Genomic DNA, 57,671 nt, shown 5'->3' on the forward strand with positions numbered 1-57,671 from the left:
AGAAAATCAAAAAGTACTGAATAATGAAATTTCAAAAAATACTACTGGGAACTTCCTTTCAGAGGATATACCAGTCGATATTGCAATTAATGATATTAAAGAAGATTTTCAAAAAAAAATTCCCGAAGTCGATCAGAAACTAACAGCAATGCAAAATCGTTTGTTACAAGAAAACAGAAATGTTGTTGGGAAGGGACAACAACTGGCAATGCAGAAATTAGTGTCTTCAGAAACAACGCAAGCTAATCTTAACCGTGTAGCAGGGACAGAAAATGGTATTGCGGCAGCGACAACGGAGCTAAAGACAATTATATCTTCTATTCTTGGAAAATTAGATAAGCAATTAGTCGAAAAGAATACGATTCTACCAAAAATGGTTAACCCCATTATGGTAAGCTCCTTAAGAAAGTCAGGAGAGTTATTAGGGTCAAATACAGAAATAAAGGGAAACGTTGAAGTTGGTGAAGGAGATACAGACACAAAAATATTATCATCTATTCCAACTACTTTTCTGAAGCAAGACCCGCTTATGCTCCTAAGTGATTCAGGAGAAGCGATCCATTCGAAAAGGGTAGAAGAACAATTTGTAAAAATTTTGGCAAATAGTACATTTACTAAAACGAGCGATATGCAAAAGCTAACTATTCGACTAGCGCCAGATCATTTAGGATCTATTCGAATTGAGGTAACTCAGAATGAAGGAAATATGATTGCTCGAATTATTACTGCGAATACTGAGGCGAAAGACGTACTGGAAAAACAACTTACTAGTTTGAAACATGGTTTAACCGCGCAGAATTTACAAGTTGATAAAGTGGATATTGTTGTTTCTCCACAACCTCAAGATAGGTTGCAAAGAGATCAGCAGCAAGAACAGCAACATCCACATCAGCAAAGAGAAAAGAAAGATGAAAATGATGATGAGAATAAACAAAAAGCTTCTTTTATTGAGGAGTTATTAAATATTGAAGTATAGAGGAGCAAGTACCGATGGCAAATACAATAAATGACCCTTCTCTCTCTTTATCAGAATATCAGAAATCGAAATCTAATACTTCCACAGGCAGCTCATCGCTAGGAAAAGATGCTTTCTTGAAGCTTTTAATTACACAATTACAAAACCAAGATCCAACAAGTCCAATGGATGATAAAGAGTTTATCGCACAAATGGCTCAGTTCTCAAGTTTGGAACAAATGCAAAATTTAAATACTGCGATGACTAATTTAATCTCTCTGCAAACTCAGTCGAATCTTATCTCATACGGGCAATTTATTGGTCAAGAAGTAAATTGGAGCAAAGTAGTAACTGATAAAGCTGGGAATGACAAAACATATTCTGGTACCGGAAAGGTGAGTTCGATTGCTTATTCAGAAGACAGTGTGATCTTCACATTGGAGGATGGAACAAAAATTGTGCCTGCTAACATATCAAGTATGAATAAAAATGCTTCGGAAAATAATCTTGTGCTAGCAAGTCAATTGATTGGAAAAAACGTTTCTTATTTGAATGAGAATGAGGATGAAGTAAGTAATAAAGTTCTGTCTGTGTCCTTGAAAAATGGACAAATTCAACTAACTTTAGGTGATGATGCAGAAACGAAAATTACTTCAGGACAAATTATAAAAATTGAATAGGAAGTGATTAAATGGATAAGCCAGTTTATCCTTCCATAAAATCACATGCAGCAATTAAAAATGGTATTGAGGCGCTTAAAACTAAGTCAACTTTGCATAAAGCCCAAAACATTCCATCATTTTCTACTCATTTACAACAGTCTATTTCTTCATTAAATACGCTGAATATTAGTAAACATGCTAATGAAAGACTTCAGGAGCGAGGAATTAAGATAGATGCTGCTAAATGGAGGGCGATCGAGGAAAAGGTTACCGAGGCAAAGAAGATGGGAATAAAGGAATCGTTAGTACTTTTAAATGATGCAGCCTTAATTGTTAGTGCAAAAAATAATACTGTAATAACGGCAATGGACCGTGAAGAAGCAACAAACCAAATTTTTACTAATATAAATGGAACAATTATTATGAATTAAAAGGCTGGACCAAAATTGGGGGCCAAAAACTGCTGAGTGATAGACGCAGTTCATTCGAAGGGAGATAATATAAATGTTACGTTCATTATATTCAGGGATAAGCGGAATGAAAAACTTTCAAACAAAATTAGATGTTATTGGGAATAATATCTCCAATGTAAACACTTATGGTTTTAAAAAAGGTCGTACGACATTCAGTGATTTGATTAGTCAAACGGTTTCTGGTGCAACAGCTCCTGCAAATGGAAATGGTGGTACGAATTCGAAGCAAATCGGGCTAGGATCTCAGCTTGCTTCAATTGATACGGTTCATACTCAAGGACCTACACAATATACAGGCAGAGGGCTTGATTTGGCAATTTCTGGTGAGGGGTACTTTGTTGTAGAAGATGGAGAGGGTAATCCATTTTATACTAGAGCAGGGAACTTTTACTTTGATGAAGACCGAAATATTGTTACATCAAGTGGACTTAAAGTGTCTGGTGTAGGTACTATTCCAGCCTCAGCAAAAAGTTATAGCATAGGTACGGATGGAACCATTACTTATGTTGCTGAAAATGGAGAAACACAAAATGCTGGACAAATTGTACTTGCAAAGTTTAATAATCCAGAAGGGTTAGAGAAAGTAGGCGGGAATATTTTTCAGGTTTCTAATAACTCTGGAGATGCTATTTTGTCTACTCCTGGACAAGCAGGTACTGGTTCAGTTAATAGTAGTTACTTAGAAATGTCAAACGTTGACCTATCAGAAGAATTTACAGATATGATCGTTTCTCAAAGAGGTTTTCAGGCAAATACAAAAATCATTACAACTTCAGATGAAATTCTTCAAGAATTAGTTAATTTAAAACGATAATTTAATTGGAGGGGCAGGGGTTATTCGTAAGGTTAGCCCCTAATAAAAAAATGATACAGTTAACTCGGCTAAATGGAAAAAAGTTTTTACTTAATGCTTTATTTATTGAAACAGTCGAATCTTTTCCTGATACAACGATAACTTTAACTAATGGAAATAAATTTGTTGTTAAAGAAAGTGAAGAGGATGTATTAGAGAAAATGAATCATTTTTTTCAAAAAGTAAACCTCTTCGGATTACCACATGTGGGAGAGAAAGACGATGAAGAATAATAAAGTTATTATTATAATGCTCGTTTTATTATTAGTTATTACACTGGCAGGAGCAGGAGCTTTCATTTATATTTGGAAATTTACTGGCGAGCAAAAGACAAATGAACCTTCGATTGACGAAATCTTGGAATCTTCTGTGGATATTGAGGAAATGACGACAAATTTAGCTTCTAATAATTTCATCCGAATATCCTTTAAGATCCAGACAGATAGTAAGGAAGCAAAGGAAGAATTAGAAAAGAGAGATTTTCAAGTTAAGAATATTATTATTCAAGAATTATCTGAGAAAAAATCAGAAGAATTAAAAGGGAAAAATGGCCAAATTAAATTAGAGAACGATCTTAAGGATAAAATTAATGAACTGATGCAAGAAGGCAAAGTAGTCCAAGTTTATATTGTAAACTCTCTACTCCAATAAAATAAAAGAGAATAGATGGAGGTGAGTAATTTTGTCAGCTGATATTTTATCCCAAAATGAAATAGATGCCCTGCTATCTGCTTTATCATCTGGTGAAATGGATGCAGATGAGCTGAAAAAAGAACAACTGGAAAAAAAGGTCAAGGTATATGATTTTAAAAGAGCATTACGGTTTTCGAAGGATCAAATTCGAAGCTTAACAAGAATTCATGAGAATTATGCTAGATTATTAACAACTTTTTTCTCTGCACAATTAAGGACATATGTGCAAATATCTGTTACATCAGCAGATCAAATTCCATACGAAGAGTTCATTCGTTCGATTCCGAAAATGACTATTTTAAATGTATTCGATGTTCCGCCGCTAGAAGGCAGAATCTTGATGGAAGTAAATCCTAATATTGCCTATGCTATGATGGACCGAATGATGGGCGGTAGAGGCAGCAGTCTAAATAAAGTGGAAAATTTGACAGAAATTGAAACGAAAATTATGTCAAATACATTCGAAAGTGCCTTTGATCATTTTAGAGAGGCAATGGAAGATTTAGTGGATATTGAACCAAGTCTTGCTGAATTCGAAGTAAATCCACAGTTTTTACAAATGGTTTCTCCTAATGAAACGGTTGTAGTAATTTCCTTAAGTACTACAATTGGGGAAACAAGTGGAATGATAAATATTTGTATTCCGCATGTGGTGCTAGAGCCGATTATTCCGAAGCTATCCGGGCATTATTGGATGCAGGCAGAGAAAAAGGAGAGATTACCTGAATTTACTGCTCGTTTAGAAGAAAATATTCAGCAATCGATTGTGCCGGTTGTCGCTGAACTTGGAACTTCTGATATTTCCATCCAGGATTTTTTAATGTTGGACATTGGAGATGTTATTGAAATGAATCAAACGATACAACAGCCCTTAATCATTAAAGTTGGAGATATCCCTAAATTTATTGGACAACCTGGTAAATTAAATAAAAAAATGGCTGTTCAAGTATTAGGAACTTTAGAGGAGGGGAAGGAAGATGGTGAGTAAGGATATGCTTTCACAAGATGAAATAGATGCTCTCTTAAGGGGAGATAGTGATACAAATGATAGTTCAGAAATGGATGCAGAAAAGTATTTATCAGATATAGAGAAAGATACGTTAGGAGAAATCGGAAATATATCCTTTGGTAGCTCAGCGACAGCTCTGTCTACGTTATTAAATCAGAAAGTAGATATTACGACACCTACCGTAAGCGTAATATGCAAGAATATGCTGGCAGATGAGTTTCCCCAACCTTATGTCGCAATAAGGGTTAATTATACAGAAGGATTTTCGGGCATGAATTTACTTGTTATTGAACAAGCAGATGCAGCTGTTATTGCTGATTTGATGCTTGGGGGAGATGGATTGAATACAAATCCTGAAATGTTAGGAGAAATCCAGCTAAGCGCAGTGCAAGAAGCGATGAACCAAATGATGGGATCTGCTGCAACATCCATGTCTACCATTTTTAGCAAAAAAGTAGATATTTCTCCACCAAGTATCGATATTTTAAACATTCATGATGGAGAAGGAACGGAGTCGATTCCGGATGAAGATGTCTTAGCTAAAATTTCTTTTCGAATTAAGATTGGGGATTTAATTGATTCAAAGATCATGCAAGTATTACAGCTTTCTTTTGCGAAAAAGTTAGTGGAAGGGTTAATAAATCCTAATAATAGAGAAGAAGAAGTTTCCAATATTCCCGAAGTGGATTATAATTCAGTATATGAGCCAAAAGAACCAATGCAAGAGTCACATGCAACGGCTAATTACCAAACAGCTTCAAATCCAATGGCGAATAATCCTGTTAATACTAATTCTCAGCCAGCAAATGTGACGCAGCAGCAATATTTTGGTTCAGGAAATCATACACAAGGTCCACCACCAAATGTGCAGCCTGCAGGATTTTCTAGTTTTGATACACCGACTTCAACCGTTACAGAAACAAAGAATTTGGATATGTTACTAGATATACCATTACAAGTAACGGTTGAGCTTGGCAGAACGAAGCGATCAGTTAAGGAAATTCTAGAGTTGTCTTCAGGCTCTATTATTGAATTAGACAAGTTAGCAGGAGAACCTGTTGATATTCTTGTAAATAACCGATTGGTTGCACAAGGAGAAGTAGTGGTAATTGATGAGAATTTCGGTGTGCGTGTAACTGATATTGTTAGTCAAAAGGATCGATTAAAAAATTTAAAATAATTTTTGGGGGTTTTGAGGAATATGGCACAGAAAATATTAATCGTTGATGACGCCGCTTTTATGCGAATGATGATTAAGGATATATTATCGAAGAATGGGTATGAAATCGTAGGAGAAGCTGCAGATGGTATGCAAGCAATCGAAAAATATAAGGAAACACAACCAGACTTAGTAACAATGGATATTACCATGCCAGAAATGGATGGAATTACTGCCTTAAAAGAAATTAAAAATATTAATCCAAATGCGAAAGTTATTATGTGTTCAGCAATGGGACAACAAGCAATGGTTATTGATGCAATCCAGGCTGGTGCAAAAGATTTTATTGTTAAGCCATTCCAGGCAGACCGTGTATTGGAAGCTATCAGTAAAACATTAGGCTAAAAATTATATTAGAGGGTGCCGAATGTGAATAAAGTAAATTTATTAATTCGTTGTTCACTGCTCATCATTGTTCTGCTAGGCTTTGGTAATCAAGCCTACGCAGAACAAATTGATAAAAGTGTATATGATATCTTACAGAACGAATCAGAAAAGAATAAAGCACAAGACGATACAAAGAAAGAGATGACAACAGAGCAGAATTCTAAAAATGACAATCAGACTAAGGAGCAATCTGATTTACTTTTAGAAGAAACAAATTCAGATGAACCACGTTCCATCGGGGTTACTATTTGGGATTTCGTGAAAATGATTTTTGCAACAATATTTGTTGTTTTCTTAATATATTTTATCTTGCGTTTTATAAACAAAAGAAATCATGGTTATAAAAATTCGCAAATTATTGAAAATATTGGTGGTACAGCGTTAGGTGCAAATCGCTCCATTCAATTAATAAAAGTAGGGAAGCGGTTATTAATAGTAGGTGTGGGAGATAGTATTCAATTAATCAAAGAGATTGAGGATGAACAAGAGTATAAAGAAATATTAGCAGAATATAATCAGAAATTAGATCAACTAGTACAACCAAGCGATATTGTGACAAAGGTGAAGAATGTAATATCTTCTAGTCATTCTGCTCCGAAGACAAAAGAATCTTTTTCTATTCGTTTATCAAAAGAATTAGAAAGAATATCAAGTGAACGTAAGGAAAAGTTGGACGTACTAGAGAAGAAAAAGAAAGGATCGTCAGAAAAAAATGAATGAGTTTATGCAGTTTTTTAATAACAATGACCCAGGTAATGTTTCTACTTCTGTCCAATTGTTATTATTATTAACCGTCCTTTCTTTAGCACCTAGTATCATCATATTACTAACTAGCTTTACAAGAATAGTGATTGTTCTTTCCTTTGTCAGAACGGCGCTTGCAACCCAACAAATGCCCCCTAACCAAGTCATTGTAGGGCTAGCATTGTTTTTAACATTCTTTATTATGGCTCCTACTTTTCAGGAAGTAAACGATAAGGCTTTAACACCATTGTTTAATGAAGAAATAACATTAGAGGAAGCCTATGATAATGCCTCTTTGCCACTTAAGGAATTTATGAGCAAACATACGAGGCAGAAGGATTTAGCATTATTTTTAAATTATTCAAAAGCAGAAGCACCAGAATCTATTGAGGATATTCCATTAACTACGTTGGTACCCGCTTTTGCAATTAGTGAATTAAAAACAGCTTTTCAAATCGGATTTATGATCTTTATTCCGTTTTTAGTTATTGATATGGTTGTTGCCAGTATTTTAATGTCAATGGGGATGATGATGCTACCGCCAGTAATGATTTCCTTACCATTTAAGATATTATTATTCATTATGGTGGATGGTTGGTATTTAGTTGTAAAATCACTGTTAGAAAGTTTTTAAGAAGGTGAAAGAATGTCACAGGAAATGGTTATTTCCATAGCAGAGAAAGGCGTACTTACAGTATTAATTATCAGCGGTCCACTGTTAATTATTGCGTTGGCAGTTGGACTAATCATCAGTATTTTTCAAGCAACGACACAAATCCAAGAGCAGACTTTGGCGTTTGTCCCAAAAATTGTAGCGGTTCTTGTTGGACTTGTTTTTTTTGGATCATGGATGCTGAGTCATATGCTTTCTTATACGAAAGATATATTTTCAAATCTAACAAGGTTTATTGGATAGAAGGATGATGGATGAACTTTTATCAAATTTTCCAGCATTTTTATTAATCCTTGTTCGAGTTACTTCGTTTTTTTTAATGCTACCTTTATTCTCTTATCGGACGATCCCTACGACTTTTAAAGTGGGTTTAGGATTTTTTTTATCGCTAGTTATGTTTTGGGGGATGGATGTACCTACATTAACCATTGATACAGGTTACTATTTTCTTATTCTCAAAGAGGCTTTAGTGGGGCTTTCCATTGGATTTGTCGCATATATGTTATTTTCTGCTATTCAAATTGCGGGAGGATTTATTGATTTTCAAATGGGGTTTGCAATTGCAAACGTGATAGATCCTCAAACAGGATCGCAAAGTCCGCTGACTGGTCAATATTTAACCATTATCGCTATGTTTTTTTTATTGGCATCTAATGGTCATCATTTGCTATTAGACGGTATTTATTATAGCTATCAATTTATTCCGCTTGAACAGCCTTGGATTAAATTTGGAAATGGCGAGTTAGCGGAGTTTCTTATTAAAACATTTAGTTTAATGTTTATGATTGCTTTTCAGATGTCTATTCCTGTTGTGGGAAGCATCTTCTTAGTGGATGTTGGATTAGGGATTGTAGCAAGAACTGTCCCTCAATTAAATATTTTTGTTGTGGGTGTTCCTATCAAAATTATTGCAGGACTAATTATTCTTTTTATAGTTATGGGTGTACTAATGACCTCTGTAACCCATTTGTTCTCTTCCATTGTTACAACGATGAGAGGAATGATGAACATTATAGGGGGGGTTGGTTAATGAAGCTTCTATCATTAGATCTTCAGTTTTTTGCAGGCGAAAAAACGGAAAAGGCCACTCCAAAGAAAAGGCAAGACACGAGAAAAAAAGGACAAGTGGCAAAAAGTCAGGATGTTAATACAGCGCTTGTTCTTTTAGTTGTTTTTGGTGTTTTAAGTTTCACAGGGGAATACCTTTTAGATGGATTACTGTCTCTTTTCACCTTTACCTTTAGTGATTTTATGGGCATTAATCTTTCAATCAATTCGATACAAGGTTTGTTTTTAGATATTCTTAAGGAAGTGGCACTTTTATTAAGTCCTATTTTAATTGCTGCTCTTGCTGGGGGACTAATTGCCAATTATATGCAGGTCGGTGTTTTATTTTCTCCGGAAGCAATTAAATTTAAATTAGAAAAAATAAATCCAATTTCGGGATTTAAGAGATTGTTTTCACTACGTTCGATTGTAGAATTGTTGAAGTCATTGTTGAAAATTACAGTGATTGGTATTGTTGTATTTTCTGTTTTATGGGGAAAAATGAACGAAATCCTAATCCTCTCTCATAAATCTATTGGTTCTATTGCTGTTACAATTGCTAAGTTAACCGTACAGATGGGGCTTTATGCTTCGATTGCGCTGTTAGTGATAGCACTCATGGATTATATGTATCAGCGATATGATTATGAAAAGAATATTCGAATGTCAAAACAAGATATTAAAGACGAATATAAAAACATGGAAGGTGACCCCTTAATAAAGTCCAAAATTAAGCAGAAGCAGAGAGAAATGGCAATGCACAGAATGATGCAGGATGTGCCTACCGCTGATGTTGTCATTACGAATCCAACTCATTATGCGATCTGTCTGAAATATGATGAAGATAAGTATGACGCACCTTATGTTGTGGCAAAAGGGGTCGATTTTGTTGCCCAAAAAATAAAATTAGTGGCAAAAGAAAATAATGTTGTTATGGTAGAGAATCGACCATTGGCAAGGGCAATGTACAGCCAAGTAGAAATAGGTGATTTAGTTCCGGAAGAATTTTATAAGGCTGTTGCAGAGATTCTGGCTTTCGTCTATCAAACTAGAGATAAATAATAGCATTTTTAGTAAAGAATTTATTGTAAATAATATAGACATAAACGTGTTTTTTTAAGGAGCGGAAGAAATGGCAAGGAGAGACTTAATCGTAGTGATTGGGGTAATCCTCATTATTGCAATGTTGATTATCCCATTTCCAACATGGTTATTAAGTGTGTTAATTTTGCTTAATATTACGTTGGCATTACTTATCTTATTATTAACTATGAATATGAGTGAGGCTTTAGAGTTTTCTATTTTCCCTTCACTTTTGTTGTTAACGACCCTATTTCGCCTTGGTCTCAATGTATCCACCACTAGAGCTATTTTATCAAAAGGGGATGCAGGTGGGGTAGTACATACCTTTGGAACATTCGTAATTGGCGGCAATATTGTTGTTGGGTTAGTAGTCTTTCTAATTCTTGTCATCATTCAATTTATTGTTATCACCAAAGGGTCTGAGCGTGTATCAGAGGTTGCTGCACGTTTTACATTAGATGCAATGCCAGGTAAGCAAATGAGTATTGATGCTGATTTAAATGCGGGGATTATTTCCGAGCAAGAGGCAAGACAACGGCGTGAAAAAGTTGGTAGAGAAGCTGATTTCTATGGTTCGATGGATGGGGCAAGTAAATTTGTCAAAGGAGATGCCATTGCTGGAATCATAATTGTTTTTATTAACTTGATTTTTGGAATCGTCATTGGGATGACTCAGCTTGGTATGGCAGCAGGAGATGCTGCCCAGCATTTTTCCTTATTATCCGTTGGGGACGGGATTGTCAGTCAAATACCTGCATTACTAATTTCAACAGCAACAGGGATTGTTGTAACAAGAGCTGCTTCAGAAGGAAACCTTGGCTCCGATATCACTTCGCAGTTATTGTCATACCCAAAAATGCTTTATGTAGCAGGAGGAACAATCTTTTTATTAGGTCTTTTTACGCCAATTGATGATTTTTTAACAATTCCTATTGCGGGACTTCTAATATTTGGAGCTTATTATTTATCAAGAAAGCCAAAGCAAAATTTAGAACAAATGCAGGAGCTTGAGGAAGATATCCAAACAGATGAGCTAAAAAGTCCTGAAAGTGTAGTTAGTTTACTAAGTGTGGATCCAATTGAATTTGAGTTTGGTTATGGTCTTATTCCTTTAGCCGATGCCAATCAAGGAGGGGATCTATTAGATAGGGTGGTCATGATCAGAAGACAGCTAGCGATAGAGTTAGGTCTTGTCATTCCTGTTGTTCGGATTCGCGATAATATTCAATTACAGCCAAATGAATACCGATTAAAGATAAAGGGAAATGAGAGAGCAAGCGGGGAACTGCTTCTGGATCATTACTTAGCGATGAGTCCTGGGATGGACGATGATTCCATTGAGGGAATTGATACGATTGAACCATCTTTTGGCCTGCCGGCTAAATGGATAACAGAAAGTACGAAGGAACAAGCCGAAATCTTTGGTTATACCGTGGTTGATCCACCCTCCGTTGTTTCTACCCATATTACAGAGGTAATTAAGGCAAATGCCCATGAGTTATTAGGAAGACAAGAAACGAAACAATTAGTGGATCATGTAAAAGAAAGCTATCCGATTTTAATCGAAGAAGTAACACCAAGTCCGTTGTCGATTGGAGAAATTCAAAAGGTTTTAGCAAAACTTTTAAGGGAAAATGTTTCTATTCGTAATTTACCAGTCATTTTCGAAACATTAGCTGATTTTGGAAAAATGACAGCTGATACAGATTTATTAGTTGAATATGTTAGACAATCCTTAGCCCGTCAAATAACTACCCAATACACGAATCAAAATGACTCTTTAAAAGTGGTAACTTTGTCAGGAAAAGTGGAAAAACTAATAGCGGATAATATTCAGCAAACAGAGCATGGAAACTTCTTAGCATTAGATCCAAATATTTCCCAATCAATTTTAGAGAGTATTGCTGGGCAAATTGAACAATTATCTGTAATGGAACAGATGCCAATTCTTTTATGTTCGCCAGCTGTTCGTATGTATGTAAGACAATTGACAGAACGTTATTTTCCACAAGTTCCAGTATTATCGTACAATGAATTAGAAGCAAATGTAGAAGTTCAAAGTGTGGGAGTTGTGAATATCGAATGAAAATCCAAAAATACGTAGCACGGGATATGCCAGAAGCAATGAAAAAGATTCGAGCGGAATTAGGGAATGATGCTGTCATTCTTCATTCAAAAGTAATTTATACAGGCGGCTTCTTAGGCTTATTTAAAAAAAGAAATATCGAAGTACTCGCAGCTATTGATCCGAGCATTTCAGAGACAACAATTTCTAAGCAAACAAAAAAGCGAGAAATGCGCAGTCCTGTTTTAATTAAAGAACCGGCTTTTAGGGCTGATGCAGATAATTCAACTAATAATATAAGTTTAAAAGAGGGAAAGAGAATATCTGATTATCCAGAGATAGTAAAGCATTTAAATGAAATTAATCAAAATGTAAAAGCGAATAAAAGTATGACATTTTCTATTCCTTCTCCTATAACTAACATAGTAAATCAATTAGATAAACAAGGGATAGATGAAGACATTAAGACAGGATTAGTGAAAGAATTAGTAGCTAAATGGTACGCAGCAGGCGAAGACGTTTTAGAGTCTCAGGTTTCTGAGTGGGCACGGCAATTTCTATTAGCGGAGATTTCCCCTTATTCATTTGGGGAAATCTCTTTAGCCAAAAAATATATTAATGTCATTGGGCCAACAGGGGTGGGAAAAACAACAACTTTAGCCAAAATTGCTGCCAATATCATTTTAAGACAGCAAAAATCAGTAGGATTTATTACAACAGATACATATAGGATTGGGGCAATCGAACAACTTAAAACATATGCGAATATTTTAGATGTACCCTTAGAGGTTTGTTATTCTCTGGAAGATTTTGAGCATGCTACGAAAAAACTGGAAGAATGCGATGTTATTTTAATTGATACAGCAGGAAGAAATTTCAGAAATAAAAAATATGTAGAAGATTTAATGCAAGTGGTCGATTATAAAAGAGAAATGGAAACGTTACTTGTTTTATCTATGACAGCAAAGCAAGATGACTTAGAAGAGATTTATCAACAATTTTCCGCAATCAAGATTGATGCTTTCGTGTTCACAAAATTAGATGAAACATCTTCGTACGGGGCAATGATTAATTTAATTGTTGCTTGTAAAAAAGGTGCTGCTTATATTACAACAGGTCAGAATGTTCCTGATGATATAGTTCCAGCAACCCCAGAGGAGTTAGTAAATAAGCTATTTGAGGTAGTTGAAGAATGAACGATCAAGCTTCTATCTTACGAAAAAAAATTGAACAATTAAATGCAAACAAAAGGGACTCCAATCACAAAACATTGGCGATTATCAGTGGAAAGGGCGGTGTGGGAAAGTCGAATTTTTCGCTTAACTTTGCGCTCACTCTTCAAAAAAGAGGATATCGTACTTTACTGATTGATATGGATATTGGAATGGGGAATATTGATATTCTAATGGGGACACAGTCTCGCTTTACGATCGTTGACTTTTTTAGAAATGATATTAATTTTGAGTATATTATTTCTAAAGGATTTGATGGATTAGACTATATTGCAGGTGGTTCTGGACTAAGTGATTTTGTCGATATGGAAGAAGAAAAACTAGAGAGCTTTTTTCAGCATTTTCAAAGGATATTAAATCACTATGACTATATTTTATTTGATATGGGAGCTGGAATTAGTACGGATTCTTTAAAGTTTATTCTATCTGTTGATGATTGTATCGTCATCACAACACCTGAACCTACTTCTATAACAGATGCATATGCTGCAATGAAATTTATTCATACAAAAAATGCAGTACTTCCGTTATACCTTGTCGTTAATCGAACAATGGAGAAAAAAGATGGGGCAGAAACGTTACAAAAACTTCAGCAAGTTGTAAAAAAATTTTTGCAGCGGGATCTTATTAATCTTGGCTATATACCAGATGACACAAATGTAGCACAAGCTGTACGAAAACAAATTCCTTTTGTTTTTTTTAATGAAAAATCAGAAGCGGCTAAAGCTTTGCGCGAAATTGCCGATAGATATGGTAAACAACAGTTTACAGAACCCTATCCAGCTAATAGACATAATTTCGTGTCTAAATTAAAAAGGTTTTTGTTTGAAAGGTAGTTGAGTTTAAAGTGGAGAAAATAAAGGTTCTTGTTATTGATGATTCTGCATTTATGCGTAAGCTAATTACAGATTTTCTCTCCGAAGACTCGAGAATAACCGTTATTGGTACAGCCAGAAATGGTGAAGACGGAATAAAGAAAATTAAGCAATTAGCTCCTGATGTTGTAACGCTTGATGTCGAAATGCCAGTCTTAGACGGTTTAAGTGCTTTAAAGAGAATTATGTTAGAGCATCCTGTACGAGTTCTTATGCTATCAAGCATAACAAAGGTTGGAGCAGAAAGTACGATTCAGGCAATGCAAGCAGGGGCAATTGACTTTATCACAAAGCCTTCTGGGTCTATTTCACTAGATTTATATAAAGTTAAGCAGGAATTGGTAGAAAAAGTTATTTTAGCTAGTAAAGTAAAACCAAAAACATTATTAAATCTTTCAAATGAAGGAAAAAAGACTATTACTTCACAATCTTCTTATAGTAAAATGGAACCAAGAGAAGAGAATAAAAGAATAGTCCAAAAGATAGAATCCATCAGTAATTGGATGAACTCCATGAAAAAGATTGTCATAATTGGAACCTCAACTGGTGGCCCAAGGGCATTGCAGAAAGTCCTAACTAATTTACCAAGTGATATTGAAGCACCTATTTTAATCGTTCAACATATGCCAGCAGGATTTACCAGATCCCTTGCAAATCGTCTAAACACGTTATCCGCTATTACGGTAAAGGAAGCGGAGCATGGGGAGATCATCCGTAATGGAGTTGCCTATATTGCCCCAGGAGGTCAGCATTTAAAGGTAAAAACAGTTGGTGTCCATACAGCAATTGATCTGGATCAAACTGCCCCTATAAATGGTCATAGGCCATCTGTTGATATTATGTTTGAATCTGTCAGCGATTTGAAAGCCTATGCAAAAATAGCAGTTATTATGACTGGGATGGGATCAGATGGCACAGATGGTTTAATAAAATTAGCAAAAAAAGGTAACGTAAAAGCTATTGCTGAGTCACAGGAGACATGTATTGTTTACGGAATGCCTAAAACAGCTATTGCCACGAATTATATTGATGAAATTCAAAAGGTAGATCATATTGCTGAAACTATTATGAAATATGTATAACGTCAAGGGATGTGAAGCAAGTGGAAATGAGTCAGTATTTAGAAGTTTTTATTGAAGAGAGTAAAGAACATTTACAAGCATGTAACGAACATTTATTAGAGTTAGAAAAGGATCCTGAAAATTTACAAATAGTAAATGAAATTTTCCGTGCAGCTCATACTTTAAAAGGTATGTCTGCAACAATGGGGTATGAAGATTTGGCAAGTCTAACCCATCAAATGGAAAATGTACTCGATGCTATAAGGAATAAGAAAATTATTTTTTCTCCAGAAATATTGGATGTCATTTTCTTAGCTGTCGATGATCTTGATGCAATGGTAGAGTCAATCGCTAGTGGTGGAGATGGAAAAAGAAATGTAGAAGCAGTAGTTGAAAAGCTTATACAAATTGAAAAAGGACTTCCTTTAAACCAAAATACAGCAGAAGCAGAGGTTGCAGTAACTGCCATAGAGGATGCTCCTGCAAAGCAAAATCAATATGATGAATTTGAAACAACTGTATTACAGCAATCATCCGATCAAGGCTTTTTTACTTATGAAATCAATATTACATTAAAAAGTGACTGCTTATTAAAAGCTGCAAGAGTTTATATGATATTTGAAGCTCTAGAATCATTAGGAGAGGTTGTTAAGTCTATTCCTCCAGTGGAAGAGCTTGAAGAAGAAAAATTCGACTATGATTTTATGGTAACCCTTATATCAAAAGAGGCAGCAGATAAAATTGAAGCGTCTGTTATGAAAGTTTCAGAGGTAGAAAAGGTAGCTGTAAGGGAATTCTTTGCAAATAGTCAGTCTGCTAAGCAGCAAACGATAGTAGAAACTCCGGTTGTAGAAGCAGTACAAGCAAAAACGGATAATACATCTGTTACAGAAAATAGCACTCCGGCTGAGACTAAACAGACTGAGAAACAAACAGGAACTAAAGTATCTAATAAAACCATTCGCGTTAATATTGAGCGTTTAGATATTCTAATGAATCTATTTGAGGAACTTGTTATCGACAGAGGAAGATTGGAACAAATTTCTTCCACCCTTAAAGATCAAGAGCTTCATGAAACGGTAGAAAGAATGTCAAGAGTTACTGGTGATCTTCAGAATATTATCCTAAATATGCGCATGGTTCCTGTTGAGACTGTATTTAATCGTTTCCCAAGAATGGTTAGGCAGCTTGCGCGTGATTTAAATAAGAAGATTGATTTACAAATTGTTGGTGCAGAAACAGAGCTTGATCGCACCGTTATAGATGAGATTGGTGATCCATTAGTTCATTTAATTCGAAATGCTCTTGACCATGGAGTCGAAACACCAGAAGTAAGACGAGCGAATAATAAAAGCGAAGAAGGAACAGTTGTTCTTCGTGCATATCATAGCGGAAACCATGTTTTTATTGAGTTGGAAGATGATGGAGCAGGAATTAATAAAGAAAAAGTCCTTTCTAAAGCAATTAATAAAGGAATTATTTCAAAAGAAGTAGCTAAAACATTAACGAATAATCAAATCGCTGAACTTATTTTTGCTTCTGGTTTTTCTACTGCTGATCAAATTTCTGATATTTCAGGACGTGGAGTAGGGCTGGATGTAGTGAAAAATACAATTGAATCACTAGGTGGTTCGATTACAATCGAATCAGAGGAAGGAAAAGGATCGTTATTTTCTATCCAATTACCATTAACCTTATCGATTATTTCTGTTATGCTAGTTGAAATTCAAGCAGAAAAGTATGCTATCCCATTGTCATCTATTATTGAGACAGCTATTGTCAATAAGAATGATTTAATGCATGCCCATGATCAAACAGTTATCGATTTCCGTGGCAAAGTGGTGCCATTATTATTCTTAAAGGATATTTTTGATGTGCCATCAGCAGGAATCGAGAGTGACTATTATTCTGTCGTTATCGTAAGAAAAGGAGATAAATTAGCTGGTCTAGTTGTAGATGGATTTATCGGTCAGCAAGAAGTGGTTTTAAAATCACTAGGTACTTACCTTTCTAGTGCGTATGCTATTTCTGGCGCAACTATCTTAGGAGACGGACAAGTAGCTTTAATTATGGATTGTAATGCTTTAATTAAGTAATAACCTGTACAAGGATTAATAGATGTTAGCGCAAGTGGCTTTACCTTGGAATAAACTCATTAAGCAGAATTACTACTTGTCAGAATTTGTTTATAAATGGGGGAATAATGATCTTGCGCTTTATAAATTGCAGATAGGTTATGTGAGAGGGATGAAAAGGAAATGAGCGATGTAGTTTCAACAGAAGAGAAATTAATAATATTTGAATTGAAGGGAAAAGAATATGCTATTTCTGTCAATGAAGTAATGTCGATAGAGAAAAACATGCATATTACTAGAATTCCAAATATCGCTCCTTTTGTTAAAGGCGTGATTAATTTAAGGGGAGTAGTAACTCCCATTATTGATTTGCGACTTCGTTTTAATTTGGAAGAAATTCCATACACGGATAGCACAAGAATTATCATTATTATGTTGGAAGATATGGAAGTAGGTATAATTGTTGATTCTGCTAATGATGTCGTAGATGTCGATACTTCTCTTTATGAGCCTGCTCCAGAGACAATCAATGGCGATGAAGTCGATTATATAAAAGGTGTAGTAAAGCTTGATAAACGTTTATTAATTCTTGTTGATTTAGAAAAAGTGTTTGATCGAAATATATTAAGAAATTATGCTAATACTAAAAGTGATGAGTAAGTATGGGGTATATTAATGATATAAATTCCTTAAAGCTTGATGTACTAAGAGAAATTGGTAATATTGGAGCAGGACATGCTGCAACTTCTTTATCTAAGCTTCTGAATAAAAAGATTGATATGAAGGTTCCGGATGTTCAAATTGTGACATTTGATGAGATGATGGAAATGGCAGGCGGTGCTGATAATATTGTTGCTGGGGTGTTTTTACGAATTGAAGGAGATGTTCCAGGAAGTATGTTTTTTATACTTCCTTTAGAGCAAGCTACTAAATTGGTTCAAGATATGATTGGTGACCCGTCTGTTAACTTAGCTAAACCGCCATATGATGAGTTATCTATGTCTGCATTACAAGAACTAGGCAATATATTATCCGGTTCTTATTTGTCCTCTTTATCTGATTTTACGAAGTTATCTTTGTATCCATCCGTGCCAGCACTCGCAATTGATATGGTTGGTGCAATTGTTACATATGGATTAGTTGAACATTCTCAAGTAAGTGATTATGCGATTGTCATCAATACGGAGTTAAATGGAGAAGAAATCACATTAGCCGACACTGTAAATGGCCATTTCTTTTTGCTGCCTGATCCTGATTCTTTTGCCGCTTTATTTCAATCATTGGGAGTGAAGGATGGTGACTGACCAAATTACAGTAATAAAAGTTGGGATTGCTGATATGAATGTGGTAGAGTCTCCTAATACAATTCGGACTTCTGGACTTGGTTCATGTGTGGGTATTGTATTATATAGCTCCCTAAAACCAATTGCTGGTTTAGCACATATTATGCTTCCAGAAGCATCCATATCTAAATCCGGAACTCTTAATAAAGCTAAATTCGCAGATACAGCCATTGTAGAACTAGTAGAGCGTTTAGAAGGATTAGGAATAAAGAGAAGTACGTTGTTAGCAAAAATTGCCGGAGGAGCTCAAATGTTTCAGTTTACTGGGACAAGCGATGTTATGAGAATAGGACCTCGAAATGTTGAAGCGGTTAAAAATACACTACAATCTTTAAGGATTAAATTGGTAAGTGAAGATGTGGGTGGAAATAGTGGTAGAACAATTGAGTTCTGTCCTGCTACCCATGAATTAACAATTCGAACGGTGAATAAAGGGATTCATATTATATAGTGTATAGCAATACTTTTAAAAGCAGTGAAATAAGACTACCTCTAATTTAAAGAATCCATGGTTGGGACTTTGGAATGTATTCTTTTATTAAGAGATAGTCTTTTTATTTATTTTTCTTGGGAATTTCACTAAAAAAGAACGGATAATTACAGTTGGTAGTTCTTATTACCTAATTTTAAATGAGGTATTAGAAAGAATAGCTAATAATTCACATCTTCTGCTAAAATCAATAGTGAAATATATACATAAATAAATGGATAGGTATATCTTCCTTTCCTATCAAATCTATTTTTAAACTGAATGGATAGGAATATAAATGCTAAAAATAAAATATGCAGACAAGCTCCTTATATGGTAATGAATACAAAAATATTGATTTTTTTGCTGGATTTAGGGGATATAGATAGGGAAGAAATATACTTATATCCTTTTCAAGTTGTTACTTATTATAGATAGAACTAGTTATATGCGTGTATGGGGTTCATTGTTTATAGAGGAGGGAAATAATTTAATGGCAAAGGAATCAACAACAGAAGAGAAGCAAGCGTGGGAAATGTGGACTAGTACGAGAGATCAGGAAGCAGGTAATCAATTAATTAAAAAATATATGCCTTTAGTGAGTTTTCATGTTCAAAGAATTTCGATAGGGTTACCAAAAAGTGTTTCACGAGATGAACTAACAAGTCTTGGAATGATGGGACTATATGATGCCTTACAACGCTTTGATCCAAATAGGGACTTAAAGTTTGATACATATGCCTCCTTTCGAATTAGAGGCAGTATTATTGATGGACTTCGTAAAGAAGACTGGTTATCTAGAGGCACGAGAGAAAAGTCAAAAAAAATTGAGGCGGCTATTGAAAAACTCGAACAGAAATTAATGAGAAATATTACTGTTCAAGAAATTGCTGATGAGTTAGAGACTAGTGTTGACGAAGTATATGCAACAATGAATGAACATTTTTTTGCAAATATATTATCTATTGATGAGCAGATGAATGAAGGAGAAGAGAAAGAAGCACAGAGTTTCTCGATTCGTGATGATAAAACGGTTATTCCAGAGGAAAAAGTCGTAAAGGATGAACTAGTCCAAGAGATGGCCGCAAAAATTAAAGAGCTTAATGAAAAGGAGCAGCTTGTAATTAGTTTGTTTTATAAGGAAGAATTAACATTAACGGAAATTGGACAAGTAATGAATTTATCTACTTCTCGCATATCTCAAATTCACTCCAAAGCTATATTTAAATTAAGACATTCATTAGAAAAAGTAATATAACGAAAAAGGATGAGTGCACATGAGTTTAAAAGCATTAGAAATGCAAGTTGCATTACCACGAACTTATGATGCAGGGAAGCTTCAAGAACAACAGGATCAAAAACATCAGCAAATGTACACCTTCGCTGCTCAAGAAACCGGTAAGGAGGAAGAAAGAAAGCGAACAACGGTTATTAAGGGGGAAGGGAACGGTAAAGTTACTTCCAAGAAAAAAAGGGATAAGCAGTTTTTCGAAACAGAGATGAGGAAAGATGAAAAGGAATTAGACGATTTAGAGAGAATACAAACGATACATCCTTATAAAGGAAAAAGTATCGACTTTAGTGGATAGAGGGATGAAATGGTTAATTTTTTACTTTTTTTAAGTATTACTTTAAATTTAATTGCTATACTTTGCATCGTTATTTTGTATGTCAGACAAAATCGCTTTGTAAATCTTGAAAAGGATCAGAGAAAGAATTTAGAAGAAATGGAAGAAGTGATTTCTACTTTTATTACAGAAATAAAAGTAGAAAATGAACAGTTTTTAAATAGACTTACTAGCTTTGATCCTAATGAGGATCTACTAGGTAAGAAAGTAGAAGACAATAAGGGTAAAGCTGAAAGTTTGGAATATAAGCCGAGAGAGATAAAAGGCAATAAAGCGATGCTGAATGCTTATAAAAATGTGACGGATTCTATACAAGAAAATAGTTTAACAGAGGATCGGTTGGAGAAGGAAGATGTCAACGAACTATTAAATTTAATCTTGCCACCAGAAAAAAAGCAGAAAGAAAAGTCAATAGTAGAAGTAGCAAAAGAGATGCAGGCGGAAGGGAAAAGCATCGAGGATATAGCAAAAGCATTAAATAAAGGCAAGACAGAGATGGAACTATTGCTTAAATTTAGACAAAATTCGTAAATGTACTTGATTGTGCACAGTACATATGCTATATTAACAAATGGTGTTAATACACACGCTTTTGGATTTAATCATTGGTGCTGTAAACTTTACAGTTTTGATTAAAAATGATAAAAGCGGAGGAAATCAAAACCATTAGGAGGAAAAAAACATGTCAGTTATTTCAATGAAACAATTACTTGAAGCTGGTGTACATTTCGGTCACCAAACTCGCCGTTGGAACCCAAAAATGAAAAAATATATTTTCACAGAGCGTAACGGCATCTACATCATCGACCTTCAAAAAACAGTTAAAAAGGTTGAAGAAGCTTATAACTATGTGAAAGAATTAGCTGGAAACGGCGGTACAGTTCTTTTCGTTGGTACTAAAAAGCAAGCACAAGATTCAGTTAAAGAGGAAGCTATCCGTTCTGGTCAATATTATGTTAACCAACGCTGGTTAGGTGGAACTTTAACTAACTTTGAAACAATTCAAAAACGTATTGCTCGTTTGAAAGATATTGAAAGAATGGCTGAAGACGGTACATTCGACGTACTTCCTAAAAAAGAAGTAGTTCAATTAAACAAAGAGCTTGAGCGTTTAGAAAAATTCCTAGGCGGAATTAAAGATATGAAAAAAATTCCTGACTGCCTATTCATCGTAGATCCACGTAAAGAACGTATTGCAGTAGCAGAAGCTCATAAATTAAATATTCCAATCGTTGGTATTGTTGATACTAACTGTGATCCAGACGAAATTGACGTTGTTATTCCTGCGAATGATGATGCAATCCGTGCTGTTAAATTATTAACTGCGAAAATGGCAGATGCTATTCTTGAAGCTAAACAAGGCGAAGAAGTAACAACTGCTTAATTAGAACCGAATGACTTGTTATACAAAATAGTTTTGGATCAATTGATAAACTAAAATGGATAATAAGTAATTGTTAGGGACTTGTGGAAAAGGTGATAAAGAGCATCCCTCTTATCACCTTTTTTTCAAGCGTCCTGCTTAAAAGGGAGATAAATTGGATAAAAAAATAATACATAAACCTTAAGGAGGCAAATTACTATGGCTGTTACAGCTCAAATGGTAAAAGAACTACGTGAAAAAACTGGTGCTGGAATGATGGATTGTAAAAAAGCACTTACTGAAACAAATGGTGATTTAGATAAAGCGATTGACTTCTTACGTGAAAAAGGGATTTCAAGTGCTGCAAAGAAAGCAGATCGTGTAGCAGCTGAAGGTTCAACTTTCATCGCGGTAGAAGGTAATGAAGCAGTAATTCTTGAAGTTAACTCTGAAACAGATTTCGTTGCGAAAAACGAAGGTTTCCAAACTTTGGTTAAAGAACTTGCTTCCCATCTCTTAGCTACTAAGCCTGCAAGTGTTGAAGAAGCACATACTTCTAATATTACAGAAGGAACTACTGTTGAAGCACACATCAATGCTGCAATCGCTAAAATTGGCGAAAAATTATCTTTACGTCGTTTTGAAATCAAAACAAAAACGGATAATGATGCTTTCGGTGCATACCTTCATATGGGTGGACGCATTGGTGTTCTAACTGTATTAGAAGGAACTACTGATGAATCAGCTGCTAAAGATGTTGCAATGCACATTGCTGCATTAAACCCTAAATATATTTCTCGTGACCAAGTTTCTCAAGAAGAAGTGGCACATGAGAGAGAAGTATTAACACAACAAGCACTTAACGAAGGAAAACCAGCTAACATTGTTGAAAAAATGGTTGAAGGCCGCTTAGGTAAATATTTTGAAGATGTATGTGCACTTGATCAATCATTTGTTAAAAACCCAGATCAAAAGGTTCGCCAATTCGTAGAATCTAAGGGTGCAACTTTACGTGAATTCGTTCGTTACGAAGTAGGAGAAGGAATCGAAAAACGTGAAGATAACTTTGCTGAAGAAGTTATGAACCAAGTAAACAAGAAATAATAAATGAGCGATTAATGTTTTCATAGGGGGCACCATGGTGTTCCCTATTTTTCAAGATATTACAAATAAAGCGGAGGTTTCCATGAGTAGTAATCCAAAATATAAACGTGTTGTTCTGAAATTAAGTGGCGAAGCATTAGCTGGTGAGGCTGGATTTGGTATAAATCCAAGTATCATTAAAAACGTAGCACAGCAAGTAAAGGAAGTTGCTGATCTTGGTGTGGAAGCAGCTGTAGTAGTCGGCGGTGGAAATATTTGGCGTGGTAAAATTGGGGAAGAAATGGGAATGGACCGTGCAAACGCTGATTACATGGGAATGCTCGCTACAGTAATGAATTCATTAGCCCTTCAAGATAGTTTAGAGCAAATGGGCATTGAAACACGTGTTCAATCTTCTATCGAAATGAGACAGGTAGCTGAGCCATATATTAGAAGACGTGCAATTCGACATCTTGAGAAAAAACGTGTTGTGATTTTTGCAGCGGGAACAGGAAACCCTTATTTCTCAACAGATACAACAGCTGCCTTACGAGCTGCTGAAATAGAAGCAGACGTTATACTAATGGCGAAGAATAATGTGGATGGCGTATATTCTGCAGATCCGAAAGTGGATAAAACTGCTACGAAATACGAGGAACTTACTTATTTTGATGTGATTAAAGATGGTCTTGCTGTAATGGATTCAACCGCTTCATCATTATGTATGGACAATGATATTCCGTTAATTGTATTCTCTATTACGGAAAATGGCAATATTAAGAGAGCTGTAATGGGAGAAACAATTGGAACAATAGTGAGGGGGAAAAATAATGCCTAAACAAGTTATCGCTAATACAAAGGACAGAATGGATAAAGCAATTCAAAGCTACTCGCGCGAGCTTGCAAGTATTCGTGCTGGAAGAGCAAATGCTTCCTTATTAGACCGTATTACAGTTGATTATTATGGTGCTCCAACACCGGTTAACCAACTTGCAGGTATCAGTGTACCAGAGGCTAGATTACTTGTTATTCAGCCGTACGATAAAACCGTTCTTGGAGATATTGAAAAAGCTATTCTTAAATCTGATATAGGTTTAAATCCTTCTAATGATGGTAGTGTTATCCGTCTTTCTATTCCAATGTTAACAGAAGAGCGTCGTAAGGAATTAGTGAAGAATGTGAAAAAAGAATCAGAAGAAGCAAAAATTGCTATTCGAAATATTCGCCGTGACGGCAATGATGATTTGAAAAAGTTAGAGAAAAATGGAGAAATCACAGAAGATGATCTTCGCGGCTACAATGATGACATTCAAAAATTAACAGATGAGTACATCAATAAAGTCGATGCTTTAACAAAAGAAAAAGAAAAAGAAATTTTAGAAGTATAATCTAAACGTATTTTAGTGGATATTTCTACATTTCAATTGAATAGGATGTTTACTATTCTTGAGTTAAACCCTCTACTTTATAGGGGGTTTTTTTCTTCATGTTAGCAAAAATAAGGATTGAAATATTGCTCGAAATATTATTTCTTTGCACATAAAATAGTGAAAACCAATGAGTTTTTTAATTGATAGTTGCTTAGGTTGACTATTTTCCTATAATATAGAAAGGGAACTTATTTGATTATCTTTTTGTTGGATAGGTTCATGGAAAAGAATTTAATAGAAAAGTGGATCCTTACCATTAGTAGTTTATGCAATATCGTTATCATGATGATTATCCTAATTAGTAGATAATATAAACAGATATAGATAATAGTATTTACCATATACATAATCACTGTGAATAGAGAGTTACAAAAGGGATCTATTTTGGAGGAGCTATTTTATGTTTAACAAAATAAGGTTATGGAAGAAGAAACCTGTTTCTTCTACTTTCCAAGACCGAATATCAGCACTTAAAATGCGACAAATTCCAGAGCATGTTGCAATTATCATGGATGGAAATGGAAGATGGGCGAAAAAGAGAACGTTGCCTAGAATTGCAGGCCATCATGAAGGAATGAAATGTGTAAAGCGAATTACAGCTATTGCAAATGATCTTGGAATCAAAGTGTTAACTTTATATGCGTTTTCCACAGAAAATTGGAAAAGGCCAAAATCGGAAGTTGATTACATTCTGTCCCTTCCAGAACAATTTCTTAGTACATTTTTGCCTGAATTAATTGAAAAAAATGTTCGCGTAACAGCCATTGGCTATACAGAAGGATTACCAGAATCTACTTTGAATGCCCTAAATCGAGCAGTAGAACAAACAAAGCATAATACAGGTCTTCATTTAAACTTTGCCTTAAATTATGGTTCTCGGGCCGAAATCATAGATGCTGTTAAAAATGTTGTAAAAGACAGTCAAACGGGAAAAATAGAAATAGATAACTTAACAGAAGAAGTATTTTCCTCTTATTTGATGACAGAAGATATAATCGAGCCAGATTTATTAATTCGTACAAGTGGGGAAGTAAGAATAAGCAACTTTATGCTTTGGCAAATAGCTTATTCTGAACTGTACTTTACAAATGTACTATGGCCAGATTTTAATGAACTACATTTATTCGAAGCAATAGAAGAATTTCAAAACAGACAACGCCGTTTTGGCGGAGTCTGAAGAGAGTTGGTTTAGAGATGAAGCAAAGAATCATTACAGCAATTATTGCAATAGCCGTTTTTTTACCATTTGTATTAATTGGAAAACTACCATTAGTTCTTTTTACTTTTCTATTAGTTGGAATTGGTGTATTTGAAATGTTTAGAATGAGAAAAATTTCGTTCTTTTCTATTCCAGGGTTTATTTCATTAGTTACCGTATGGATGATTGTCCTGCCGAATCATTATATAAGTTCATGGAATATGAATAAAATAGAATTGGGCTTAATTGCTGTTTTATTTTATTTAACGTATATGGTTTTTTCTAAAAATAAATTTACATTTGATGATGTTGCTTTTACTATATTAGCTGTCATCTACATTGGAACAGGATTCCATTTCTTTATTGAAATTAGAGAAACCGATTTAGCTTTTCTTATTTATTCGCTATTTATCATTTGGGCAACTGATTCTGGTGCATACTTCATCGGAAGAGCAATTGGAAAACGAAAATTATGGCCAGAAATAAGTCCAAATAAAACAGTTGAAGGATTTATTGGCGGGATAGTCAGTGCTTTAGTAGTAGGAGTTCTATTTAGTGTGTTTGGATACATAGAATGGTCTATAGGTTTTGCTTTTACTACCATCATCTTATCTATTTTTGGACAAATTGGTGATTTAACAGAATCTGCGTTAAAACGTCACTATGATGTGAAGGACTCAGGAAAGTTATTACCAGGGCATGGCGGAATTCTTGATCGGTTTGACAGTCTTATTTTTGTCTGGCCACTGCTTTATTTTATCTTTGAACGTTTTCTTCATTTAATTTAGAATAAATAGTAGAAAAATTGGGTGTAGGAGTGAGGTAGTGAAGTATATTAGTTTGCTAGGGGCGACAGGATCGATTGGAATGCAAACCTTGGATGTTATTAAAAGTCATTCAGATAGGTTTGAATTAGTTGCCTTTTCATCAGGAAAAAATATAGAATTAACAAAAAAGATCATTCAAGAATTTCGTCCGCTGCTTGTATCTGTTGCAGAAAAAAAAGATTATGAGCAATTAAAACAAATCTTCCCAGAAATCCATTTTAGCTATGGAATGGATGGATTGATAGAAGTAGCTGTTTTTGATAAAGCAGATATACTGGTAAATGCAGTAATCGGTAGTGTTGGATTACATCCAACATTACAAGCAATTGAAGCGGGAAAAGTTATAGCGATTGCGAATAAGGAGACATTGGTTACTGCTGGACATATTGTGATGGATGCAGCGGCAAAATATAATGTTCCTGTATTACCAGTTGATAGTGAGCATTCTGCTATTTTTCAATGTTTACAAGGGGAAAACCCGAAAAATATTGAGCGCCTCATTATTACTGCCTCTGGAGGAAGCTTCCGCGACCTTAGTAGAAAAGAGTTAGAGCAGGTGACAGTGGATGATGCTTTAAATCATCCAAATTGGTCAATGGGTGCAAAAATTACGATTGATTCGGCGACAATGATGAATAAGGGGTTAGAAGTAATTGAGGCACACTGGTTATTTGGACTTCCATATGAGAAAATAGATGTATTACTACATAAAGAAAGTATCATTCATTCAATGGTAGAATTCCATGATAGTAGTGTAATCGCTCAATTAGGTACTCCAGATATGCGAATACCCATTCAATATGCTCTTTCGTTTCCAGAGCGTCTTCCAGCTGCGAATGGGAAAAGATTAGATTTAGCTGCGATGGGAAAGTTGCATTTTCAGCATATGGACATAGAGAGATTTAGATGTCTTCATTTAGCCTTTGAGGCTGGAAAAGCAGGTGGAACTTTACCAACAGTATTAAATGCAGCTAATGAAGTGGCAGTACAAAAATTTTTAAAACAAGAAATTAGCTTTCTGCAAATTGAAGATTTAATTGAAAAAGCACTAAATAGTCATCAGAATATACTAAACCCTAGTCTTGAAGTGATCCAAGAGATTGACTTAGAAACAAGAAAAAGAGTAAGCACACTTCTATAAAAAGGTGGTTAAAAATTTTGTATACAGTTATAGCTTTTATCATCATTTTTGGTGCGTTAGTTTTTTTCCACGAATTAGGGCATTTCGTATTAGCTAAACGTGCAGGCATTTTATGTCGTGAATTCGCAATTGGAATGGGACCTAAAGTTCTTTCTTTAAAAAAGGGAGAAACTGTTTATACGATTCGCCTTCTGCCAATTGGGGGTTATGTGCGGATGGCTGGAGAAGATCCTGAAATGGTTGATATTAAACCTGGTCATCGCATCGGCTTAATCCTTAATGATAAAGAAGAAGTAACGAAAATTATTATAAACAATAAAGAAAAGTATCCGAATGCTCGTGTTATTAATGTAGAGGATGCTGATTTAGAGCATAAGCTATTTGTGAAAGGATATGTTGAGGAAGACAATGAAGATAATCTTCTCGTTTTTCCTGTGAAAAAGGATGCAGTTTTTGTTGAAAATGGAATCGAAACACAAATTGCACCATATGATCGCCAATTTGCCAGTAAGTCACTATGGCAGCGCACACTTGCTATTTTTGCAGGTCCGGCCATGAACTTTGTGTTAGCTTTTCTTATTTTTATTGTGATTGCCTTATTACAAGGAATTCCTTCAAATGAAGCAAAGCTTGGTAAGTTAACAGATGATGGAGTTGCAATTAGTGCAGGACTGCATGAAGGTGATAATGTCATTAGTATTGACGGACAATCTGTAGGTTCTTGGGAAGAAGTTGTTACCATTATTCAAAAAAGTCCTGGAGAGAACCTAGAATTTTTAATCGATCGTAATGGAAAAGAAATGACGATTGAGGTAACGCCTAAAGAATCGGAAGTAGATGGAAAAACAATTGGGTTAGTTGGTGTATACAGCCCAATGGAGAAATCACCATTAAAGTCTATCCAATTTGGTGCAACACAAACCTATAATTGGACAAAGGAAATTTTTGGTGCAGTTGGTAAACTAGTAACTGGCCAATTTTCGATTGATGCTTTAGGTGGACCTGTAGCCATTTATCAATCAACCGATACGGTTGCTCAATCAGGTGTCTATTCCTTAATGAATTGGGCGGCTGTTTTAAGTATTAACTTAGGTATTATGAATCTTCTTCCGTTACCTGCATTAGACGGTGGGCGACTATTGTTCTTTGCAATTGAAGCAGTTCGTGGTAAACCAATTGACCGGCAAAAAGAGGGCATCGTTCATTTTATTGGATTCGCCTTGCTCATGTTATTGATGATTGTCGTCACTTGGAATGATATCCAACGATTTTTTATACAGTAGGATACTTTTCATTCCCCTTATTGTAAGGGGAATGTTGTTTTGTCAGGAAAATCTTTTTTTGATAATAGTTATGAGACGGTTGACTGCAGTACAAGATACTAGACTTAAATACGTAATATATCCCGTAACAACTTAATAACAACATAAATAATAGAGGTGCAATGATAGATGAAGCAAAGTAAAATGTTAATTCCAACATTAAGAGAAGTACCAGCAGATGCAGATATTAAAAGCCATCAGCTTTTATTAAGAGCAGGCTATATTAGACAAAACGCAAGTGGTATCTATTCTTATTTACCACTAGCAAACAAAGTAATAAAGAAAATTGAACAAATTATTCGTGAAGAAATGGATGCAGCTGGTGGAGTGGAGTTATTAATGCCTGCATTGCAGCAAGCAGAATTATGGCAAGAATCCGGCAGATGGTTTACTTACGGACCTGAATTAATGCGCCTAAAAGACCGTAATAGTAGAGAATTTGCTTTAGGTGCCACACATGAAGAAGTGATAACTAGCCTAGTTCGTGATGAGGTAAAATCCTATAAGCGTTTACCATTAACGCTTTATCAAATCCAAACGAAATTCAGAGATGAGAAAAGACCCCGTTTTGGAATTTTACGCGGCAGAGAGTTTATTATGAAAGATGCCTACAGCTTCCATTCGACGCATGAAAGCTTAGGGGAGGTTTATGACTCAATTTTCCAAGCATATTGCAATATTTTTGAGCGCTGCGGCTTAAATTATCGGGCAGTTATTGCAGATAGTGGAGCAATGGGCGGAAAGGATACGCATGAATTCATGGTGTTATCTGATGTTGGAGAAGATACGATTGCGTATTCAACGGAATCTAATTATGCTGCAAATATTGAAATGGCACCTGTTATTAATTCCTATGATAAATCGGACGAGCCTGCTAAAAAATTAGAAAAAGTAGAAACAAAAGAACAAAAAACTATTGAAGAAGTTTCTTCTTTCTTAAATGTAGCAGCAGAAAAATGCATTAAATCTCTTTTATTTAAAGTTGATGAAAGGTTTGTTCTAGTATTAGTTCGCGGTGACCACGAAGTAAATGATATTAAGGTGAAGAATCTTTTAGAAGCAAATGTAGTAGAATTAGCAGATCAGGCAGATACGGAACAAGTATTAGGAAGCAAAGTTGGTTCAATAGGTCCAATTAACGTGAAAGAGGTAGAAGTAATTGCCGATCACGCTGTGAAAGCAATTGTAAATGGTGTTTGTGGGGCAAATGAAGAGCATTACCATTATGTGAATGTAAATCCAGACCGTGATTTTGCTGTCGATCAATATGCAGATATCCGTTTTATTCAAGAAGGTGACCTATCACCAGATGGAAAAGGTACGATTACTTTTGCTAAAGGAATTGAAGTAGGCCATGTCTTTAAGCTTGGTACTCGATATAGTGAAGCAATGGGCGCGACCTATTTAGATGAAAATGGCAGAAGCCAAGCACTTATTATGGGTTGCTATGGAATTGGTGTGTCAAGAACAATGGCAGCGATAGTGGAGCAGTTTAATGATGACAGAGGGATTGTATGGCCAAATGCTGTAGCGCCATTTGATATTCATTTAATTACTGTAAATACAAAAGATGACACACAAAATGAGTTATCCGAAAAATTATATGCAACATTAAAGGCTAATCGTTTTGATGTATTAGTAGATGACCGTGCTGAGCGCGCAGGTGTAAAATTTGCTGATTCTGATTTAATCGGACTTCCAATTCGCATAACAGTTGGTAAAAAAGCAGCTGAAGGTATCGTAGAAGTAAAAGTCAGAAGTACAGGAGAAATGCTAGAAGTACATGAAAGTGAACTTGCTGCTACGATTCTTCGCTTAACACAAGTAGAAGGGTGAGCACAAACAGGATAAAAGAAAAAGGTTTAGCAATTGGCTAAATCTTTTTCTTTTTGTAGATTAGATTGTATGCTAAACTGCATTAAGGAAAAGAACAGTTTATTTCTGTGATATAATATTTTTTATAGAAAATAAGCAAGATTGGAAGGAGCGACATAAATGAGTGATATACAGGGGAAAGTAGATCGTTTCCAGATTTTGCTGCAACAATTGCAATTAACGGAGGATTCATATATTTCCCATTTTCGCAACGCAAGTATAGAAAAAATTGTTGTCGAAAAACGGTCCAAAAAGTGGCATTTTCATTTTTTGTTTGATGATATCATTCCATTTCAAATCTATCAATTATTTACTGCCAAGTTAAAAAGTAGTTTTTCTCATATTGCTACTATTACGTATGATATTCGAGTAAGAAATGGAATCGTTACAGATGTATTAATTCGAGACTATTGGTCTGCATGTATAGAGGAGATGCAAGGAATTTCTCCACCGCTATTAAAACTATTAAATGAACAAGTGCCGCAATTAAATGGAAATAAGCTGACAATTCAAGTTAGAAATGAAATGGAAGGCTTAGCGATTAAGCGTAAATACGCTAATTTAATAACAGACGCCTATCAATATTTTGGTTTCCCTGCAATGAGTTTAGACACAGAAATAGTTGCAGAAAAATCAAATTCAGAGTATGAACAATTCTTGCTTGCGAAGCAAAAAGAGGATGAAGAAAGAGGAAAACAAGCTTTATTAGATATCCAGAAGATGGAAGCTGAAAAAGAAGCTGGTGATTCGCCAATTCCAAGTGGTCCATTAACAATCGGCTTAACGATCAAAGATGATAGCGATTATCGTCGTATGGAAGAGATCGTCGATGAAGAAAGACGTGTTACAGTTCAAGGATATGTCTTCTTTGCAGAAACAAAAGAGCTGCGCAGTGGGCGAACGCTATTAACCTTTAAAATAACAGATTATACAAGCTCTATCCTTGTCAAAATGTTCTCTCGTGATAAAGAAGATGCAGCTCTTTTCCAATTGGTCAAAAAAGGAATGTGGCTTAGAGCACGGGGAAGCATTCAAAATGATACATTCGTTCGCGATTTAGTGATGATAGGAAATGATTTAAATGAAATTAAGCCTGTTGAGCGGAAGGATACCGCTAAAGAGGATGAAAAACGAGTTGAGCTGCATCTTCATACACCAATGAGTCAAATGGATGCTGTTTCATCTGTCGCAACTCTTGTCGGCCAAGCGAAAAAATGGGGACATAAAGCAATTGCTATCACGGATCATGCTGTTGCGCAATCATTCCCGGAAGCTTTTGGTGCTGGAAAGAAAAATGACGTTAAAATTCTTTATGGCGTCGAAATGAATCTGGTAGATGACGGTGTACCAATAGCTTATAATCCAAAGGATATCGAGTTAGAGGATGCGACCTATGTAGTATTCGACGTGGAGACAACTGGACTTTCGGCTGTATATAACACGATTATTGAACTGGCTGCAGTTAAAATTCATAATGGAGAAATTATCGATCGGTTTGAATCTTTTGCCAATCCGCATCATCGTCTTTCTGCGACAACCATTAATTTAACCGGTATTACTGATGATATGGTAGAAAGTGCACCAGAAATTGATATCGTCTTACGCAAGTTTGCAGATTGGACAGGCGATAGTATCTTAGTTGCTCATAATGCCTCCTTTGATGTTGGCTTTTTGAATGTCGGCTATCAGAAGGCAGGGCTGCCTAAATCGACAAATGCGGTCATTGATACATTGGAACTGGGGAGATTTTTATACCCAGAAATGAAAAATCATCGTTTAAATACACTCGCGAAGAAATTCGATATCGAATTAACTCAGCATCACCGCGCCATTTATGATGCTGAAGCTACTGGATATCTCGCTTTAAAAATGTTAAAAGATGCTGCTGAAAAGGGCATCACGAATCATAATCAATTAAATGATAATATGGGACAAGGAAATGCTTACCAAAGGGCACGGCCTTATCACTGTACAGTGCTCGCACAAAATGAGGTAGGTCTTAAAAATCTCTTTAAACTCGTTTCGATTGCACATATTAATTACTTCTATCGTGTTCCTCGTATTCCGAGATCAGTCTTGCAAAAATATCGAGAAGGTTTATTAGTAGGATCAGCTTGTGATAAAGGGGAAGTCTTTGAAGCAATGATGCAAAAGGCTCCAGAAGAAGTAGAAGATATTGCGCCATTTTATGATTATTTAGAAGTAATGCCAAAAGAGGTGTACGCTCATTTAATTGAAATGGAGCTAGTACAAGATGAAAAAGCATTAGAAGAAATAATCGGGAATATCGTAAAACTTGGGGATAAGTTAGATATACCAGTTGTTGCTACAGGGAATGTGCACTATCAAAATCCTAACGATAAAATCTATCGAGAAATTCTAGTTGGTTCACAAGGTGGAGCGAATCCGCTTAATCGCCATAAGCTTCCAGATGTCCATTTTCGTACAACAAATGAAATGCTGGACTGCTTCAGTTTCCTTGGAAAAGAAAAGGCAAAAGAAATAGTCGTAACAAATACTAATAAAATTGCCGATATGATTGATGTTATTAAACCAATCAAAGACGATCTTTATACACCGAAAATTGAAGGATCAGAAGAAGAGATGCGGGAAATGAGCTATGGCATGGCTAGACGTATTTATGGTGATGAGTTACCAGAAATCGTAGAAGCACGCTTAGAAAAGGAACTAAAAAGTATTATTGGTCATGGATTTGCCGTAATTTACTTGATTTCCCATAAGCTCGTGAAAAAGTCGTTAGATGACGGATACTTAGTAGGTTCGCGTGGATCCGTTGGTTCTTCCTTTGTAGCTACCATGACAGAGATAACCGAGGTTAATCCATTGCCGCCACATTATATTTGTGCGGAATGTAAATACTCGGAGTTTTTTAACGATGGTTCGGTTGGATCTGGCTTTGACTTGCCAGATAAAAATTGTCCTAACTGTGGGGCTCGCTTGAAGAAAGATGGTCACGATATTCCATTTGAAACTTTCCTAGGATTTAAAGGAGATAAGGTTCCCGATATTGATTTGAACTTTTCTGGTGAATATCAGCCAAAAGCACATAACTATACAAAAGTGCTCTTCGGTGAGGAGTATGTGTATCGCGCAGGTACAATTGGTACAGTTGCGGATAAAACAGCATATGGCTATGTAAAGGCATATCAAAATGATAATAATTTACAAATTCGCGGTGCAGAAATTGATCGATTAGCATCTGGATGTACTGGGGTTAAACGTACAACCGGTCAGCATCCAGGGGGAATCATTGTAATCCCCGACTATATGGATGTGTACGATTTTACGCCAATTCAATTTCCGGCAGATGATCGGAATTCTGAATGGAAAACAACCCATTTTGATTTCCATTCCATCCATGATAATGTTCTAAAGCTTGATATTCTAGGGCACGATGATCCAACTGTTATTAGAATGCTTCAAGATTTAAGTGGAATTGATCCAAAGACCATTCCAACAGATGATCCTGAAGTAATGAAAATATTCAGTGGTACCGAGTCCCTTGGAGTAACACCAGAACAAATTTATTGCAAAACGGGAACATTTGGTATCCCTGAATTTGGAACAAAATTTGTTCGACAAATGTTAGAAGATACAAAGCCGACAACTTTTTCTGAATTAGTACAGATTTCTGGCTTGTCCCATGGTACAGATGTATGGTTAGGAAATGCACAAGAACTTATTCATAATAATATTTGTAACTTAAGTGAAGTAATCGGATGTCGTGATGATATTATGGTTTATTTGATATATCAAGGTCTTGATCCAAGTTTTGCTTTCAAGATTATGGAAAGCGTGCGTAAAGGAAAAGGCCTGACAGATGAAATGGAAGAGGAAATGAGAAAGAATGAAGTACCAGAATGGTATATTGATTCTTGTAAAAAAATAAAATACATGTTTCCTAAAGCCCATGCTGCTGCATATGTCTTAATGGCAGTAAGAATTGCCTATTTTAAAGTGCATCATGCCCTATTATATTATGCAGCTTATTTTACCGTTCGCGCCGATGATTTTGATATTGATGCAATGGTAAAAGGATCCCATAGTATTAAAGCAGTAATTGATGAAATTACGGCAAAAGGATTAGATGCATCAACGAAAGAGAAAAACTTATTAACGGTAATGGAGCTTGCTTTTGAAATGGTAGAAAGAGGATACACATTTAAGAAAGTGGACTTATATAAATCAAGTGCTACTGAATTTATTATTGAAGGAAACTCTCTTATCCCTCCGTTTAACAGTATTCCTGGACTTGGGACAAATGCTGCCATTAATATTGTAGAAGCAAGAAAAGATGGTGAATTCTTATCGAAAGAGGATTTACAGCAGCGTGGAAAAGTATCAAAAACAATTATGCAATATCTAGAGAATCATGGGTGCTTAGCTGATATGCCAGATCAAAACCAGCTTTCTTTATTCTAAAACTCTTTCTTAATAAGAGAAGAAACCTTGAAACTACGGACTTTCATTTGCATAAATGAAGTGGTTATGGTATAGTTTATTTGGAAATACTAAGGATAACTTTCGCGAATGGAGAGTGGGGCAACCCACTCTTTCCTGTTTGTATTAGGGTTTTTTTTCCTAAAATCAAAGGAAAGGGTATCGCTGATTTGATGGATGAGCAACAAAGAGTACATATTTCAGGCTGCTAAGTTGACTCTAAAAACATAATAAGGTTCCTTGCTTAAGGAGGGAAAAATTTTGAGCAAAGTAACAGAAATAGTCGAAGAAATGGTACATCCTATTTTAGATGAACTACACTTAGAATTAGTAGATGTCGAATATGTAAAAGAGGGACCAAACTGGTTTTTACGGGTATATATTGACAAAGATACAGGTGTAGATATTGATGAATGTGCAGTCGTTAGTGAAAAACTTAGTGAGAAGTTAGATGAAGTCGATCCGATTTCAGAAAACTATTTTCTTGAGGTTTCTTCACCTGGAGCAGAGCGACCATTAAAAAAAGACAAAGACTTTGAAAAAGCGATTGGAAAAAATGTCTATATTAAAACATATGAACCGATTGAAAAGGAAAAAACATTCGAAGGAGTCTTAACAGCTTTTGATGGTAAAACAGTAACAGTTGAAGTGAAAATTAAAACAAGAAAGAAAACGATTGAGATTCCATACGAAAAAGTGGCAAAAGCAAGACTTGCAGTTAGTTTTTCATAATGTATAAAGAATCGAAAAAATGTCTTTTGTAATCGATCATTATAATTTTTCATAAAAGAGAATAAAGGGGGATAAACGCTCATGAGCAGTGAATTAGTTGATGCTCTAGTGTTACTTGAAAAAGAAAAAGGAATATCACGTGAAGTGATCATGGATGCCATGGAAGCAGCTTTGATCTCCGCTTACCGTCGTAATTTTAACCAAGCACAAAATGTACGAATTGATTTGAATTTAGGTGCTGGATCTATGCGTGTATTTGCTAGAAAAGAAGTAGTAGATGAGGTGTTTGACCCACGTCTTGAAATTTCTTTAGAAGATGCACAAAGAATTAATCCAAACTATGAAGTGGAAGATGTAGTGGAGTTGGAAGTAACGCCAAAAGACTTTGGTAGAATTGCTGCCCAAACTGCTAAACAAGTAGTAACACAAAGAGTTCGCGAAGCAGAAAGAGGAATTATTTATTCTGAATTTATTGATCGCGAAGAAGATATCATGACAGGAATTGTTCAACGCCAAGACAGTAAATTTATTTACGTCAGCTTAGGCAAAATTGAAGCGATTTTACCAACAAATGAACAAATGCCTAATGAGCATTATAAACCGCATGATCGTATTAAAGTTTTCCTGACAAAAGTGGAAAAGACAACAAAAGGTCCCCAAATCTTTGTGTCTAGAACACATCCTGGGCTACTTAAAAGATTATTTGAGATGGAAGTACCTGAAATTTATGATGGTACAGTTGAAATAAAATCAGTTGCTCGTGAAGCGGGAGATCGCTCTAAGATTTCTGTTCATTCTGAGAACGAAGAGGTAGATCCGGTAGGTTCATGTGTAGGCCCAAAAGGAACTCGTGTACAGACGATTGTTAATGAGTTAAAAGGGGAAAAGATTGATATTGTTAAGTGGTCAAGTGATCCTACTGTTTTCGTTGCAAATGCTCTTAGTCCTTCAAAGGTATTAGAAGTTATTGTAAACGAAGAAGATAAAGCAACAACGGTTATTGTTCCCGATTATCAATTGTCGCTGGCTATCGGAAAGCGAGGCCAAAATGCACGTCTGGCTGCAAAGCTAACAGGCTGGAAAATTGATATCAAATCCGAGTCAGAAGCAAGAGAAGCTGGAATTTATCCTACTGAAAATTCATTGATTAAGTTTGATGATGAAGTAGAAGAGGATGATTTCCGCTTAAACACAGAAGATTTCGAGTGATAGAGGTGAATGTGTGTGAACAAACCAAGAAAAGTACCAATGCGTAAATGTGTTGCTACCGGTGAAATGAAGCCGAAGAAAGAACTAGTTCGCATCGTTCGTTCCAAAGAAGGGATTGTATCCGTCGATTTAACGGGAAAAAAATCTGGTCGAGGAGCATATCTCTCATTGGATAAAGAAGCAGTACTATTAGCCAAGAAGAAGAATATTCTTTCTAGCCAGCTTGAAGTTACTGTAGATGATACAGTTTATGACGAGCTGTTAGAACTAATAGATAAGGAGCAAAGACAATCCAAATGAACGATAACAAGTGGATGTCATTACTTGGCTTAGCAAATCGAGCACGGAAAATAACCTCAGGTGAGGAATTGACCGTTAAAGAAATTAGAAGCGGTAATGCAAAGCTAATATTATTGTCGGAAGATGCGTCACAAAACACGACAAAGAAAATCACTGATAAATGTCGTTCCTATAAAGTACCAGTGAAGCTTGTTTCAAATAGGGAAATCCTAGGTAAAGCAATAGGGAAAGAACAACGAGTGGTTGTCGCTGTTTTGGATAATGGATTTGCAAAAAAACTTTTAACGCTGCTCGATTAATTCTAGCGGGGGTGAAATGATGAGTAAAGTGCGAGTATACGAATACGCAAAAAAATATAACATTTCAAGCAAGGATGTTATTGCAAAATTAAAAGAGATGAATATAGAAGTCTCAAACCATATGACTACATTGGAAGAGGATACAGTCAAAAAATTAGATAGTATATATAATAAAAAGAATGAAGAAAATAAGCCAAAAGCGCCAGCTGCGAAAGTGGCTGCTAAAAATATCGCCGACGAGTATGAAAAAGAAAGCGATGAAATGGCTGAAAAGGGGAAAGTAAATCAATCTGTGAAAAATACTAAAGATAATAAGCCAGGTTTTAACAAACCAAAAAATAATAATAATAACAATAAGAATAGAAATAACAATCGTAAAGGGAAGCAAAATACTGCTCCAGCTGCACCGCCAGCTCCGAAAAAAGAAAAAGAATTACCAGAGAAAATTACATTCAGTGAATCGTTAACCGTTGCTGAATTAGCAAAAAAATTGCACCGAGAACCATCTGAAATCATCAAAAAATTATTCCTTCTTGGTGTGATGGCAACCATCAACCAAGAATTAGATAAAGATGCAATTGAATTAATCTGTACAGATTATGGTGTAGAGGTCGAAGAGGAAATCCAAATTGATACGACAGATCTAGAAGTATACTTTGCAGATGAAGAAGGCGTAGAATTAGTAGAACGTCCATCTGTTGTTACCATAATGGGACACGTTGACCACGGGAAAACAACATTGCTTGACAGCATACGTAATACGAAAGTAACAGCAGGAGAAGCTGGTGGTATTACTCAGCATATTGGTGCATACCAAATTGAGGAGAATGGCAAGAAAATTACTTTCCTTGATACACCTGGACATGCGGCCTTTACTACAATGCGTGCACGTGGTGCGAAAATCACTGATATCACAATTCTTGTTGTTGCTGCTGATGATGGTGTTATGCCACAAACAATTGAAGCAATTAACCATGCAAAAGCAGCTGAGGTTCCAATTATCGTTGCTGTTAATAAAATGGATAAACCAACCGCTAATCCAGATCGCGTAATGCAAGAATTAACAGAACATGGATTAGTACCAGAAGCTTGGGGTGGGGATACTATCTTTGTTCCACTTTCCGCTTTAACTGGTGAAGGTATTGACTCTCTGCTTGAAATGATTCTTTTAGTAGGAGAAGTAGAAGAGTATAAAGCAAATCCAGACCGTAATGCAGTTGGTACTGTTATTGAAGCACAATTAGATAAAGGAAAAGGTTCGGTAGCAACATTGCTTGTACAAAATGGTACATTGCATATAGGGGATCCGATTGTTGTTGGGAACACATTTGGTCGTGTGCGTGCAATGGTTAATGATCTTGGCCGCCGAGTTAAAACAGCAGGACCATCAACGCCAGTGGAAATCACTGGGTTAAACGATGTTCCTCAAGCTGGTGATCGCTTTGTTGTTTTCAAAGACGAGAAAACTGCAAGACAAATTGGAGAAGCTCGTTCCACACAAGCGATTCAAGCGCAAAGATCTGAAAAAACAAGAATCAGCTTAGACAACCTGTTTGAACATATGAAACAAGGGGAAATGAAAGATATTAATATCGTTCTTAAAGCCGATGTTCAAGGTTCAGCAGAAGCGTTAGCAGCTGCTCTTTATAAAATCGAAGTAGAAGGCGTAAACGTAAAAATCATCCATACAGGTGTAGGGGCGATTAATGAATCAGATATTACCCTTGCTGCAGCATCAAATGCGATTGTAATTGGATTTAATGTACGTCCTTACGTAAACGCGAAAAGAGCGGCAGATGCTGAAGAAGTAGATGTACGCTTACACCGTATTATCTATAAAGTTATCGAAGAAATTGAAGCAGCGATGAAAGGGATGCTTGATCCTGAGTTCCAAGAAAAGATTATTGGTCAAGCGGAAATTCGTCAAACTTTCAAGGTTTCTAAAATCGGTACCATTGCAGGCTCTTATGTAACGGATGGGAAAATTACAAGAGACAGCGGTATTCGTTTAATCCGTGATGGTGTTGTTATTTTCGAAGGGGAAATTGATGCATTAAAACGTTTCAAGGACGATGCAAAAGAAGTAGCTCAAGGTTACGAATGTGGTATTACCATCAAAAACTTTAACGATGTTAAAGAAGGCGATATTATCGAAGCATATGTAATGGAAGAAATTGAGCGTAAATGATTGTTGGATTAATGTCAGTGGAATGCATTATTTATGATGCCCACTCATTAAAAGAAAAGCGGGCGGTTCTGCAAAGAATTATGACCCGCTTAAAGCAAAAATTTAATATCTCTATTTCAGAAGTCGGGTATCAAGATACTTGGCAAAGAACAAAAATTGCTGTTGTTACCGTTGCTTCTGCGCGAGTTTCGGCTGAAGTTGTGCTGCAACAGACACAACAGTTTATTGATTCTTTTCCTGAAATAGAGAGAACCATAACAGATATAGAATGGCTTTAAAAAAATGAGGTGAATTGCGCGATGAGTCTAAGACCAAATCGTGTTGGTGAACAAATGAAGAAGGAACTAGGCGAGATTATTAGCCGTAAGATAAAAGATCCTCGCATTGGTTTCGTAACGGTTACAGACGTTAATGTTACTGGTGACCTTCAACAAGCAACTGTGTATATTTCTGTACTTGGCGACCAAGAACAACGGGAAAATACACTAAAAGGACTAGCAAAAGCGAAAGGATTTATCCGTTCTGAAATCGGACAAAGAATTCGTTTACGCAAAACTCCTGAAATTACGTTTGAATTTGATGAGTCGATAGATTACGGAAATAGAATTGATACATTATTGCATCAAATCGCAAAAGAAAATCCGTCCAGTGATGACGAAAGAAAATGATGTAACATAAACTTGCTCCTATCGGACTTTTTCCATGATACTTATGGATGGACGATAGGAGTTTTTTTATAAGCGGTGGAAATGAAGCCCATTGAATTCCACTCTAGGAACTTGCTTTCTGCTGGACGGAGGAGCCTCCTCGGCATATCCTTGTGGTTTTCCCTCAAATCCGGCAGGAGTCAAATTTCCTCCGCCGCATTAACAAGACTTTTAAATTATATTACAATTGAGGACTCAAGATTAAGAGTTTTTTTCATAAAATGAATAAAGGATGAGGTATATGGAAGGGATTTTACCATTATGGAAGCCCAAGGGGCTTACTTCCCATGATTGTGTTTTTCGTTTGCGGAAGATTTTACATATGAAACGAATCGGTCATACTGGAACATTGGATCCGGATGTAACTGGTGTATTACCAATTTGTTTAGGAAGAGCAACAAAAGTAGCTGAATATATAACAGACGCAGGAAAAGAATATGTAGGAGAAGTAACGATAGGGTACTCTACGACAACGGAGGATCGTTCTGGCGAAAAGGTCGAGGAGAAAAAAGTAGCGGAAATCATTACGCGAGATAGAATAGAAGCGATTTTACGAGAACTAACAGGGGAAATTACACAAACACCACCAATGTATTCAGCTGTTAAAGTAAATGGGAAAAGGCTTTATGAATATGCTAGACAAGGGATTGAGATTGACCGTCCTTCTAGGCAAGTAAACATTTACTCCTTAGATTTAATCGACGAATGGCAAGTGTTACAGGGAGACACTGTATCCTTCCGTTTTAGAGTGAGCTGTAGTAAAGGCACCTATATTCGCACACTTGCTGTTATGATCGGCGAAAAATTAGGGTATCCTGCCCATATGTCAGACTTGTGCCGAACTCGTTCTGCCGCCTTTACGAAACAAGAGTGTGTAACATTTGAAGAACTAGAGAAATATGTAGAAAATGGGAAGCTGGAAAACTATATTTATCCACTGGAAGACGTGCTTTTACATTTGCCGAAATATGAAATAAATGATACATTAGCAATGAAGGTACGAAACGGAACGGTATTAGAAACTCCTGCTTATCTACTAGATGAACAGGAACCAATTGTCATTCAAACAACAACAGGTGAAGCGTTAGCTATATATGTTCAGCATCCAACAAAACAAGGATTAATCAAACCGTCCAAAATATTAAAAATCTTGGAGTAACCATTGATGCTCTCGTTCACCTTGAAAGAAAGTTTAACGACAAATGAGAAAAAAAGAAATTTGTTAGAAAAGGTGAGTAGCACAGTGAAGATAGTTAGAATAAACCATTCAGAACGAAATAAAGAGCATGATAATCCGCCAATTTCCATTGCGTTAGGTTCCTTTGACGGAGTTCATCTTGGCCATCAAAAGGTAATTGGCGAAGCGAAAAGAGTGGCAGATGAAAATGGATGGAGCAGCGCGGTGATGACATTTGACCCCCATCCTTCAATCGTATTAGGTGGAAAAACAAAAAAAGTAGATTACTTAACATCTTTTGAAGCAAAAGTAGAACAATTAGCAAACTTAGGGATCGATTATTTATTTATTGTCGATTTTACGATTGAATTTGCTAGCTTGCCTCCTCAAGAATTCGTTGATTTGTATTTAATTGATTTAAATGTGAAACATGTAGTAGCCGGTTTTGATTATACTTATGGAAAGAAAGCTCAGGGCACAGCCGAGACTCTTTCTAAGCATTCACGTGGTAAATATGAAACAACGATTATTGGCAAAGAGACTTTTGGGGGCGAGAAAGTAAGTTCTACTTTAATTCGCTCTCTTATAAATAATGGTGAAATGGAAAAGGTGCCTGCTCTTTTAGGTAGACACTATTCAGTAAATGGGACGGTTATCCATGGCGACAAACGCGGAAGAACGATTGGTTTTCCTACAGCAAATGTGAAATCAACTAGCGATGTCATTTTACCTCCGCTAGGTGTATATGCAGTTCGATTCTTTGTCAATGAAAAATGGTATGAAGGAGTCTGTAACCTCGGTACAAAACCGACCTTTCAGCCCGATGAGAAAAAGATTAGTATCGAAGTCCATATTTTTGACTTTCATCAAGATATTTATGGCCATTCCGTAATCATTGAATGGCATAAACGAATTAGAAGCGAACAAAAATTCAATGGCATCGACGAACTAGTAGCCCAAATTGAAAAAGACAAGCAAACTGCCTTACAATACTTTTATGAAAAGGCACAATAAGAAAAAGAAAAGCAACCTGAATATTTCTAACTAGATTGGGATATACTGAAAAATATATCCCAACTAAATAATGGAAAGAAACTAGTGTTTTCTAGTGTGATTTTTAGCAGGACTGACTAGAAATACCCTAAGACTTACAATAGTAGTCAATTTTTTTTGGATTTTATTTTTATGTTCTTTGTTTATAAAAAAATAAAAGGTTATGTCTTGATTTTTCCAAAGAAAACAGTTATTCTTAAAGACGTACTAAAAACAACCTTTGCTTGGCAAAATCGAATCACCAACGTTTTGCTCGGTAATTGGGGATTAGTGTAATAGAATTAGGAGGTGAAACAGGATGGCAATCACTCAAGAACGTAAAAACGAACTTATCAATGAGTACAAAACGCATGAGAACGATACTGGATCTCCAGAAGTTCAAATCGCTGTCCTTACTGAGTCAATCAATAATTTGAATGAACATTTACGTACACATAAAAAGGATCATCACTCACGTCGTGGTCTTTTGAAAATGGTAGGTAGACGTCGTAATCTTTTAACTTACCTACGTAATAAAGACGTTCAACGTTACCGTGTTTTAATTAACAAACTTGGTCTACGTAGATAGTTAAAAAAAGCGGGATATTTTTCCCGCTTTTTTATTGTAAATAAATGCGAATCTAACATATGATTAGTATAGATTACATAAATTAATTTCGTTTTTTAGTTACATAAAATGTGTATACTAGTAGAAGAGAAATTTAAGGATAGTATTCTTTATTTTATAAAATAACGCAGGTTTTAGGTAGTTCTTAACCGGAAACTTCCATGAAGTGAATGAGTAGAGAGGGGTTTATGAATGGGACAAGATAAGCATGTCTATTCCATTGACTGGGCTGGAAGAAAGCTTACAGTTGAAATTGGACAATTAGCAAAACAGGCAAATGGTGCAGTACTTGTACGATACGGGGATACAGCTGTATTAAGCACAGCAACTGCTTCAAAAGAACCAAAGAACTTAGACTTCTTTCCATTAACAGTAAATTATGAAGAGCGTCTATATGCGGTTGGGAAAATTCCTGGCGGTTTCATCAAAAGAGAAGGACGCCCAAGTGAAAGAGCAATACTTGCAAGCCGCTTAATTGATCGACCAATTCGCCCATTATTTGCAGATGGCTTCCGTAATGAAGTACAAGTTGTCAGCTTAGTAATGAGCGTGGATCAAGATTGTACGTCAGAAATGGCCGCTATGTTTGGATCTTCATTAGCATTATCTGTTTCTGATATTCCATTTGGAGGACCAATTGCTGGTGTTTATGTTGGAAGAATCGATGGAAAATTTGTCATCAATCCAACGGTTGAACAAGCAGAAAAAAGTGATATTAACCTTGCTGTTGCAGGTACAAAAGATGCAATCAACATGGTTGAAGCTGGTGCCGATGAAGTACCAGAAGAAGTAATGCTTGAAGCAATTATGTTTGGACATGATGAGATTAAACGCCTAATTGCATTCCAAGAAAAAATTGCAGCAGAGATTGGCAAAGAAAAAATGGAAGTTGTACTATACGAATTGAATAAAGACATCGAAGCAGATGTGCGTGCATTATGTGAAAGCGAAATGCTAGATGCTATTCGTGTACAAGAGAAGCATGCTCGCGAAGCAGCTATTAAAGAAGTAAAAGATTCTGTCATTGCAAAATATGAAGCAGAAGAAGCAGAAGAAGAAGATTTAAAACAAGTGAAAGCTATTTTAGATAAATTAGTGAAAAATGAAGTTCGTCGTCTCATCACTGAAGATAAAGTTCGTCCAGATGGACGTGGCTTAGAAGAAATTCGCCCACTGTCTTCTGAAGTGCATTTATTACCGAGAACACACGGGTCAGGACTATTTACTCGTGGACAAACTCAAGCATTAAGTATTTGTACATTAGGTGCTTTAGGAGATGTGCAAATATTGGATGGCCTTGGGGTAGAAGAAGAAAAACGATTTATGCATCACTATAATTTCCCTAATTTCAGTGTTGGTGAAACAGGACCAATGCGTGGACCTGGACGAAGAGAAATCGGTCATGGTGCGCTAGGGGAAAGAGCATTAGAACCAATTATTCCTTCTGAAAAAGACTTCCCATATACAATTCGCCTTGTATCAGAAGTATTAGAATCCAATGGTTCCACTTCACAGGCTAGTATTTGTGCAAGTACCCTTGCTATGATGGATGCTGGTGTGCCAATTAAAGCACCAGTTGCTGGTATTGCAATGGGGCTGATTAAATCTGGTGAACATTATAGTATTTTAACAGATATTCAAGGGATGGAAGATCATCTAGGAGATATGGACTTTAAAGTAGCTGGTACTTCTAAAGGGGTAACGGCACTTCAAATGGATATAAAAATTGATGGATTATCACGTGAAATTTTAGAAGAAGCATTACAGCAAGCTAAGATTGGCCGTATGCAAATTCTTGAATCCATGTTGGCAACAATCAATACACCTAGAGAATCACTATCTTCTTATGCGCCAAAAATTTTAATGATGTCTATCAACCCAGACAAAATTCGCGATGTTATTGGACCAAGTGGTAAACAAATCAATAAAATTATTGAAGAAACTGGCGTTAAAATTGATATCGAGCAAGATGGTACTGTATTTATTTCTTCTGTTGATGATGAAATGAATAACAAAGCAAAACAAATTATCGAAGATATCGTTCGTGAAGTTGTTGTTGGACAAATGTATCTTGGTAAAGTAAAACGAATCGAGAAATTCGGTGCGTTCGTTGAAATTTTCAACGGAAAAGATGGACTTGTTCATATTTCAGAGCTTGCTGAAGAAAGAATTGGCAAGGTAGAAGATGTAGTAGCAATCGGTGATGAAATCCTTGTGAAAGTAACAGAAATTGATAAACAAGGAAGAGTAAATTTATCTCGTAAAGCTGTTTTGAAAGAACAAAAAGAACAAGCTGAGAATGCAAAAAACTAATAAAATTGAAATCAAGGGTACCCGCTAAAAAACTACTTATGTTTTTTAGCGGGTATTTTTTTGTGGAATGAAAAGGAACGTTTTGAACAAAATAATAGGAGAAAAGGATAAGTTAAGTCCGTCATTAAGCGTTCTACCTTGTCCTTTCCTATCATATGGTAGTAACTGGGGGGGAAAAGGTGATGAAGAAAACAGTTTCACTTATAGGAATACTAGCCATCTCTTGGTTTTTAGTTAATAATCCTTGGGCTGATACATATGTAAGTACTTTACAAGAAAACGCTGTCTCAGTGACAGCAACTAACTCTTTATATACGACGATAAGCGAGAAAGCGAAAGACTATGAAAAGAAGCCGATTGATGCCAAGCTTGATCCTGTATGGAAAGCTATTCCTGGATTAAATGGGGTGACAGTGGATATTGATGCTTCTTACAAGAATATGAAAAAAGAAAAGAAATTCAATGAACAAAGATTGGTTTTTAAGCAAGTGAAACCAAAAATTACACTAAATGATTTGCCACCTGCTCCTATTTATAAAGGGAATCCAGAAAAAGAAATGGTAAGCTTTATTATAAACGTAGCATGGGGAAATGAATTTTTACCTGACATACTATCAACCTTAAAAAAGCATCATGTCAAGGCGAGTTTTTTCTTGGAAGGCAGATGGGTTCAGAAAAACCCAGATCTTGCTAAAATGATTGCAGAAGCAGGGCATGAACTCGGAAATCATTCCTATACCCATCCAGATATGAGTAAAATTAGCAGTAGTAAAATTCATGAGGAAATCGTAAAAACAAATGATGTCATCGAAGCGACAACTGGTAAGCAAGTCACATTATTAGCGCCACCAAGTGGGTATTTTAATAATGAAGTAGTGAAAATTGCCGCTCAACAAAAGCTTAAAACAGTAATATGGTCTGTGGATACGATTGATTGGCAAAAACCAAGTCCTGATACATTGCTTAAAAGAGTTACAGGGAAGATCCATAATGGGGCTCTAATCCTTATGCATCCAACAGAAGTTACTACAAATAGCCTTGAACATTTAATTATCGAAATCAAAAATAAAGGATATAAAATCGATTCAGTTAGTGACATGCTTAGTGAAGAACGAGAAAGCATAAAAACAAAAAAATAGTAGTTCGATTCATCTTATAGTATTCTATAAAGAGAAAACGTTTTATTATAGTCTTGCTTCTTATAGAAGAAAAACAACATCTATAAGAAAGGACATGGCAAATGAAGCCAGTCTTCCTTTTAAAAGGGAACTAATCGCTATTCATTTTTAAAATGGATATATGTTATCATTATATTAAAACAATATTTTGGAAAAAATAAGAGGAATAAGATATACTAGCAGTCGCAGCTACTTTTTGCAACTTGGTAGAAGAACAGGAGGAACATAATTGATCAAAAGATATACTTGCCAAAATGGAGTAAGAATTGTATTGGAAAACATTCCAACAGTACGTTCCGTTGCTATTGGCGTATGGATTGGTACAGGATCTCGTAAAGAAGATGAAAAGAACAATGGGGTATCTCACTTTTTAGAGCATATGTTTTTTAAAGGAACAAAAACACGTAGTGCGAGAGAAATTGCAGAATCATTTGATAGTATTGGCGGCCAGGTAAATGCCTTTACTTCAAAAGAATATACCTGTTATTACGCAAAGGTTTTAGATACACATGCTGATATGGCGTTAGAAGTGTTAGCAGATATGTATTTTAACTCGACATTTGATGAGGAAGAATTAAAGAAAGAGAAAAATGTTGTCTGTGAAGAGATTAAAATGTATGATGATACACCTGATGATATTGTTCATGATTTATTGAGTCAGGCAATTTATGATAAACATCCACTTGGCTATCCGATTTTAGGAACTGAAGAGACACTGGCTACGTTTAATGGAGATACGCTAAGAGAGTATATGTTTAATCATTATACACCAGAGAATACGGTTATTTCGATCGCAGGAAACATTACCGAAGCATTTATTTCAGAAGTAGAAAAATATTTTGGGTCATTTGAAGCCGGTAAATCCGAAATAGAACTAGTAAAGCCTTCTTTCCATGCCAATAATTTTTCACGCAAAAAGGAAACAGAGCAAGCACATCTATGCTTAGGTTTTAATGGGTTACAGGTGGGACATGATAAAATGTATACACTTGTATCTTTAAATAATATTCTTGGTGGCAGTATGAGTAGTCGATTATTCCAAGATGTACGCGAAGAAAAGGGTTTAGCTTATTCGGTATTCTCTTATCACTCCGCATACCAAGACAGTGGAATAGTGACAATCTATGGTGGTACAGGAGCTAAGCAGTTAGATGAATTATTTGATACTATTCAAAATACGCTTGCCCTCTTGAAAAAAGAAGGAATTACCGAAAAGGAACTTCTAAATAGTAAAGAGCAGCTAAAAGGCAGCTTGATGCTAAGCTTAGAGAGCACAAATAGCCGTATGAGCAGAAATGGAAAAAATGAACTGTTATTAGGTAAACATCGCTCCTTAGATGATATCATTGCCGATATTGATCGTGTCACCAAAGAAGAAGTTGATCAAATGGCAAATGATATATTCACTGACACATTCTCGGTCTCTCTAATCAGCCCAGACGGACAATTACCAAAAGCACTTCAATAAAAAGCTACATATATAATAAAGAGCTAGGAAACAGAATTCCCTTCTGAATCCTAGTTTTTTTTGTTTGAGCACTTCTAAAAACATTTTCTTGCTTTCCCCTTTATAAAGGAGTTGCCATAACTCACTTCTGAAAAATCCCTGTCCACGAAGAGGAGACTTCAACCAAAACTTGTTCCGAGCATCGTTATTTATATTCTAGATAAGGAAAGAAACCATCTTTTTAAGGAAATGCAGTAAACAACTCACCTAATAATAGGTAATCACATAAGATGTTGAAGTAGCGAGCTATGAAAAACAGGATCTTTAAAAAAAGAAGGTGAAATATTCATGCTGAAAAGGATGAAAATCGCGATTATCGGCGGTGATGCAAGGCAGCTTGAAATTGTTCGTAAATTAACAGAACAACAAGCAATCCTTTCATTAATTGGCTTCGAGCAATTGGACCATGCATTCACTGGAGCTACAAAAGAAAAAATCGATAACGTAGATTTTTCGAAAATAGATGCTATTATCTTACCCGTTCGAGGAACAGACCTAAATGGGCAAGTTGATACAATCTTTTCGAATGAGAAGGTTTTTTTAACGAAAAAAATAGTAGAAAAAACCCCTGAGCATTGCATCATATATTCAGGAATAACGAATGATTATTTAAATTTGCTTATTAAAGAAACCAACCGATCATTAGTTCAATTATTTAACCGAGATGATGTAGCAATTTTAAATTCTATTCCAACTGTCGAAGGTACAATAATGATGGCAATTCAACATACAGACACAACGATTCATGGATCGAATGTTATTGTGCTTGGGCTAGGTCGTGTAGGCATGAGTGTTGCACGTACTTTTCATGCCCTAGGAGCGAAAGTAAAGGTCGCAGCAAGTCAAAGTGAACATATTGCTCGCATTATCGAAATGGGATTAATCCCAGTACATTTAGATGATTTACAGATTGCAGTCGATGATATTGATATTTGTATAAATACAATTCCCCATCTTGTCGTAACTTCTGATGTCATTGAAAAAATGCCATTGCACACATTGGTAATTGATTTGGCATCTAAACCAGGCGGAACAGATTTTCAATACGCAGAAAAAAGAGGAGTTAAGGCATTGCTTGCGCCGAGTTTACCGGGGATTGTAGCTCCGAAAACAGCGGGAAATATATTGGCAGATGTCTTAGCACAATTACTGGATGAACAATAGCAGGCAATGAGAGGAGAATATGAATCATGAGTTTACAAGGAAAAAGAATAGGGTTTGGCATTTCAGGTTCTCACTGTACGTATGAGGAAGTGGTGCCACAAGTAGAAAAGTTAGTGGCACAGGGAGCGGAAGTTGTACCAGTTGTAACAGGAAATGTAAAAAATACGGATACTCGTTTTGGGAAGGGGAAAGATTGGGTTAGTAAAATAGAAGAAATAACAGGACAGAAAATAATCGATAGTATTGTAGCTGCAGAGCCGCTTGGACCGAAAGCACCTCTTGATTGTATGGTAATTGCCCCATTAACAGGAAATAGTATGAGTAAATTCGCAAATGCAATGACTGATAATGCAGTTTTGATGGCAGCAAAAGCGACATTAAGAAACCAAAAGCCTGTTGTATTGGGAATCTCTACTAATGATGCTTTAGGATTAAATGGGATTAATTTGATGCGTTTAATGGCAACAAAGAATATTTTCTTTATTCCATTCGGTCAAGATGATCCTGAGAAAAAGCCGAATTCTATGGTTGCAAGAATGTCTATGCTTGCAGAAACAATTGAAGCAGCATTAGAATATAAACAGATTCAACCAGTAATAGTGGAAAAATATCTAGATTAACAGGAAAGCACATGATTATTTAATAAGGCATATAAATCACGTTCATTGAAAAAGAATGGTAGACTGATAAGAAAACGCACCGTAAAAAGGCGCTTGTCGACTTCCACAAGGAACTTTATAGCGCCAATCGGTGTTTTTTGAAAGAATCTGATAAAAGTTTCTTTTATTGCTGCTTGAATATGTTAAAATAGATAATATTATTTAAGGCGGAGCGTAACGCTTACCTATTATTAAGAGAAAGCCTTTGGAAGGAGAACCTTAAATGGAGCAATTAAAAGGATTTAACGTAGCAGTAGTTGGAGCAACAGGGGCTGTTGGTCAACAAATGATTAAAACATTAGAGAGCAGAGATTTTCCGATTTCGACTTTAACACTTTTGTCCTCTAAACGTTCAGCAGGAACAAAGGTTCAGTATAAAGATAAAGAAATTGTCGTACAAGAAGCAACTCCGGAGAGCTTTAAAGGAATTGATATCGCATTATTCAGCGCTGGCGGAGGTGTATCGAAAGAACTTGCACCACATGCAGTAAGACATGGAGCAATTGTTGTTGATAATACAAGCGCATTCCGTATGGACAAAGACGTGCCATTAGTAGTTCCGGAAGTAAACGAAGAAGATCTTCGTGAGCACAATGGAATAATTGCAAATCCAAACTGTTCCACTATTCAAATGGTGGTTGCTTTACAGCCATTAAAGGAGAAATTTGGTCTTTCGAAAGTATTAGTATCCACTTATCAAGCTGTATCTGGATCGGGTGCTGCAGCTGTAGAAGAGTTGAACAGTCAGACACAAGCAATTCTTAATAAAGAAGCATTTGAGCCGAAGATTCTACCAGTAAAGAGTGATAAAAAGCATTACCAAATCGCATTCAATGCAGTCCCACAAATTGATGTATTTACTGATAATGGATTCACTTACGAAGAAATGAAAATGATCAATGAAACAAAGAAAATAATGCATGCAGATGACTTAAAGGTTGCAGCGACTTGTGTCCGCATTCCAGTAGCAACCGGTCATTCTGAATCTGTTTATTTTGAATTAGATAACGATCAAGTATCAGTGGAAGAAATTAAATCCTTGTTAGCTGATGCTCCTGGCATTGTGCTTCAAGACGATCCAAGTAATCAAGTTTACCCAATGCCTGCAGATTGCGTAGGAAGCAATGATGTATTTGTCGGCCGTATTCGCCAAGATTTAGATGTGAAAAACGGTTTCCATATGTGGGTCGTTTCCGATAATCTATTAAAAGGTGCAGCATGGAACTCTGTACAAATTGCTGAAAGTCTAATTAAATTAGGGCTAGTTTAATGGACTAGTGAAGAAAGGCAAGACTGTAGAGGTTTAGTATGCAGGAAAATTACCTGTAAGTAGATTTCTATTTTATTCTACATACAGGAAGTACAAGTTTGGACACAAGCCTAAATAATGGTGCCAAAATCTTGTCTTTCTTATTATGAAATGATTCCTTAAATAGAATCCTATTTAGGGAATCATTTAAATAAGTGTGCTCATTTTGGTTGGAAAAAATCATCAAAGTTAAAACAACAAGGGATCCTCCTAGTAAAATGATGAAAGGGGTAATCTTTTTAGAACTAGATTCCCCAAATTTGTTTTAGAAAAGGCACCCTTATATTACACTCTTTTAAGAAAGTGTTCAGAGGTGTTTATTGTGAAAATCATGGTTCAAAAATTTGGCGGAACATCTGTTAGAGATGAAAAAAGCCGAATTCAAGCAAAAGATCATATTAAAGATGCATTAAATGAAGGATATAAAGTAGTAGTAATTGTTTCTGCGATGGGACGAAAAGGAGAACCTTATGCAACAGATACATTGTTGTCTTTAGTCGGCGGATCAGAATCAAGTATCAGCAGAAGAGAAAACGACTTATTAATGTCATGTGGCGAAATTATTTCTAGTGTTGTGTTTACACAACTATTACTAGAAAATCAGATTTCAGCAACTGCATTAACAGGTGCTCAAGCTGGATTTAAGACAAATAATGATTTTACCAATGCCAGAATTATGGAAATGGATTGCAGCCGTGTTCTTGAGGAATTAAAAAATCACGATGTTGTTGTTGTAGCTGGTTTCCAAGGGGCAGCGCCAAATGGAGATACAACGACTTTAGGAAGAGGCGGAAGTGATACGTCTGCGGCTGCTTTAGGATCGGCACTTCAAGCAGAATATATTGACATTTTTACTGATGTAGAAGGTATTATGACGGCAGATCCAAGAATTGCAGAAAATGCTCGTCCGCTATCTGTTGTTACCTATTCAGAAGTTTGCAATATGGCTTATCAAGGAGCAAAAGTTATTCATCCACGAGCAGTGGAAATAGCAATGCAAGCAAAAGTACCGATTAGAATACGCTCAACGTATTCTAAGGGGACTGGTACACTTGTCACCTCGAGTAATGCGGAAAGTCGAGGCAGTGACATAAAAGAAAGACCTGTAACAGGAATTGCTCATGTAGCAAACGTAACTCAAATTAAAGTTTTTGCAAAAAAAGATCAGTACGACTTACAATCGCAAGTCTTTAAAGCGATGGCAAATGAAGAAATCAGTGTAGACTTTATCAATATTTCACCTAACAGTGTCGTATATACTGTAACAAATGAGATGACAAACAAAGCAATTGCCGTTCTTGAAAATATGGGATATGAACCAGTTATCGAAAAAGAATGTGCAAAAGTATCCGTGGTTGGTGCTGGAATGGCCGGTGTACCTGGGGTGACATTTAAAATTGTTACTGCACTCTCAAATAAAGGAATTCGTATCCTCCAATCAGCTGATAGCCATGCAACGATCTGGGTGCTGGTGAAACAGGATGATTTAGTAAGTGCAGTTAATGTATTACACGATGCGTTTGAGTTAGAAAAAGAAATAGAATAAAAAAATAGATACAACGAGATCGAAATGAGAATAGGAGTGGAACGATGGGTTTATTTGGTAGGGTGTCAACGGCCATGATTACACCATTTGATGCCAAGGGACATATAGATTTTCCAAAAACAACACAGTTAATTAATCATTTACTTGAAAACGGAACAGATTCTTTAGTAGTAGCTGGTACTACTGGAGAATCGCCCACATTATCCAAACAAGAGAAGATTGCTTTATTTAAACATGTGGTAAAGGTAGTGGAAAAGAGAGTTCCAATCATTGCAGGAACAGGTAGTTATAACACATATGAGTCCATCGAATTAACGAAACAAGCAGAACTTGCAGGTGTGGACGCTGTTATGGTAGTTGGACCATACTATAACAAGCCGAACCAAGAGGGGTTATATCAACATATTAAAGCAGTTGCAGAATCTACAAAACTACCCGTTATGATATATAATATTCCAGGTCGTTCTGTTGTTAATATTGAACCAGAAACTATTATTCGTTTGTCAGAAATTGATAATATTGTAGCTGTAAAAGAGGCTAGTGGAAATTTAAATAATATCACGAAAATTATTGCATCAACACCAGCTGATTTTTATGTATACAGTGGTGATGACAGCTTAACTTTACCACTTTTATCTGTAGGAGCAACAGGAGTGATTTCTGTAGCTTCGCATATTATTGGTAAAGAAATGAAAGAAATGGTGACTTCTTTCTTAGATGGAAAGGTTGAGGAAGCATCTAAAATGCATCAACAATTACTTCCTCTTATGTTAATTCTATTTAAAGCTCCAAACCCTGTTCCAGTAAAAACAGCATTACAATTAAGAGGATTTGACGTAGGTTCTGTTCGTTTACCTTTAGTGCCATTAACAGAGGAAGAACGAATCGAGTTAGCGAAATTCATTTAAGGAATTAGAAGGATATCGTATATCCACAAGGACTAATGATAACAGTTTATTTGATTCTTTTTTGCTAGTTTTAATAAATGTTTACGTGTCAGAAGAGTTTAGCTATCTCTTATTATGACGGATAAACCAAAGCAAAAATGGTTTATTCGTCCTGAGATAACTAGCTCTTCTGTCTTTTTTATCTCACATCTTTACTAAGAAAAACTTGTTTCTAAACTAGTTTTTGATTATGATTGGATACATCATCATATTTTTAAATAGGGCAAACATAAGTTTCAACATATAAGAAACTAGAAGTTTTTGAAGGTAGATGAGTGTTTAGCTATATCGTCTTGCGAATTTTTTGTTTGGTGGAAGTTCACATTTGAAAAATGCAAACTGTCTTCCCAGTTTCTCAATCGAAAAATTGTGGTTTGGACAATGGTTAGTAAGACGCAAGAACATTTTGATAAGGTTAAATGTAAGGAGGAGAAGTCATGGCGAAAAATCAGCTGCAAAAAAACTTATTGCCAAGACATATAAGTTTAATGGCCATGGGAGGAGCTATTGGGACAGGGATATTTAAAGGTAGTGGAGAAACAGTTTCCATTGCAGGTCCAGGTGTTATTTTTACATACATATTTGCAGGACTTTTATTACTAGTAGTGATGGGCAGTATTGCGGAAATGGCTATTGTTTATCCAAATACAAACATGAAGGGCTTTATTGGGAAGGCTTTTGGGAACCAGACAGCATTCGTTATTGGCTGGATGTACTGCATTTTATGGCTTGCGGTATGTGTGATTGAAGTAGTTGTAGCAGGAAGCTTTCTGCAGTTTTGGCTACCAGATGTGCCATTATGGATATTAAGTATTCTGTGCGCAGTAGGTTTAATTGTCGTTAATACAATGAATGTGAAAAATTATGGAGAATTTGAATTTTGGTTTGCTGGTATTAAAATTGGCATGATTATTATATTTATTATATTAGGAGCCGCTGTTTTATTTGAACTTATTCCATCTGGGCAAACAAACTATCTACAAAATTACACAGAGCATGGCGGCTTTTTCCCAAATGGATGGACATCTGTCTTTTCTGCCTTATTAATTGTTATGTTTTCCTATGGTGGCTCCGAGCTCATTGGTGTATCGGTAACGGAAACGAAGAATGCAGAAAAAGTATTGCCAAAAGTTATTAAAAGCTTTATATTTCGTATTGTTTTATTTTATACATTGCCTATTTTAATTATTTGTGGACTAATTCCCTGGAATGAGTTAACAGAAGAATCCAGTCCTTTTGTCCAAGTACTTTCGATTTCTGGATTATCTGGAGCGGCACACATTATGAATTTTGTCTTAATTATTGCTGTGTTATCTGCTGCAAATTCGGGTATATATGGATGTACCAGAATGATGTACTCACTTTCAACGGAGGGTGAAGGACCAAAAGCCTTTAGTAGAGTAAACCACAATGGAGTGCCGATTTATAGTTTAATGGTTACAGGTATAATCTTAATTGCCGGATCAATGATTGCTTTATTTAAACAAGATCAAGTCTTTTCTTTACTTATGGCATTCCCTGGATTTGTCGTATCAGTTGTATGGATTATGATTTGTCTAGCACAGCTAAAGCTTAGAAAACAATATCCTCTTCAGCCAAGTTTTAAAATATGGGGGTATCCATATATTCCGATATTTACTGTAACCTGCTTAGGGATCATCAGCATTAGTTTCTTATTTGATGAGGCAAATCGAATTAGTATACTAGCATGTTTAATTTGCTTTTTTGCTGTAATAGCTATCTCTATATTTAAGTTTAAATCGAATAAACGGTAAAAATTTTTATTATAGGAAAAAAGGGTTGAAAAGCTAGGCAAACTAAAGAAAAATACCTCCTGATATCGTTATGAAATGGATCTGAAAAAGGAAGATTTCATAAAATTGGTTGTAAACATTTTTAAACATCAAGTATAATAATCATAACTGATCAATGGTCGGCTTAACTCAACATAGGAGGAAACAAAAATTGATGAAAAATGACAAAATAAAGCTTGTCGCACTCGGCGGAGTGGGCGAGAACGGTAAAAATATGTTTGTAGTCGAAGTAGACGAAGATATATTTGTAATTGATGCTGGTTTAATGTACCCGCAAAATGAAATGCTCGGGATCGATATTGTTATTCCAGATATCGCGTATTTAAAGCAAAATAAAGAAAAAGTAAAAGGAATTTTCTTAACACATGCACATGAAGATCATATCGGAGGTTTATCTTATATTTTAAGAGACCTAGATGTACCGGTTTATACGACTTTATTAACAGCTGAACTAACAAAGGAAAAGATGAAAGAGCAAGATTTCAAAGGACAAGCACAATTCGAAATTGTGACATCGAAATCTGTTCTAACATTTGCTTCCTCAAAAGTGTCCTTCTTTAAAACAAATCATAGTATCCCTGATAGCATTGGGATTGTTATTCATACATCAGAAGGTGCAATCGTACATACTGGCGACTTCAAATTCGATCAAACAGCCAGTGATCTTTACAAGCCAGATTATGGCGAGATGGCAAAAATCGGGGAAGAGGGCGTATTAGCGTTATTATCTGACAGTACGAATGCAGATAAACCAGGTTATTCTACAACAGATTTTGTTGTAACTCAAAGCTTAATTGAGGCGTTTTTACACACAAAGGGTCGGATTATTGCAGCATGTTTTGCAACTGACTTAAATAGAATTCAACATATTATTGATGCAGCTGAAAAAACAAATCGAAAAGTCGCGATTATCGGCAAGAATTTACAAAGAGTGTTGCAAATTGCGTTAAAACACAATTATTTAGATGTTGATGAAGAAACGATCGTTACCTATAACGAGCTTCAAGGATACACACAAGATCAAATGGTAATTATTACTACTGGTACAAAAGGCGAACCAATTGAAGCACTGCAAAAAATGGTCAAAAAAAATCATAAGCAAGTAAGCATCATGGAAGGAGATACCGTTTTATTCGCAGCATCTTCTTTCCTAGGCAGTGAAGTATTTGTTGGAAAAACAATTGATAAATTATACAGAGCAGGTGCAACACTTCTAGCAGGCTATAAAACCTTTAACAGCTCCAATCATGGCAGTCAAGAAGAATTAAAATTTATGATTAATATGATGAAGCCTAAATTCTTTTTGCCGATCCATGGCGAGTATCGCGTGTTAAAGGCACATGAAAAAATTGCGATTGAATGTGGCGTACCACCGCAAAATATCTACCTTCCAGAACAAGGAGAGGTGCTTGAATTTAAAGAAGATACCCTCCGTGTAGGCGGAAAAATTCCAGCTGGGAATGTATTAATTGATGGCAGCGGTGTTGGTGACGTTGGAAATATTGTTTTAAGAGACCGGAAGTTATTATCACAAGACGGAATTTTAACAGTTGTCGTAACATTAAATAAAGCGGAAAGAAAGATTTCTGCTGGTCCCGAAATCATTACAAGAGGTTTTGTATATGTTCGCGAGTCCGAGAAATTGCTAGAAGAAGCAGCTGACCGTGTAAGAGATATTGTAGAGAAAAGTATTAGTAAGGACAGCTTTGATTGGAC

General features: G+C 35.8%; 55 protein-coding genes (2 of these 55 cut by a window edge). All 55 read left to right on the plus strand.

From position 1 onward, the window contains the following. Nucleotides 1–976: the 3' portion of a flagellar hook-length control protein FliK gene (locus NST77_RS05735; RefSeq protein WP_171509519.1), read on the plus strand. It extends 776 nt beyond the left edge of the window; 976 of the gene's 1,752 nt are visible here — the last part of the coding sequence; its start codon lies off the left edge, out of view; it ends in the stop codon at nt 974–976. A 14-nt stretch (nt 977–990) separates the two neighbouring features. Beyond that, entirely contained in the window at nt 991–1,635 is a 645-nt protein-coding gene (gene flgD, locus NST77_RS05740; protein ID WP_171509520.1) for a flagellar hook assembly protein FlgD, read from the plus strand. Between the two features lie 11 nt (nt 1,636–1,646). Continuing rightward, nucleotides 1,647–2,048: a TIGR02530 family flagellar biosynthesis protein gene (locus tag NST77_RS05745; protein WP_341122788.1), complete on the plus strand. Its 402-nt coding sequence runs from the start codon at nt 1,647–1,649 to the stop codon at nt 2,046–2,048. Between the two features lie 73 nt (nt 2,049–2,121). Beyond that, nucleotides 2,122–2,904 (plus strand): flagellar basal body rod protein FlgG, encoded by a 783-nt coding sequence (gene flgG, locus NST77_RS05750; RefSeq protein ID WP_123257459.1) that lies wholly within the window; start codon nt 2,122–2,124, stop codon nt 2,902–2,904. 50 nt (nt 2,905–2,954) lie between these two features. After that, on the plus strand, nt 2,955–3,176 hold the full coding sequence (locus NST77_RS05755; protein ID WP_095329193.1) for a flagellar FlbD family protein: 222 nt from the start codon (nt 2,955–2,957) through the stop codon (nt 3,174–3,176). Further along, nucleotides 3,166–3,594, plus strand: coding sequence for a flagellar basal body-associated protein FliL (gene fliL, locus NST77_RS05760; protein WP_095329194.1), 429 nt, complete (start codon nt 3,166–3,168; stop codon nt 3,592–3,594). Before NST77_RS05755 ends, fliL begins: the two co-directional genes overlap by 11 nt. Nucleotides 3,595–3,625: 31 nt before the next feature. After that, nucleotides 3,626–4,624 carry a flagellar motor switch protein FliM gene (gene fliM, locus NST77_RS05765; protein WP_095329195.1) on the plus strand — a complete coding sequence of 333 codons (999 nt, stop codon included), beginning with the start codon at nt 3,626–3,628 and terminating at the stop codon, nt 4,622–4,624. Next, nucleotides 4,614–5,825, plus strand: coding sequence for a flagellar motor switch phosphatase FliY (gene fliY / locus NST77_RS05770; protein WP_163185005.1), 1,212 nt, complete (start codon nt 4,614–4,616; stop codon nt 5,823–5,825). The genes fliM and fliY overlap by 11 nt, the downstream gene beginning before the upstream one ends. A gap of 21 nt (nt 5,826–5,846) precedes the next feature. Further along, complete coding sequence (locus tag NST77_RS05775; protein WP_016201134.1) at nt 5,847–6,209, plus strand: response regulator; 363 nt, start codon at nt 5,847–5,849, stop codon at nt 6,207–6,209. 24 nt (nt 6,210–6,233) lie between these two features. Next, on the plus strand, nt 6,234–6,971 hold the full coding sequence (locus tag NST77_RS05780) for a flagellar biosynthetic protein FliO (protein ID WP_235850223.1): 738 nt from the start codon (nt 6,234–6,236) through the stop codon (nt 6,969–6,971). Beyond that, a complete protein-coding gene (gene fliP, locus NST77_RS05785; RefSeq protein ID WP_095329197.1) occupies nt 6,964–7,629 on the plus strand; it encodes a flagellar type III secretion system pore protein FliP in 666 nt (221 codons plus the stop codon). The genes NST77_RS05780 and fliP overlap by 8 nt, the downstream gene beginning before the upstream one ends. A gap of 12 nt (nt 7,630–7,641) precedes the next feature. After that, entirely contained in the window at nt 7,642–7,911 is a 270-nt protein-coding gene (gene fliQ, locus NST77_RS05790; RefSeq protein ID WP_016201137.1) for a flagellar biosynthesis protein FliQ, read from the plus strand. A 7-nt stretch (nt 7,912–7,918) separates the two neighbouring features. After that, nucleotides 7,919–8,698, plus strand: a complete 780-nt coding sequence (gene fliR, locus NST77_RS05795) for a flagellar biosynthetic protein FliR (protein ID WP_095329198.1) — start codon at nt 7,919–7,921, stop codon at nt 8,696–8,698. Further along, on the plus strand, nt 8,698–9,777 hold the full coding sequence (gene flhB / locus NST77_RS05800) for a flagellar biosynthesis protein FlhB (protein WP_095329199.1): 1,080 nt from the start codon (nt 8,698–8,700) through the stop codon (nt 9,775–9,777). Before fliR ends, flhB begins: the two co-directional genes overlap by 1 nt. A 70-nt stretch (nt 9,778–9,847) precedes the next feature. Further along, nucleotides 9,848–11,884: a flagellar biosynthesis protein FlhA gene (gene flhA, locus NST77_RS05805; protein ID WP_095329200.1), complete on the plus strand. Its 2,037-nt coding sequence runs from the start codon at nt 9,848–9,850 to the stop codon at nt 11,882–11,884. Continuing rightward, on the plus strand, nt 11,881–13,059 hold the full coding sequence (flhF, locus tag NST77_RS05810) for a flagellar biosynthesis protein FlhF (RefSeq protein WP_163185008.1): 1,179 nt from the start codon (nt 11,881–11,883) through the stop codon (nt 13,057–13,059). Before flhA ends, flhF begins: the two co-directional genes overlap by 4 nt. Then, nucleotides 13,056–13,931 (plus strand): MinD/ParA family protein, encoded by an 876-nt coding sequence (locus NST77_RS05815; RefSeq protein ID WP_095329202.1) that lies wholly within the window; start codon nt 13,056–13,058, stop codon nt 13,929–13,931. The genes flhF and NST77_RS05815 overlap by 4 nt, the downstream gene beginning before the upstream one ends. A gap of 11 nt (nt 13,932–13,942) precedes the next feature. Next, nucleotides 13,943–15,052 (plus strand): protein-glutamate methylesterase/protein-glutamine glutaminase, encoded by a 1,110-nt coding sequence (locus NST77_RS05820; RefSeq protein WP_095329203.1) that lies wholly within the window; start codon nt 13,943–13,945, stop codon nt 15,050–15,052. Nucleotides 15,053–15,072: 20 nt separating this feature from the next. Then, nucleotides 15,073–17,127 (plus strand): chemotaxis protein CheA, encoded by a 2,055-nt coding sequence (locus NST77_RS05825; protein WP_123257462.1) that lies wholly within the window; start codon nt 15,073–15,075, stop codon nt 17,125–17,127. 162 nt (nt 17,128–17,289) lie between these two features. Beyond that, nucleotides 17,290–17,766: a chemotaxis protein CheW gene (locus tag NST77_RS05830; RefSeq protein ID WP_341122789.1), complete on the plus strand. Its 477-nt coding sequence runs from the start codon at nt 17,290–17,292 to the stop codon at nt 17,764–17,766. A gap of 2 nt (nt 17,767–17,768) precedes the next feature. Next, nucleotides 17,769–18,410, plus strand: coding sequence for a chemotaxis protein CheC (locus tag NST77_RS05835; RefSeq protein WP_095329206.1), 642 nt, complete (start codon nt 17,769–17,771; stop codon nt 18,408–18,410). Beyond that, on the plus strand, nt 18,403–18,900 hold the full coding sequence (locus tag NST77_RS05840) for a chemotaxis protein CheD (RefSeq protein WP_123259102.1): 498 nt from the start codon (nt 18,403–18,405) through the stop codon (nt 18,898–18,900). Before NST77_RS05835 ends, NST77_RS05840 begins: the two co-directional genes overlap by 8 nt. 511 nt (nt 18,901–19,411) lie before the next feature. Next, nucleotides 19,412–20,176, plus strand: a complete 765-nt coding sequence (locus NST77_RS05845) for a FliA/WhiG family RNA polymerase sigma factor (RefSeq protein ID WP_095329207.1) — start codon at nt 19,412–19,414, stop codon at nt 20,174–20,176. A 19-nt stretch (nt 20,177–20,195) separates the two neighbouring features. Next, nucleotides 20,196–20,507, plus strand: coding sequence for a hypothetical protein (locus NST77_RS05850; RefSeq protein ID WP_095329208.1), 312 nt, complete (start codon nt 20,196–20,198; stop codon nt 20,505–20,507). Between the two features lie 9 nt (nt 20,508–20,516). Continuing rightward, the gene (locus NST77_RS05855) at nt 20,517–21,077 is read left to right on the plus strand and encodes a hypothetical protein (RefSeq protein WP_095329209.1); all 561 of its coding nucleotides are present in this window, start codon (nt 20,517–20,519) and stop codon (nt 21,075–21,077) included. Between the two features lie 151 nt (nt 21,078–21,228). Beyond that, nucleotides 21,229–21,930 carry a 30S ribosomal protein S2 gene (rpsB, locus tag NST77_RS05860; RefSeq protein ID WP_016201151.1) on the plus strand — a complete coding sequence of 234 codons (702 nt, stop codon included), beginning with the start codon at nt 21,229–21,231 and terminating at the stop codon, nt 21,928–21,930. A gap of 198 nt (nt 21,931–22,128) precedes the next feature. Then, entirely contained in the window at nt 22,129–23,013 is an 885-nt protein-coding gene (gene tsf / locus NST77_RS05865; RefSeq protein ID WP_095329210.1) for a translation elongation factor Ts, read from the plus strand. Nucleotides 23,014–23,095: 82 nt separating this feature from the next. Continuing rightward, a complete protein-coding gene (gene pyrH / locus NST77_RS05870) occupies nt 23,096–23,830 on the plus strand; it encodes a UMP kinase (RefSeq protein ID WP_095329316.1) in 735 nt (244 codons plus the stop codon). Next, on the plus strand, nt 23,823–24,380 hold the full coding sequence (frr, locus tag NST77_RS05875) for a ribosome recycling factor (RefSeq protein WP_047940028.1): 558 nt from the start codon (nt 23,823–23,825) through the stop codon (nt 24,378–24,380). Before pyrH ends, frr begins: the two co-directional genes overlap by 8 nt. A gap of 442 nt (nt 24,381–24,822) precedes the next feature. Beyond that, nucleotides 24,823–25,599 carry an isoprenyl transferase gene (locus NST77_RS05880; protein ID WP_095329211.1) on the plus strand — a complete coding sequence of 259 codons (777 nt, stop codon included), beginning with the start codon at nt 24,823–24,825 and terminating at the stop codon, nt 25,597–25,599. A gap of 17 nt (nt 25,600–25,616) precedes the next feature. After that, nucleotides 25,617–26,408 carry a phosphatidate cytidylyltransferase gene (locus NST77_RS05885; RefSeq protein ID WP_095329212.1) on the plus strand — a complete coding sequence of 264 codons (792 nt, stop codon included), beginning with the start codon at nt 25,617–25,619 and terminating at the stop codon, nt 26,406–26,408. A gap of 37 nt (nt 26,409–26,445) precedes the next feature. Continuing rightward, the gene (gene dxr, locus NST77_RS05890) at nt 26,446–27,588 is read left to right on the plus strand and encodes a 1-deoxy-D-xylulose-5-phosphate reductoisomerase (protein ID WP_341122791.1); all 1,143 of its coding nucleotides are present in this window, start codon (nt 26,446–26,448) and stop codon (nt 27,586–27,588) included. A gap of 17 nt (nt 27,589–27,605) precedes the next feature. Beyond that, nucleotides 27,606–28,871: an RIP metalloprotease RseP gene (gene rseP, locus NST77_RS05895; RefSeq protein ID WP_163185014.1), complete on the plus strand. Its 1,266-nt coding sequence runs from the start codon at nt 27,606–27,608 to the stop codon at nt 28,869–28,871. 168 nt (nt 28,872–29,039) lie between these two features. Next, nucleotides 29,040–30,746 carry a proline--tRNA ligase gene (locus tag NST77_RS05900; protein WP_123257466.1) on the plus strand — a complete coding sequence of 569 codons (1,707 nt, stop codon included), beginning with the start codon at nt 29,040–29,042 and terminating at the stop codon, nt 30,744–30,746. Between the two features lie 159 nt (nt 30,747–30,905). Next, nucleotides 30,906–35,228 carry a PolC-type DNA polymerase III gene (locus tag NST77_RS05905; RefSeq protein ID WP_123259587.1) on the plus strand — a complete coding sequence of 1,441 codons (4,323 nt, stop codon included), beginning with the start codon at nt 30,906–30,908 and terminating at the stop codon, nt 35,226–35,228. A 276-nt stretch (nt 35,229–35,504) separates the two neighbouring features. Then, a complete protein-coding gene (rimP, locus tag NST77_RS05910) occupies nt 35,505–35,978 on the plus strand; it encodes a ribosome maturation factor RimP (protein ID WP_171510308.1) in 474 nt (157 codons plus the stop codon). Nucleotides 35,979–36,059: 81 nt separating this feature from the next. Further along, nucleotides 36,060–37,187, plus strand: a complete 1,128-nt coding sequence (nusA, locus tag NST77_RS05915) for a transcription termination factor NusA (RefSeq protein ID WP_095329218.1) — start codon at nt 36,060–36,062, stop codon at nt 37,185–37,187. A gap of 15 nt (nt 37,188–37,202) precedes the next feature. Continuing rightward, on the plus strand, nt 37,203–37,487 hold the full coding sequence (gene rnpM, locus NST77_RS05920; protein ID WP_095329219.1) for an RNase P modulator RnpM: 285 nt from the start codon (nt 37,203–37,205) through the stop codon (nt 37,485–37,487). Further along, a complete protein-coding gene (locus NST77_RS05925) occupies nt 37,484–37,786 on the plus strand; it encodes a YlxQ family RNA-binding protein (RefSeq protein ID WP_016201165.1) in 303 nt (100 codons plus the stop codon). Before rnpM ends, NST77_RS05925 begins: the two co-directional genes overlap by 4 nt. A gap of 19 nt (nt 37,787–37,805) precedes the next feature. Next, entirely contained in the window at nt 37,806–39,974 is a 2,169-nt protein-coding gene (gene infB, locus NST77_RS05930) for a translation initiation factor IF-2 (protein ID WP_341122792.1), read from the plus strand. Continuing rightward, nucleotides 39,971–40,252 (plus strand): DUF503 domain-containing protein, encoded by a 282-nt coding sequence (locus NST77_RS05935; RefSeq protein WP_341122793.1) that lies wholly within the window; start codon nt 39,971–39,973, stop codon nt 40,250–40,252. Before infB ends, NST77_RS05935 begins: the two co-directional genes overlap by 4 nt. A 21-nt stretch (nt 40,253–40,273) precedes the next feature. Beyond that, nucleotides 40,274–40,642: a 30S ribosome-binding factor RbfA gene (gene rbfA / locus NST77_RS05940; RefSeq protein ID WP_095329222.1), complete on the plus strand. Its 369-nt coding sequence runs from the start codon at nt 40,274–40,276 to the stop codon at nt 40,640–40,642. A gap of 280 nt (nt 40,643–40,922) precedes the next feature. Further along, nucleotides 40,923–41,840 carry a tRNA pseudouridine(55) synthase TruB gene (gene truB, locus NST77_RS05945; protein ID WP_341122794.1) on the plus strand — a complete coding sequence of 306 codons (918 nt, stop codon included), beginning with the start codon at nt 40,923–40,925 and terminating at the stop codon, nt 41,838–41,840. Between the two features lie 84 nt (nt 41,841–41,924). After that, on the plus strand, nt 41,925–42,872 hold the full coding sequence (gene ribF, locus NST77_RS05950; protein ID WP_163185020.1) for a bifunctional riboflavin kinase/FAD synthetase: 948 nt from the start codon (nt 41,925–41,927) through the stop codon (nt 42,870–42,872). Between the two features lie 337 nt (nt 42,873–43,209). Beyond that, nucleotides 43,210–43,479, plus strand: a complete 270-nt coding sequence (gene rpsO, locus NST77_RS05955) for a 30S ribosomal protein S15 (protein ID WP_016201171.1) — start codon at nt 43,210–43,212, stop codon at nt 43,477–43,479. A 231-nt stretch (nt 43,480–43,710) separates the two neighbouring features. Next, complete coding sequence (pnp, locus tag NST77_RS05960; RefSeq protein WP_095329224.1) at nt 43,711–45,831, plus strand: polyribonucleotide nucleotidyltransferase; 2,121 nt, start codon at nt 43,711–43,713, stop codon at nt 45,829–45,831. 182 nt (nt 45,832–46,013) lie between these two features. Then, a complete protein-coding gene (locus NST77_RS05965; protein WP_123257470.1) occupies nt 46,014–46,970 on the plus strand; it encodes a polysaccharide deacetylase family protein in 957 nt (318 codons plus the stop codon). Nucleotides 46,971–47,238: 268 nt separating this feature from the next. Next, on the plus strand, nt 47,239–48,477 hold the full coding sequence (locus tag NST77_RS05970) for a M16 family metallopeptidase (RefSeq protein ID WP_123257471.1): 1,239 nt from the start codon (nt 47,239–47,241) through the stop codon (nt 48,475–48,477). Nucleotides 48,478–48,804: 327 nt separating this feature from the next. After that, nucleotides 48,805–49,680 (plus strand): dipicolinic acid synthetase subunit A, encoded by an 876-nt coding sequence (gene dpaA / locus NST77_RS05975; protein WP_163185026.1) that lies wholly within the window; start codon nt 48,805–48,807, stop codon nt 49,678–49,680. A 26-nt stretch (nt 49,681–49,706) separates the two neighbouring features. After that, nucleotides 49,707–50,300: a dipicolinate synthase subunit B gene (locus NST77_RS05980; RefSeq protein WP_047940047.1), complete on the plus strand. Its 594-nt coding sequence runs from the start codon at nt 49,707–49,709 to the stop codon at nt 50,298–50,300. A 262-nt stretch (nt 50,301–50,562) separates the two neighbouring features. Next, nucleotides 50,563–51,609, plus strand: coding sequence for an aspartate-semialdehyde dehydrogenase (asd, locus tag NST77_RS05985; protein WP_095329228.1), 1,047 nt, complete (start codon nt 50,563–50,565; stop codon nt 51,607–51,609). Nucleotides 51,610–51,970: 361 nt separating this feature from the next. Then, nucleotides 51,971–53,194 carry an aspartate kinase gene (gene dapG / locus NST77_RS05990; protein WP_047940049.1) on the plus strand — a complete coding sequence of 408 codons (1,224 nt, stop codon included), beginning with the start codon at nt 51,971–51,973 and terminating at the stop codon, nt 53,192–53,194. Nucleotides 53,195–53,238: 44 nt separating this feature from the next. After that, the gene (dapA, locus tag NST77_RS05995) at nt 53,239–54,102 is read left to right on the plus strand and encodes a 4-hydroxy-tetrahydrodipicolinate synthase (RefSeq protein ID WP_095329229.1); all 864 of its coding nucleotides are present in this window, start codon (nt 53,239–53,241) and stop codon (nt 54,100–54,102) included. A gap of 476 nt (nt 54,103–54,578) precedes the next feature. Then, a complete protein-coding gene (locus NST77_RS06000) occupies nt 54,579–55,916 on the plus strand; it encodes an amino acid permease (RefSeq protein WP_123257474.1) in 1,338 nt (445 codons plus the stop codon). Between the two features lie 193 nt (nt 55,917–56,109). Continuing rightward, nucleotides 56,110–57,671: the 5' portion of a ribonuclease J gene (locus NST77_RS06005; protein WP_123259103.1), read on the plus strand. The gene runs 112 nt beyond the window's last position; the window shows 1,562 of its 1,674 coding nt (coding positions 1–1,562); the start codon lies at nt 56,110–56,112; its stop codon lies beyond the right edge, outside the window.

It is taken from the genome of Niallia sp. FSL W8-0177 (genome assembly GCF_038006285.1).
In the GTDB taxonomy this organism is placed as follows: domain Bacteria; phylum Bacillota; class Bacilli; order Bacillales; family Cytobacillaceae; genus Niallia; species Niallia circulans_A.

Excerpts from the sequence above, each read along its gene's own strand:
- infB (WP_341122792.1), top strand. The coding sequence starts at position 37,806 with ATGAGTAAAGTGCGAGTATACGAATACGCAAAAAAATATAACATTTCA.
- asd (WP_095329228.1), top strand. The coding sequence starts at position 50,563 with ATGGAGCAATTAAAAGGATTTAACGTAGCAGTAGTTGGAGCAACAGGG.
- NST77_RS05835 (WP_095329206.1), top strand. The coding sequence starts at position 17,769 with ATGGGGTATATTAATGATATAAATTCCTTAAAGCTTGATGTACTAAGA.
- NST77_RS05925 (WP_016201165.1), top strand. The coding sequence starts at position 37,484 with ATGAACGATAACAAGTGGATGTCATTACTTGGCTTAGCAAATCGAGCA.
- dapA (WP_095329229.1), top strand. The coding sequence starts at position 53,239 with ATGGGTTTATTTGGTAGGGTGTCAACGGCCATGATTACACCATTTGAT.
- NST77_RS05980 (WP_047940047.1), top strand. The coding sequence starts at position 49,707 with ATGAGTTTACAAGGAAAAAGAATAGGGTTTGGCATTTCAGGTTCTCAC.
- NST77_RS05880 (WP_095329211.1), top strand. The coding sequence starts at position 24,823 with ATGTTTAACAAAATAAGGTTATGGAAGAAGAAACCTGTTTCTTCTACT.
- NST77_RS05745 (WP_341122788.1), top strand. The coding sequence starts at position 1,647 with ATGGATAAGCCAGTTTATCCTTCCATAAAATCACATGCAGCAATTAAA.
- dpaA (WP_163185026.1), top strand. The coding sequence starts at position 48,805 with ATGCTGAAAAGGATGAAAATCGCGATTATCGGCGGTGATGCAAGGCAG.
- rbfA (WP_095329222.1), top strand. The coding sequence starts at position 40,274 with ATGAGTCTAAGACCAAATCGTGTTGGTGAACAAATGAAGAAGGAACTA.
- nusA (WP_095329218.1), top strand. The coding sequence starts at position 36,060 with ATGAGCAGTGAATTAGTTGATGCTCTAGTGTTACTTGAAAAAGAAAAA.
- flhA (WP_095329200.1), top strand. The coding sequence starts at position 9,848 with ATGGCAAGGAGAGACTTAATCGTAGTGATTGGGGTAATCCTCATTATT.
- NST77_RS05855 (WP_095329209.1), top strand. The coding sequence starts at position 20,517 with ATGGTTAATTTTTTACTTTTTTTAAGTATTACTTTAAATTTAATTGCT.
- rpsO (WP_016201171.1), top strand. The coding sequence starts at position 43,210 with ATGGCAATCACTCAAGAACGTAAAAACGAACTTATCAATGAGTACAAA.
- tsf (WP_095329210.1), top strand. The coding sequence starts at position 22,129 with ATGGCTGTTACAGCTCAAATGGTAAAAGAACTACGTGAAAAAACTGGT.
- NST77_RS05850 (WP_095329208.1), top strand. The coding sequence starts at position 20,196 with ATGAGTTTAAAAGCATTAGAAATGCAAGTTGCATTACCACGAACTTAT.
- NST77_RS05815 (WP_095329202.1), top strand. The coding sequence starts at position 13,056 with ATGAACGATCAAGCTTCTATCTTACGAAAAAAAATTGAACAATTAAAT.
- fliL (WP_095329194.1), top strand. The coding sequence starts at position 3,166 with ATGAAGAATAATAAAGTTATTATTATAATGCTCGTTTTATTATTAGTT.
- flhF (WP_163185008.1), top strand. The coding sequence starts at position 11,881 with ATGAAAATCCAAAAATACGTAGCACGGGATATGCCAGAAGCAATGAAA.
- fliY (WP_163185005.1), top strand. The coding sequence starts at position 4,614 with ATGGTGAGTAAGGATATGCTTTCACAAGATGAAATAGATGCTCTCTTA.
- flgG (WP_123257459.1), top strand. The coding sequence starts at position 2,122 with ATGTTACGTTCATTATATTCAGGGATAAGCGGAATGAAAAACTTTCAA.
- frr (WP_047940028.1), top strand. The coding sequence starts at position 23,823 with ATGCCTAAACAAGTTATCGCTAATACAAAGGACAGAATGGATAAAGCA.
- NST77_RS05905 (WP_123259587.1), top strand. The coding sequence starts at position 30,906 with ATGAGTGATATACAGGGGAAAGTAGATCGTTTCCAGATTTTGCTGCAA.
- NST77_RS06000 (WP_123257474.1), top strand. The coding sequence starts at position 54,579 with ATGGCGAAAAATCAGCTGCAAAAAAACTTATTGCCAAGACATATAAGT.
- NST77_RS05885 (WP_095329212.1), top strand. The coding sequence starts at position 25,617 with ATGAAGCAAAGAATCATTACAGCAATTATTGCAATAGCCGTTTTTTTA.
- rpsB (WP_016201151.1), top strand. The coding sequence starts at position 21,229 with ATGTCAGTTATTTCAATGAAACAATTACTTGAAGCTGGTGTACATTTC.
- pyrH (WP_095329316.1), top strand. The coding sequence starts at position 23,096 with ATGAGTAGTAATCCAAAATATAAACGTGTTGTTCTGAAATTAAGTGGC.
- fliQ (WP_016201137.1), top strand. The coding sequence starts at position 7,642 with ATGTCACAGGAAATGGTTATTTCCATAGCAGAGAAAGGCGTACTTACA.
- NST77_RS05775 (WP_016201134.1), top strand. The coding sequence starts at position 5,847 with ATGGCACAGAAAATATTAATCGTTGATGACGCCGCTTTTATGCGAATG.
- NST77_RS05830 (WP_341122789.1), top strand. The coding sequence starts at position 17,290 with ATGAGCGATGTAGTTTCAACAGAAGAGAAATTAATAATATTTGAATTG.
- NST77_RS05935 (WP_341122793.1), top strand. The coding sequence starts at position 39,971 with ATGATTGTTGGATTAATGTCAGTGGAATGCATTATTTATGATGCCCAC.
- fliP (WP_095329197.1), top strand. The coding sequence starts at position 6,964 with ATGAATGAGTTTATGCAGTTTTTTAATAACAATGACCCAGGTAATGTT.
- NST77_RS05900 (WP_123257466.1), top strand. The coding sequence starts at position 29,040 with ATGAAGCAAAGTAAAATGTTAATTCCAACATTAAGAGAAGTACCAGCA.
- fliR (WP_095329198.1), top strand. The coding sequence starts at position 7,919 with ATGGATGAACTTTTATCAAATTTTCCAGCATTTTTATTAATCCTTGTT.
- truB (WP_341122794.1), top strand. The coding sequence starts at position 40,923 with ATGGAAGGGATTTTACCATTATGGAAGCCCAAGGGGCTTACTTCCCAT.
- pnp (WP_095329224.1), top strand. The coding sequence starts at position 43,711 with ATGGGACAAGATAAGCATGTCTATTCCATTGACTGGGCTGGAAGAAAG.
- NST77_RS05845 (WP_095329207.1), top strand. The coding sequence starts at position 19,412 with ATGGCAAAGGAATCAACAACAGAAGAGAAGCAAGCGTGGGAAATGTGG.
- flgD (WP_171509520.1), top strand. The coding sequence starts at position 991 with ATGGCAAATACAATAAATGACCCTTCTCTCTCTTTATCAGAATATCAG.
- flhB (WP_095329199.1), top strand. The coding sequence starts at position 8,698 with ATGAAGCTTCTATCATTAGATCTTCAGTTTTTTGCAGGCGAAAAAACG.
- NST77_RS05965 (WP_123257470.1), top strand. The coding sequence starts at position 46,014 with ATGAAGAAAACAGTTTCACTTATAGGAATACTAGCCATCTCTTGGTTT.
- NST77_RS05755 (WP_095329193.1), top strand. The coding sequence starts at position 2,955 with ATGATACAGTTAACTCGGCTAAATGGAAAAAAGTTTTTACTTAATGCT.